Genomic DNA, 57671 nt, shown 5'->3' on the forward strand with positions numbered 1-57671 from the left:
GCTGGAACCCGAACATCCAGCGTGTGCGTGCCGTGGTCGGTCGGACGCCGAAGCGGCTCAACGTCTGCACCTCGTGCATCAAGGCCGGCAAGGTCTCGCGCTAAGTGATGCTCCCCGCGTTGGTGCGGGGATGATCCCGCCGACGCTCCGTCGTAGCGCAGCCCTCCGGTTGCCTTGAAAGCCGGTCCACCTCTCGGTGGGCCGGCTTTTCACCTTCGCGGCGCGGCCCGGCCGGGTCGGATCGGTGCGGCGGCCCCGTTGCCGCCCTGCGCCCGCGGGGCGGCCCCGTATCCGCTCGCCGCCCGCCCGGCGTCAGCAGCCCGCCCGGCGCCGCTGCCAGGCGTGGTCGACGGGCCCGATCCCGCCGCCGAGCGGGAAGCCCGCGGCGATCGCGCCCGTCACATACGCCGTCAGCAGCCCGCCCGGCGCCGCTGCCAGGCGTGGTCGACGGGCCCGATCCCGCCGCCGAGCGGGAAGCCCGCGGCGATCGCGCCCGTCACATACGCCTTGGCCGCGGCGGCGGCCTGAGGGACGTCCCGCCCCCTGGCGAGTTCCGCCGCGACGGCCGAGGCGAGGGTGCAGCCCGTGCCGTGCGTGTGCCGGTTGTCGTGCCGCGGGGCGCGCAGCCAGTGCGTCTCGGTGCCGTCGGTGAGGAGGTCCACCGCGTCCCCGGCGAGGTGGCCTCCCTTGATCAGCGCCCAGCGCGGCCCGAACGCGAGTACCGCGTCCGCCGCGCGGGGCAGGTCGTCCTCACTCTGCACGCACACGCCGGTGAGCCTGGTGACCTCGTCGAGGTTGGGGGTCGCGACCGTGGCCGCCGGCAGCAGCTCCCGCCGGACGGCCTCGAGGGCGGACGCGGCCAGCAGGGAGTCGCCGTGCTTGGAGACGCCGACCGGGTCGACCACCACGGGGGCGTCCGTGCCGGCCAGCAGGTCCGCCACGGCCTCGACGAGTCCCGCGGAGGCGAGCATCCCGGTCTTCACCGCCTGGACGCCGATGTCGTCCACGACGCTCCGGTACTGGGCCCGTACCGCCTCGGCCGGCAGCTCCCAGGCTCCCTGCACCCCGAGCGAGTTCTGCGCGGTGACGGCCGTGACGACGCTCATCCCGTGCACGCCGAGAGCGAGCATGGTTTTGAGGTCCGCCTGGATGCCGGCGCCGCCGCCGGAGTCGGATCCGGCGACGGCGAGCACCCGCGGCGGTGCACCCCGCCTCACGTCTGCGCCCCGAAGTGGTCCCAGCCCGTGCTGGTCCAGGGTGCGCCGTCGACGGTCACCTGCGGCAGCGCCGACGGGTTGAGCACCTCGCCGATCACCTTCCACCGGGCGGGGAGCTTCGCGTCGGGCGGGAAGGTGGCGACGATCGCATGGTCCTCGCCGCCGCTGAGCACCCATTGGAGGGGGTCGACGCCGACGGCCTGGCCGATGTCGTCCATCTGCGTGGGGACGTCGATCAGTCCGGAGCGCAGGTCGATGCGGACCTTGCTGGCCTCGGCGATGTGGCCGAGGTCGGCGACCAGCCCGTCGCTGACGTCGGTCATGGCCGTGGCGCCCAGTCCGGCGGCGGCGGGGCCCGCGTGGTACGGCGGTTCGGGGCGCCGGTGTGCCTCGACGAACGCGCGCGGCGAGCGGAACCCTCGCGACAGCACCGCGTGACCGGCGGCGGACCAGCCCAACCACCCGGTGTACGCGACGACATCGCCGGGCTGGGCCCCGGACCTGGTCACCGGGTCGTGGTTGCGGAGGTCGCCGAGAGCGGTGACGGCCAGGGTGATCGTGTCACCGCGGACGACGTCTCCGCCGACGACGGCCGCGCCCGCGACCTGGCACTCGTCCCGGATGCCGTCCATCAGCTCGGTGGCCCAGGTGACCGGCAGGTCGGCGGGGACCACCAGGCCGAGCAGCAGTGCGGTCGGCACGGCGCCCATGGCGGCGATGTCGGCGAGGTTCTGCGCCGCCGCCTTGCGGCCCACGTCGTAGGCGGTGGACCAGTCGCGCCGGAAGTGCCGGCCCTCCAGCAGCAGGTCGGTGCTGGCCACGACCCGGCGGTCGGGTGCGGAGACGACCGCGGCGTCGTCGCCGGGCCCCAGCCGTACCGCGGGGGTGGAGGTGAGCCTGGAGGTGAGCTCCCTGATGAGCCCGAACTCCCCCAGCTCGCCCACAGTGCCCTTCATCTCGTCATGCCCTTCGTCGCCGCGGTGCCGCCGGACGGCCCGGCCCACCTGCTGTCCGTGCGGTCGCGAGCCGTCACCGCTGTGGGTACCGTCGAGTAGGCCACGTCGGCCGTCAACTTCCGTGCCCGGTACACCACGCTGCGCGCGCCATGGGCCGCGCGGGTCTCCCCGCGACCCGCGGCGACGCGATACCGTGGCGTCCCTTTTTCCCGCATGATCCTCGTGGCCGCCCTGGAGGTTCCGTGGTACAGGCGTACATCCTCATCCAGACCGAGGTGGGCAAGGCGTCGACGGTCGCCGACACCATCTCCAAGATCGCGGGAGTGATCCAGGCCGAGGACGTGACGGGCCCCTACGACGTGATCGTGCGCGCGCAGGCCGACACCGTAGACGAACTGGGCCGGATGGTGGTCGCCAAGGTTCAGCAAGTGGACGGCATCACCCGTACGCTCACCTGCCCCGTCGTGCACCTCTAGCCCCCGTCTACGCTTGGCCGGTGATGACTCACCGCCGGCTTCCGTTCCTGCCCCTCGCCGCCGTGCTGCTGGCCGCGGCGGGCTGTTCGTCCCCGGACGCCGCCGGACCGGTCGCCGTTCCCGCTCCCCCCGCCGAGGAGAAGACCCTGTGCCTGGCGCTGCACAGGGCGTTGCCGCAGGCGGTGGCCGGCGAGAGCCGCCGGGATCCCGCGCCGCGCTCCGAGCTGACCGCCGGGTGGGGAGACGCCGCGATCGTACTGCGCTGCGGCGTTCCCCGCCCCGCGGGGCTGGGGAGCACACAGGCGGACGGGGTGGAGGTGAACGGCGTCGGCTGGTTCTCCGAGGAACTGGAGGACGGTGTCAGGTTCACCACCACGTACCGCAGGACGTATGTCGAGGTGACGCTCTCGGACCGGTTCACGGACATGGGACCGCTGACGGAACTGGCGGAACCGGTCGCCAGGACCGTCCCGTCCCGCTTCGCCTCCACTGACTAGTGGCGCCCCGGGCAGGGTCTGCCCGTCAGTCGGCAGAGCCGCGCGGCGCTGAGCGGCGTCCGGCGCGGTGGGTCGCCGGGCGCGGGATCAGCCTCGTCACGGGCCGCCCCTCCCCCTCCGGAGCCCCGGAAGGCACGGCTGCCTTCACCCCCGGTGCGGGCCGGTCCCCGGCCAGGGGCCCCGGACGGGGTCTCCCCCGGCACCGGGCCGCGCCCGGTCGGCGGGAGCAGGAGGGCAGGCTCAGCGCAGTCCGGTGGAGCGCCGGAGCGACGCCTGGACCAGGCGGTCGACGAGTTCCGCGTAGTCGACCCCGGACTCCTGCCACATCCGCGGGTACATGGAGATGGGAGTGAAGCCCGGCATGGTGTTGATCTCGTTGATCACGAAATCGCCTGCCTCGGTGAGGAAGAAGTCCGCGCGGACCAGCCCCTCGCAGGACGCGGCCTCGAACGCCTCGACTGCCAGGCGCCGTACCTCGCCGGTCTGCTCCTCGGTGAGCGGCGCGGGCACCAGCCCGGTGGCCGAGTCGATGTACTTGGCCTCGAAGTCGTAGAAGTCGTGCGAGGAGACGGGCGGGATCTCGGCCGGCACACTGGCGCGGGGGCCGTCCTCGAACTCCAGCACCCCGCACTCGATCTCGCGGCCGCGCAGCTGCGCCTCGACGATGACCTTGGGGTCGTGCCGCCGGGCCTCCTGCACGGCCTCGTCCAGCCCGGCGAGGCCGTCGACCTTGGTGATGCCGATCGAGGAACCGGCGCGGGCGGGCTTCACGAACAGCGGCCAGCCGTGCTCGCCGGCGAAGTCCACGACCTTCTTGCGGGCGGCGGCCGGATCCCGCTCCCACTCACGGGGCCTGATCACCGTGTAGGGGCCGATCGGCAGCCCGAACGAGGCGAAGACGCGCTTCATGTACTCCTTGTCCTGGCCGACGGCCGAGGCGAGGACACCGGACCCCACGTACGGGACGCCGGCGAGTTCGAGCAGGCCCTGGAGCGTGCCGTCCTCGCCGTACGGGCCGTGCAGCACGGGGAAGACGACGTCGACCTCGCCGAGGGCCTTGGGGACGCAGCCCGGCTCGCTGTAGAAGACCTCGCGGTTGGCGGGGTCGACGGAGAGGACCACGCCGCCCTCGGCCGACTCGGCGAGGTCGGCGACGGACGGCAGCCGCCGGTCGTCGATGGTCATCCGGTCGGGTTCGTCGGCGGTGAGCGCCCAGCGGCCGTCCGCGGTGATGCCGATGGGCAGGACCTCGTACTTGGTGCGGTCGATGGCACGCATCACGGCGCCGGCCGTCACGACGGAGATCGCGTGCTCGGAGCTTCGGCCGCCGAAGACGACCGCGACGCGCGGCTTGCGGAGCGCCTCACCGCCGGTGGGAGCAGGGCGGGTGCTCTGGGACTGGTTCTCGCTCATATCGCGATGAGCGTACCCTGCGCCCCCGTCGGGTCGAAGGGGCGCGCGGCAGGCGAACGGAAGAGCGTGATCCGGCCGCCTTCCCCGGCGCTGCAGGGGGGTTGGCGCCAGGGCGTGTCACACGGGTCCCCCCGTACCGCGACGCCCGGCGCGCACTTCCCCCGTCGCCCTTCGGGCACGGCAGGTGCCCTCGTGCTGCGCGCTCGGAGCCATCCGGGCGCGTCCCCGCGAGGGCGGTCCTCCGCCCGGCGACCGCACGCACCGGATGCCGGGGCCCCGCCCTGCGGGCGCACGGAGCCGCTTTCGCCGCCCGCCCTCGTGCCGCTCCAGGCGACACCCGCCGCCGTCGCGACGCCCTGGCCGGCCCGGCCCGGCCCGGCGCGGCACCGGCGGCGCCGGCATCCGGCGCTCAGTGGCGCTCGGGCTTGGCGCTGCGGGACATCAGCTCCTCGAGCGCCACGACCGGCGGTTTGCCCTCGTGGACGATCGAGACGACCGTCTCGGTGATCGGCATGTCGACACCGTGCCGGCGGGCCAGGTCCAGGACGGACTCGCAGGACTTCACGCCCTCGGCCGTCTGCCTGGTCGCGGCGACGGTCTCCTGGAGCGTCATCCCGCGGCCGAGGTTGGTGCCGAAGGTGTGGTTCCTGGAGAGCGGCGATGAGCAGGTGGCCACGAGATCGCCGAGGCCGGCCAGGCCCGAGAACGTCATCGGGTCGGCTCCCATGGCGAGTCCGAGCCGGGTCGTCTCGGCCAGTCCCCGGGTGATGAGGGTGGCCTTGGAGTTGTCGCCGAGACCCATGCCGTCCGCGATGCCGACGGCCAGGCCGATCACGTTCTTGACCGCGCCGCCGAGTTCGCAGCCGACGACGTCGGTGTTGGTGTAGGCGCGGAAGTACGGGGTCATGCAGGCGGACTGGAGGCGCCGGGCGACATCCTCGTCGGCGCAGGCCACCACCGCGGCGGCGGGCTGGCGGGCGGCGATCTCCTTGGCCAGATTGGGCCCGGTGAGGACGGCCACCCTCCGTCTGACGTCGTCCGGGGTGCCCCCGGCGGATGCCTTGCCGACCACCTCCTCGACGACCTCGCTCATCCGCTTGGCTGTGCCGAGTTCGACCCCTTTCATCAGCGAGACCAGCACGGTGCCGGGGGCCATCAGCGGCGCCCACTCCGTGAGGTTGGCGCGCAGGGTCTGGGAGGGGACGACGAGGACGGTGAAGTCGGCGTCCCGGGCCGCCTCGGCGGGGTCGGTCGTGGCCCGGATCGCCTCGGGGAGCCGGACCCCCGGCAGGTAGTCGGGGTTGGTCCGGGTGCTGTTGACGGCATCGACGAGCCCGGCCCGGCGGCCCCACAGGGTCACCTCGCAGCCGGCGTCGGCCAGGACCATCGAGAAGGCCGTGCCCCAGGAGCCCGTGCCGAAGACGGCGGCTTTGGCGGAACGAGTCACGGTGTCCCCTCCCCGGCGGCGTCGCGCCGCTGATCGGCCCGCGCCCTGCGGTGGTCGTGCGGCATGGCCGGGGCCCGCTCACCGCGGATCTCCTCCAGCTGCGCCGTGATCGCGGCCATGATGGCCTCGGTGGCCTCGCGCAGGACGTCGGGGGTGGGCTCCATCCCGTGGAAGCGGGACAGGTCCACGGGCGGCCCCGCCTGCACGACCAGGGTCTTGCGGGGGAACAGCCGCAGCTTGTTCTCCCTGGCGTACGGCGGCATCGCCAGGTTGGCGCCCCACTGGGCGACGGGAACGACCGGGGCCTTGGTGAGGAGCGCGACGCGGGCGGCGCCGGTCTTGCCCGCCATCGGCCACATCCCGGGATCCCGGGTCAACGTGCCCTCCGGGTAGAACGCGACGCATTCGCCGCTCTCGATGGCCTCGACGGCGGCCCGGAAGGCGTCGAGGGCGTTCGTCGACTCCCGAAGGACGGGGATCTGGCCTGTCCGGCGGAGCATCATGCCGACGAAGGAGCTCTCGAAGAGTCCGGCCTTCGCCAGGAAGCGCGGGACGCGTCCGGTGTTGTACTGGTAGTGCGCGTAGGAAAGCGGGTCGAGGTAGGAGTTGTGATTGACCGCGGTGATGAATCCGCCGTCGGCCGGAATGTGCTCCATTCCCCGCCAGTCCCGCTTGAACAGAACCACCAGCGGCGGTTTCGCGATGACCGCTGCCAGGCGGTACCAGAAGCCGATTCTGCGGCGGGACACTCGGACACCTTCCTCTTCGGACCTGACTGCCGCCCGGCTGATGCCCGGCTGCTGGGGGCCAAGTGTCGCCCCAGGCCCCTGGTCTGTCGAGGACACCGTACGCCCCGCCTGTGACACCGGGCCGCCGGGCCGCCGCGACGGCGGGTGACAATGTGGCCGTGCACTGGTCACTGGTCGTCCCCCTGAAACCGCTGGCACTGGCCAAGAGCCGCCTGTCGCAGGCCGCGGGCGGCGCGCTGCGTCCGCGGTTGGCACTGGCCTTCGCACAGGACACGGTCTCCCGGGCGCTGTCCTGCCGTGCGGTGGGGGACGTGGTGGTGGTCACCGACGATCCGCTGGCGGCGGCCGAGCTGGCCGAGCTGGGCGCGCATACCGTCCCGGACCCGCCGGGCGCGGGACTCAACGCGGCACTGGCCCACGGGGCCGCCGAGGCGCGTGCGCGCCGGCCGGCCGCCGCGGTGGGGGCGCTCAACGCGGACCTGCCGGCCCTGCGCCCGGAGGAATTGGAGCGGGTCCTCGCCTCGGCCCTGCAATTCCCCAGGGCTTTCCTGGCGGACGCCGCCGGAATTGGCACGACATTCCTCTCGGCGGCGCCCGGCACCGAATTGCGTCCCGCATTCGGCGGGCCGTCGCGGCAGCGGCATTTGGCCTCGGGGGCCGTGGAAATCGAATTGGACGGGGTGGAGTCGGTGCGCCGCGACGTGGACACCGGGGAGGACCTGCGGGCCGCCCTCGCACTGGGAGTGGGTCCGCACACCGCCGCCCGGTGCGCGTCGGCACCGGCCGCCTGGTGCCGCTGACCGGGGGCCGCCGGCCCCCGGGAGGGCCCGGCTGCGCGGACCGCGCCAGGACCGCGCCGGGAACACCGCGGCACGCCCGCCGCCGGCGACGGATAGGCTCGGAGGCATGCAGGCGACCGCGTACACATACGACCCGGCGACCCGCAGCGGGAGTGTGCTGCTCGACGACGGGACCCCGGTGGACTTCGGCACCGCGGCGTTCGACGCCGGGGAGCTCCGGCTGCTGCGCCCCGGCCAGCGGGTGCGTATCGAGACCGAGGGCGAGGGCGACGCCCTCCGCATCACCCTGGTGACCCTGCAGACGCTGTGAACCGCCGGGCCCACACGGTCCGGCCGGTCCGGGCGATCCAGGACATGCCGCGGGCCGGGCTCCCCCGGGGGGAGTCCGGCCCGTCGCATGAGTGGCCCCGAACTGCCGCGCCGCCTACTTCTTGCGGGTGGCGGCCTTCTTGGCGGAGGTCTTGCGCGCGCCGGCCTTCTTCGCCGGCGCCTTCTTGGCCGTGGTCTTCTTGGCGGGGGCGGTCTTCTTCGCCGTGGTGGTCTTCTTGGCGGTGGTCTTCTTCGCCGTGGTGGTCTTCTTGGCGGTGGTCTTCTTCGCCGCCGCGGTGGTCTTCTTCGCCGTGGTCTTCTTCGCCGCGGCCTTCTTGCCGGCCGCCTTCTTGGCCGTCGCCTTCTTCGCGGCGGCCTTCTTGGCGGCCGCACCCATCTGAAGACTGCCCTTGGGGGCCTTCTTGACGGACACTTCGCCTCCCCTGGGGAGCTTCTTCGTGCCGCTCACCAGGTCCTTGAAGCCCTGGCCCGCGCGGAATCGCGGCACCGAGGTCTTCTTGACCCGTACGCGCTCGCCCGTCTGCGGGTTGCGGGCGTAGCGGGCCGGACGGTCGACCTTCTCGAACGAGCCGAAGCCGGTGACCGAAACCCGGTCGCCGCCGACAACCGCGCGGACGATCGCGTCGAGGACCGCGTCGACAGCGTCGGCGGCCTGCTGTCGACCGCCCATCTTGTCGGCAATCGCTTCTACGAGCTGCGCCTTGTTCACGTCTTCCCCTTCGGAGACATCGCCGGAACGAAACTGTTCAAGCTATTTCGCACGTTAGGCAGATATATACCGCAAATCAAACACGAAACGGGCTAATCACCCTAGTGCCGCAACGAAGTCGACCGTCGCGGCACGCGACCGCGCCGCATATCGGCCCGGCCGCCGGGCGGTCAGTCGCCTCGGGGGAATCGACCTTCATCGAGGTCCTTCATCAACCGGTCCAGGCGCCTTGCAGCGTCTGCGAGATCGTGCTTCGCCACGGCCGTCACCGCCAGCAGCTTCCGGGACAGCGCCATCCGCACGCCTTGTGGAACATGCAGTTCGCGCACCCTGGTGTGGGCTTCCTTCAGTCGGGCCGCGACCGCCTCGTAGAGCTCGAGTTGACTGTCGCGTTCCATGCACCGATTGTGCCATCTGGGGCGAGTTGTCGCCCCGGGGGGCCTCAACATACGACTGCGCCCCCCACCGGGCGGTGAGGGGCGCAGTACCGGGAAACCGCTGCTCAGACCTCGATCGTGCGGGGCTTGAAGGAGTGCCTGGAGGTTTCGTACGCGGTGATGTCCGCTTCGTTCTGAAGGGTGAGGCTGATGTCGTCGAGTCCGTTGAGCAGCCTCCACCGGGCATGCTCGTCGAGCTCGAAGGCGGCGACGACACCCTCGGCCCGGACCTCCCGGGCGGGCAGGTCCACGGTGATGCCGGCGCCGGGGTCGGCCTCGGTCAGCTCCCACAGCAGCTCCACCGTCTCCTGCGGGAGGACCACGGTCAGCAGGCCGTTCTTGAGGGAGTTGCCGCGGAAGATATCGGCGAAGCGGGAGGAGATCACGGCCTTGAAGCCGTAGTTCTGCAGGGCCCACACGGCGTGCTCCCGGGAGGAGCCGGTGCCGAAGTCGGGGCCGGCGACCAGGACGGTCGCGCCCTGCCGTTCGCGATGGTTGAGGACGAAGTCGTCGTCCCTGCGCCAGGCCTCGAACAGTCCGTCCTCGAACCCGTGGCGGGTGACCTTCTTCAGCCAGTGCGCGGGGATGATCTGGTCGGTGTCGACGTTGCTGCGGCGCAGCGGGACGGCCCGGCCGCTGTGGGTGGTGAAGGCTTCCATGGTGGTCAGACTCCGGCTGGTGCGGGCGTGGCGGACGCGTCGGTCAGATCGGCGGGAGAGGCGAGGCGGCCGAGGACCGCGGTGGCGGCGGCGACCTGCGGCGAGACCAGGTGGGTGCGGCCGCCCTTGCCCTGGCGCCCCTCGAAGTTGCGGTTGGATGTGGAGGCCGAGCGCTCCCCGGGGGCGAGCTGGTCGGGGTTCATGCCCAGGCACATCGAGCAGCCCGCGTGCCGCCACTCGGCGCCGGCCTGCTTGAAGACCTTGTCCAGGCCTTCCTCGACGGCCTGCAGCGCGACGCGCACCGAGCCGGGGACGACCAGCATCCGTACGCCGCCCGCGACTTTGCGGCCGCCGAGGACGTCCGCCGCGGCACGCAGGTCCTCGATGCGGCCGTTGGTGCAGGAGCCTACGAAGACGGTGTCGACCCGGATGTCGCGCAGCGGCTGCCCGGCGGTCAACCCCATGTACTCCAGGGCCCTTTCGGCGGCGTGGCGCTCCGATGCGTCCTCGTACGATGCCGGATCGGGGACGCTCGCGGACAGCGGTGCGCCCTGGCCGGGGTTGGTGCCCCAGGTGACGAAGGGGGACAGGGCGGCGGCGTCGATGAACACCTCGGCGTCGAAGACGGCGTCGTCGTCGGAGCGCAGGGTCCTCCAGTAGGCGACCGCGGCGTCCCACTCCTCGCCCTCGGGTGCGTGGTCGCGCCCCTCCAGGTAGTCGAACGTGGTCTGGTCGGGGGCGATCATGCCCGCGCGGGCGCCGGCCTCGATCGACATGTTGCAGATGGTCATGCGGGCCTCCATCGAGAGCTTCTCGATGGCGGAGCCGCGGTACTCCAGGACGTAGCCCTGGCCGCCGCCGGTGCCGATCCTGGCGATGATGGCCAGGATCAGGTCCTTGGCGGTGACTCCGTCGGGCAGCTCCCCCTCGACGGTGATCGCCATCGTCCTCGGGCGCGTCATGGGCAGGGTCTGGGTGGCCAGGACATGCTCGACCTGCGAGGTTCCGATACCGAACGCCAACGCGCCGAAGGCTCCGTGGGTGGAGGTGTGGGAGTCGCCGCAGACCACGGTGGCACCCGGCTGGGTCAGCCCCAGCTGCGGCCCCACCACGTGCACCACCCCCTGCTCGACGTCGCCCAGCGGGTGCAGCCGCACCCCGAACTCCGCGCAGTTCTTGCGCAGGGTCTCCAGCTGGGCCCGGGACACCGGGTCCGCGATGGGCTTGTCGATGTCCAGCGTCGGGGTGTTGTGGTCCTCGGTCGCGATGGTGAGGTCGAGCCTGCGCACCCGTCGGCCGTTCTCGCGGAGGCCGTCGAACGCCTGCGGGCTCGTCACCTCGTGCAGGAGGTGGAGATCGATGAAGAGAAGGTCCGGCTCTCCCTCGGCGCGCCGGACGACATGGTCGTCCCAGACCTTCTCCGCCAGTGTCCTGCCCATCGCTTTCCCTCCGGCCCGGCAGCGTCGCCGGGCACCAACTAGAGATCCATTGCACCTCCGTCCGCACGCCGGGCCGGGCGGAGAGCGCGGGCCCTTGTGCGGGCACACCTCCAGAGTGGCAACTTCTCGGAGAATGTGAACTTGCGTTTCACAGAGTGAGACGCGAATATCGTTGCATGGACAACTCTAGCGGTGTCGGCGTTCTCGACAAGGCAGCTCTGGTACTGAGCGCCCTGGAGTCCGGTCCGGCCACCCTCGCCGGGCTGGTCGCGGCGACCGGGCTCGCACGACCCACGGCACATCGCCTCGCCGTGGCTCTGGAGCACCACCGGCTGGTGGCGAGGGACATACAGGGCAGGTTCATCCTCGGCCCGCGGCTGGCGGAGCTCGCCGCAGCGGCGGGCGAGGACCGGCTGCTGGCCACGGCGGGCCCGGTGCTGACGCATCTGCGCGACATGACCGGCGAGAGCGCGCAGCTCTACCGGCGGCAGGGAGACATGCGCATCTGCGTGGCGGCCGCCGAGCGGCTGTCCGGACTGCGGGACACGGTACCCGTCGGTTCCACGCTCACGATGAAGGCGGGCTCCTCGGCCCAGATCCTGATGGCGTGGGAGGAGCCGGAGCGGCTGCACCGGGGCCTGCAGGGGGCCCGCTTCACGGCGACGGCGCTGTCCGGCGTACGGCGCCGGGGCTGGGCGCAGTCGATCGGCGAGCGCGAGCCGGGCGTCGCCTCCGTCTCGGCGCCGGTGCGCGGCCCCTCCCACCGCGTCGTCGCCGCCGTCTCGGTCTCCGGACCGATCGAGCGCCTCACCCGTCACCCCGGCCGGATGCACGCGCAGGCCGTGATCGACGCGGCGGCGCGCCTCTCCGACGCCCTGCGCCGCTCCGGCTGACGCCTCCGCCGGCCGGGACACCGCCCCGGCGGCGCCCCCCTGCCACGGCGGGCGCGTCCGCCATCCGCCGGGGGCACGGCGGGCGCGCAGGCGGTGAGCCCAGTCGGCGGGCACAGGCGGCGGGCACAGGCGGCGGGCACAGGCGGAGTCGCCCTCCGTACGCGAAGGGACCGCACCCCGCAGCGCCGCCGGGCACGCGTCCGGGAGACGCGCGATCACGCGGAACGCAGCCGGTCCGCGGCCCGGTCGCCGCGGCGGGCGACGGGAACGACCCCGGTCGCCGCCGCCAGGCCGTACGCGGGCATGTTCACGTAGACGTTCTCGTACGAGCCCGCCGGCACGATGTAGGTCTCGTGCCAGAAGCCGACCCGGCCCCTGCCCTCGCGCATCCGCCTGTTGAACGCCGCCCAGGCCGGGCGGTGCCCCTTGCCCGGGTCCTCCGCGTAGGCGAAGAGCTTCTCCGCGCTGTCCCAGTACTGGACGACGACGAGGAGGCGCGGACCGCCCAGCAGCAGCCGGTAACCGAGCAGCCCGACGCCCTCGTCCCGCGACAACTCCTTGAGCATCCGCGACATGGCCCGGAACACCGGCCACCAACTCCGCACCGCACAGTAGCTGTTGATACGCATCCCGATGAGGAAGACGGTCACGTCGCCCTGCGCATCGGCGGTCATACGGCCGTTGATCGGAGTGCTGCCCATCGCTGTTTCCCCTTGAAGTCGCCTTGGATAGTCCTGCTATCCATGATTGGATACTAGGACTATCCAAGAAGGGGCGCAAGTGTATGAGACTCGCCGAACTCAGCGAACGCAGCGGGGTGCCGATACCGACGATCAAGTACTACCTGCGTGAGCGGCTGCTGCCACCGGGCCGGCGGATCAACGCCAGGCAGTCCGAGTACGACGAGGGGCATCTGCGCCGGCTCCGCCTGGTGCGTGCGCTGATCCAGGTCGGCCGGATGCCGGTGGCGACGGCGCGCGAGGTGCTGGCGGCCGTCGCCGACGGCGACCTCGGTCCCCACAGCCGACTCGGCGCGGCCGTCTGGGCCATCCCGGACGGCCCGGAGTCCGGCGAGGACGACCCGGCGGCGGAAACGGCACGCCGTGCGGCGGACGATCTGCTGGAGCAGCTGGGCTGGACCTTCGGGCGGGAGGCGGGCGCCCGGTCACCCGCCTACCGGATGATGGTCTCCGGGATCGCCACGATGGTGCGCCTCGGATACCCCTGCGACGTCGGACAGCTGCTGCCGTACGGCCGGAGCGCGGCCGAACTGGCCGTCACGGACCTGGACTTGGTGGAACGGTACGAGCCCGGGGAGGGGCAGGTGGAGGCGGCGGTGGCCCTGACGGTGCTCTACGAGCCGGTGCTGCTCGGGCTGCGCAGACTGGCCCAGGCCGAGGAGTCGAACCGGCGCTTCGGCTGAGCGGGGAAGGCCCCGCCGAGCGGATCGCGGAAGAGGCCCTCCCGGCGGGGAGGGCCTCTTCTGCAATGTACCCCCGACCGGATTCGAACCGGCGCTACCGCCTTGAGAGGGCGGCGTGCTAGGCCGCTACACAACGGGGGCGAGATCTTGATCCATCAGGTGGGATCAGCTGGCCTACCTGGACTCGAACCAAGACTAACTGAACCAGAATCAGTCGTGCTGCCAATTACACCATAGGCCACTGGTGGTTGAGACCAGTTGGTACCCCCGACCGGATTCGAACCGGCGCTACCGCCTTGAGAGGGCGGCGTGCTAGGCCGCTACACAACGGGGGCCTGGACGATCCCCATCCGGCCGGAACCGGATGTTTTCTCACTGCGGGACCACTGGGAGCGACCCTGGTGACCACGCGGAAAGGATCTGTACCCCCGACCGGATTCGAACCGGCGCTACCGCCTTGAGAGGGCGGCGTGCTAGGCCGCTACACAACGGGGGCTTTGCAGATAAGCTCTGCGAGCTGGCCTACCTGGACTCGAACCAAGACTAACTGAACCAGAATCAGTCGTGCTGCCAATTACACCATAGGCCACCAAAACTCAACCCCCCTGAAGGGGTTTCGCTCAGGTTGTGCGCTTCCGGTTCCGGCCTTTCGGCCTGATCCCCTCGGCGCAGGAAGAACATTACCCGAAGGAGGACGGCGCTCCAAAACGGGTATCCCCCCGCACCAGGGCGGGCAGCTCGCCGAGACCGGTGATCCTGGTCAGCTCCGGCCGGCCGGCCACCCCGGCGCGGTCCAGCCAGATGCCGGTCAGACCGGCGTCCGCGGCTCCCCGGGCATCGATGTCCGGGTGGTCGCCGACGTATGCCACCTGCTCCGGCGGCAGCCCCAGTGCGTCGCACGCGGCGTGGAAGGCGGCGGCCCGGGGTTTGGCGACGCCCAGGTCCTCGGCGCAGACGACCGCCTCGAAGCGGTCGCGCACACCCAGCACGGTCAGCTTGCGGTGCTGGTTGCGGAGGGAGGAGTTCGACAGCACCGCGTGCCGGAAGCCGTCCGCCAGCCGGTCCAGCGCAGGCACGGCGTCGGGGAACAGCCGCCAGGCGGCCTCGTAGTGGGTGACGTAGCGGGCGAACCACTCGTCCGCACGGGCGTCGCCCATGGCCGGCATCCCGAGGAAGTCCCGGATCCGGTCGCGCCGCTGGGCCTCGAAGTCCACCCCGCCGGCCTCGAAGCGCAGCCAGTGGACTCGGGTGAGCTCCTTCCAGCGCACCAGGGCCTGGTCGACGGACGCGTAGGCGTCGGCCAGGCCTTCGTCCCTGAGGTGCCGTGCCATGCCCGCGCGGTCGGCTCCGGTGTAGTCGAAGATCGTGTCGTCGATGTCCCACAGGACTGCCCGGATTCGCATGCTCCGAGGCTACGCCGACGCAGAGGCTTCACGGCCGGGGAGGCTTCACGGCCGGGCGGGCTGCACCGGAGAGCAGGCGCAGAGCCCGGCGGGCGGGGCGCTTCCCACCGGGCATCGGCCCGCCGGCGCACGGCGGGGCTTCACGGCCGGGCGGGCTGCACCGGAGAGCAGGCGCAGAGCCCGGCGGGCGGAGCGGGGATCCGGTTCCCCGGCCGGAGGCACGCCCGCGTCGCCGTCGGGCGGGAGCGCGGCGGCAGGCCGGAGCCGGGGCGCCCGCTCCGGGCTGCCGCCGGGAGGGCGGCGGCGGGTGGCCGCGCCGGGTGACCGCCGCCGGGTATGCGCGGTGACGGGCTACGCCCCGAGCTTCTCCAGCGCCGCGTCGATCCGCGCCAGCGACTTCTCCCGGCCCAGGATCTGCAGCGACTCGAAGAGCGGCAGGCCCACGGTGCGGCCGGTGACCGCGACCCTTACGGGGGCCTGGGCCTTGCCGAGCTTGAGGCCGTGCTCCTCGCCCGCGGCCAGGACCGCCTCCTTCAGTGCCTCCGGGCTTGCCCAGTCGGCGGCCGCGAGCGTGCCGCGGGCCGTGCGCAGCAGGGCGCCGGACCCCTCCTTCATCGCCTTCTGCCAGGATGCCTCGTCCTCGGCAGGCTCCTTGCGGAAGAGGAAGTCGACGTTGGCGGTGATGTCGGAGAGGACCGTGAGCCGGGTCTGCGCGTAGGGGGCGACGGCCTCCCACGCCGACCGGTCGAAGTCCTCGGGCTCCCAGTTCGCGTGCGGGGCCCGCAGCCATGGCTCGCAGGCCTCGGCGAAGGCCTTCACGTCCAGCCGGCGGATGTGGTCGGCGTTGATGGCCTCGGCCTTTTTGAGGTCGAAGCGGGCCGGGTTGGCGTTGACGTCCGCGATGTCGAACCTCCCGACCATCTCGGCGACGGAGAACACGTCCTGGTCCGCGGAGAAGGACCAGCCGAGCAGGGAGAGGTAGTTGAGCAGGCCCTCCGGCAGGAAGCCGCGCTCCCGGTAGAGGTTGAGGGACGACTGCGGGTCGCGCTTGGAGAGCTTCTTGTTGCCCTCGCCCATGACGTACGGCAGGTGCCCGAAGGCGGGGATCCGGTGGGCGACGCCGAGTTCGATCAGCGCCCCGTAGAGCGCGATCTGGCGCGGGGTGGAGGAGAGCAGGTCCTCGCCGCGCAGTACGTGGGTGATGTCCATCAGCGCGTCGTCGACCGGGTTGACCAGGGTGTAGAGGGGCGCCCCGTTGGCCCGGACGATGCCGTAGTCCGGCACGTTGTCCGGGGTGAAGGTGAGTTCGCCGCGGACCAGGTCGGTGAAGGTGATCGGCTCGTCGGGCATCCGGAACCTGATGACCGGCTCCCGGCCCTCGCGCTCGTAGGCGGCCTTGCGCTCGCCGGGCAGGTCGCGGCAGTGGCCGTCGTAGCCGGAGGGCCGGCCGGCGGCGCGGGCGGCCTCGCGGCGCTCGTCGAGCTCGGTGACGGTGCAGTAGCAGGGGTAGGCGTAGCCGCCGGCCAGCAGCTTCCCCGCGATGTCCCGGTAGAGGTCCATGCGCTGCGACTGGCGGTAGGGCCCGTGCGGCCCGCCGACCCCGGGGCCCTCGTCCCAGTCGAGCCCCAGCCAGCGCAGTGAGTCGAGGAGCTGGTCGTACGACTCCTCGGAGTCGCGTGCCGCGTCCGTGTCCTCGATACGGAAGACCATGGTGCCCTGGTTGTGCCGGGCGAAGGCCCAGTTGAACAGGGCGGTGCGGACCAGACCCACATGGGGGTTGCCGGTCGGCGAGGGACAGAACCGTACGCGGGGGGGTGCCCCCTGCCCGAGCGGAGCCGAGAGCAGGGGGGAGGGTCCGTTAGCCACGCTTGATCACCTTGTTGGTGAGAGTGCCGATGCCTTCGATGGTGACGGCGACCTCGTCGCCGACGTTGAGGGGGCCGACCCCGGCCGGGGTACCGGTGAGGATGACGTCTCCGGGCAGCAGCGTCATGGCCTCGGTGATGTGGACGACCAGGTCCTCGACGGAGCGGACCATGTCGCTGGTGCGCCCCAGCTGGCGCTGCTCGCCGTTGACCGTGCACTGGATGGCGAGGTCGCCGGCGCGGGCCAGGTCGATGCCGGTCTCCACCCAGGGGCCGAGCGGGCAGGACGTGTCGAAGCCCTTGGCCCGGGCCCACTGCTGCTCGCGCCGCTGGGCGTCGCGGGCGGTGACGTCGTTGGCGCAGGTGTAACCGAGGACGACGTCCTTGACCCGGTCGCGGGGGACGTCGCGGCACAGCCGGCCGATCACGACGGCGAGTTCGGCCTCGTGGTGGACCTCGCCGGAGAACGACGGGTACTCGATCGCGTCACCGGTGCCGATCACCGAGGTGGTGGGCTTGAGGAAGGCGACCGGCACCTCGGGGACCTCGTTGCCGAGTTCCGCTGCGTGCTCCGCGTAGTTGCGGCCGATGGCCACCACCTTGTTCGGGAGGACGGGCGGCAGCAGCCTGACCTTGTCCAGCGGGATCTTCGTGCCCGAGAGCTCGAAGTCGCCGTAGGGGATGCCCTTGATGACGTCGAGGACGAGGCCGGCCGGATCGCCGGTCCCCTCGCCCTCGACCGCGCCGAAGGCGACATTGCCGTCGATGGAGAATCTGGCGATCCGCACGGGTGCCTCGCGCCCCTCTGTTTCTGCTGGCCGGAGTCTGACGCTCCAGGCTAACGCGCGGGAGGGGACCGTCCTGCCGGGTCAGAACGCCGCGGGGGCGTCCACCAGGGTGGTCCGGCGGGGGTTGGCCGTCCGGACGGGGAGGGCGGGGGACGGTTCCGGCCGTGCCTCGGGCTGCAGCTCTCCGGCGTCGTCGAGGTGCGCCAGGGTGGTGCGGCGGGGGTTGGCTATGTTGCGGATCGTCGTCTTCATCACTCGCCTAGTCGGTGTGCCGGTGCTTGTAAAGCGTCAGGCTAGGCAGCGATTTCCCTGCGAAAGCACGGAAGAGCCAATGATCTACGTGTGAGTTTGCTCACGACGTCGCGGGTAATTCCGTCATTCCGGGCAACCGAACGCTCATTCGGAAACGGACATCGCAGACTCGAATACGTCATTCCGCTCCCGATCATCGCGACTGGGACACCCCCCGCCCGTAAGTGACTCGTGAACAAACAACCGATTCCTCCGCGATCGATTTCCACGATTCGTGACATTGCGCTCACCGTCCGTCACCCGGGTCGCGGGCCGGTGCGCGGCCCTTGTTGGAGATCCGGCACTGTGCTGGAATTCCACGCACCGCCGCGGGTTACGACCGGCGCGCAGGGGGCGCAACGCAGCGCCGAGTGGCGGCGGAGAAGGGGGGGGGGAAGCGCCGGTCCACGACCACCTTGGGGGCGCCTCCACCGCCCCTATGACGCCGACACCGTCCTGCCGTACCGCGGGGGACGCCTGGTCCAGAGGTTGCGACGCTAGTGCAGGGACGTTTCAAGAGGGATGGCATGGGGCGTCCCCAGGCCCGCAAGGGCCAGGGGGAAGCTGCCACGGAGAAGGAGCCGCGCGGCGCGGGTGACCGCGGCCCCTCGCCCCAGCACACCCAGAGCCAGGGGTCGGCCGGCGACGGCGGCGACCGCGGGGGGCGCCACGGCGCGGCCCCGGCCACCGCGGAATCCGCGGACCGGCCCACGGCCAAGGGCGCGTCCGACACGGGCTCCCGGGTCGCCCTGCGCAACTGGCGCATCAGCACCCGGCTGGTCGCCCTGCTCGCGCTCCCCGTCGTCGCGGCGACCACCCTCGGCGGTCTGCGGATCAACGAGTCGATGAACGACATGGAGCAGCTGGACCACATGCAGCTGCTCACCAAGCTGACCAGGGAGGCGACGGCCCTCGCCGAGGCGCTCCAGGAGGAGCGCGACCACGCGGCCGGTCCGCTGGCGAACGACGGCAGCGCCGACGCCTTCGAAGTCTCCCAGCCCCGCCGGGAGACGGACCGCCGCAGGGAGACCTTCCTCGCCGCTGCCGTCTCCATCGGCGACACCTCGGGCGACGACACGCTGGAGAGCATCCAGGCCAACGTCGGCCAGATCGCCCAGCAGGTGACGACGATCGTCAAGATCCGCAGCACCGCCTACGACGGCGAGGATTCGACCACGCAGACGGTCAACCGGTACAACCGGCTGATCACCTCGCTGCTCACGCTGTCCCAGGACATGGCCCAGGCCACCAACAACCCTGAGATGATCAAGCGCACCCGTGCCCTGGCGGCCTTCTCCGCCGCCAAGGAGTACGCGTCGATCCAGCGCGCGATCATCGCGGCCGCGCTCCCGGCCAACGCCAAGACCGCCGGCGAGATGAGCGAGAACGACCGCCTCACCGGCGACGACGCCGCCGAGAACGAGAAGCAGGCCCTCGCCGCGTTCAAGCGCATCTACGCCTCCCTCGGCGGCGACGCCGAGGAGCTGACCGCCCCTCTGGTGGAGGGCAACTCCGAGATCGAGGAGGCGAACGCGTACGCCGACCGCGTCCTCAGCCGCCCCAGCGGTCTCGCCGGCGCCGAGCGCCGCGGCTACAAGGACTGGACGGACCAGGCCGACACCAAGATCGACGCGATGAACACCATCGAGAAGACGCTTCTCGGTGAGATGGAGAGCAAGGCCCGCGAGCTCAAGCAGGAGTCGCAGCAGGACGCCATCATCAACGGCGCGCTCATCCTGCTGGTGCTCGGGGTGTCGCTGGTCGGCGCGTTCGTCGTCGCCCGGTCCATGATCCGCTCGCTGCGGCGGCTGCAGGACACCGCCACCAGAGTCGCCCAGGAGCGCCTGCCCGAACTGGTCAAGCAGCTCTCCGAGGCCGACCCGCAGGACGTGGACACCACGGTCGAGTCCGTGGGCGTGCACTCCCGGGACGAGATCGGAAAGGTGGCCGCGGCCTTCGACGACGTGCACCGCGAGGCGGTGCGCCTCGCCGCCGAGCAGGCCCTCCTGCGCGGCAACGTCAACGCGATGTTCACCAACCTGTCGCGCCGTTCGCAGGGTCTCATCCAGCGTCAGCTGTCGCTGATCTCCGAGCTGGAGTCCCGCGAGGCCGACCCGGACCAGCTCTCCTCCCTCTTCAAGCTGGACCACCTGGCGACCCGTATGCGCCGCAACGGCGAGAACCTCCTCGTCCTCGCGGGCGAGGAGCCGGGCCGCCGCTGGACCAGACCCGTCCCCCTGGTCGACGTGCTCCGGGCCGCCGCCTCCGAGGTGGAGCAGTACGAGCGCATCGAGCTGGCCAACGTACCTGCGACCGACGTCGCGGGCCGTGTCGTCAACGACCTCGTGCACCTCCTCGCCGAACTGCTGGAGAACGCGACGTCGTTCTCCTCGCCGCAGACCAAGGTGCGCGTGACCGGTCACGCGCTGCCCGACGGCCGGGTGCTGGTCGAGATCCACGACACCGGTATCGGCCTCTCCCCGGAGGACCTCGCCGCGATCAACGAGCGGCTGGCTTCGCCGCCGACCGTGGACGTCTCGGTCTCCCGCCGCATGGGTCTGTTCGTGGTCGGCCGTCTGTCCCTGCGGCACGGCATCCGCATCCAGCTCCGTCCCTCCGACTCCGGAGGCACGACCGCGCTGGTCATGCTCCCCGTCGATGTCGCCCACGGCGGCAAGAGGCCGCCGGGCACGCCCGGTGCGGGCGGGCCGAACGGCATGTCGCAGGCCCTCGACGACGGTGGGCGCCCCGGCCTCGGCAGCGGTTCCCAGGCCGGCCAGACCAACCAGGGGGGCCCGCCCGCCCCGGGCGGAGAGCGCGGACAGGTCGGCGCCGGGTCGGGTCCCCGTGCGGCGCTTCCCGGTCGGGACGGCGGCCCGCAGCAGGGCGGTCCCGCCCAGGGCCGCGCGCCGCAGGACTTCGCCGGACAGGACTTCGCACGGCAGGGCGGCTCTTCCTCGAACGCCTCCACGGGCGCGTTCTCGGCGTTCGGCTCGGACTCCGGCCGCGGCCGGACGGCCGGACCGGGCCCGCGGGACCCGGGCCCGGGCGATCGGGGCCGCGACTCTCGCCCGGCGCCCGGCGGCGTTCCGGTGGCCGAACTGCCCGGAAGCGACAGCCGGCAGCAGCGCCCGCAGTCCGCCGGATGGGGCGGGGAGCAGTCGCGTTCCGCCCAGGACGCGCCGCGGGGCCACGACGACCCCGAGTCCACCGGCCGGTTCCCCGCGCTCGGTGCCACCGGCGGCGACGGTCACCAGGGCCGCTCCCCTGCCCAGGACCCGGCGGCCACCGAGCAGTTCGCCCGTCCCGACTTCAGCGCCCCGCGTCCGCCCGCGGCGGGCGGGAGCCGGCCCGAAGACCCGCGTCCACGCCGGGGCGGTGCGGATTTCGGCGCACCGCGTCCGACCGTGGGAAGCCTGCCCGCACAGCCGCAACCGGAGGCGCTGCCGCCCGCGTCCGGCCCCGGCGACGGCCGTACGCCGCTGTACGACACGCTGGAGACGAACTGGTTCCACCAGAACCAGGGCGGCGGGGCGAACGGGACCGCCGGGACCCCGGCCGCGCCCGAGCAGTCACCGCCGGCCGGGCTCCCGGACCCGCTGGGCCCGCCGGCCGACCGGGGCCCGTCGGGCCAGGACGACCGGACCGACGCGGGCGCCGCCTCCTGGCGGACCTCGTCCAACGACGAGCTGGTGCGCCAGGCCGAACGGGTCCGCAAGCCCGCGGCCGGCGGAGTCACCACCTCGGGTCTGCCCCGGCGGGTACCGCGCGCCAACCTCGTGCCGGGAACCGCGCAGGAGCAGCCCCGCCAGAGCGGACCGCAGGTGTCCCGCGCGCCGGACGACGTGCGGGGCCGCCTGACCAATCTCCGTCGGGGCATCCAGCAGGGCCGTCAGGCGGGCGGTTCCGGAAACACCGGCAGCTTCAACGTCGGCCCCACTCACCAGCAGGAGCGTTAGTTGAGCCCGATGAGCCAGGCGGCGCAGAATCTGAACTGGTTGATCACCAATTTCGTGGACCACACCCCCGGGGTGTCCCACACCGTGGTGGTCTCCGCCGACGGACTCCTGCTGGCGATGTCCGAGGGGTTTCCGCGCGACCGCGCCGACCAGCTGGCGGCGGTGGCGTCCGGACTGACCTCGCTGACCGCGGGAGCGTCCCGGATCTTCGAAGGCGGCGCGGTCAACCAGACCGTCGTGGAGATGGAGCGCGGCTTCCTCTTCATCATGTCCATCTCCGACGGCTCCTCACTGGCCGTACTCGCCCACCCGGACGCGGACATCGGCCTCGTGGGCTACGAGATGGCCCTCCTGGTCGACCGCGCCGGCACCGTCCTCACCCCGGACCTGCGCGCCGAACTCCAGGGGAGCCTTCTCCACTAGGAACCACGGCGAGCCCGCCGTCCGCGGGGGACAGCCCAGGCACCCCCTCATCCGACCACTCACCGTCCGGCCGCCCCGCCCTGCCCCCCACCGGCCCAGTCAGACGGCAGCCGACCACTTGCTGTCACGCCCGGAGGACTCATGACCCCGCCCCCCGCCTCTCACGATCCGTACGGTGTCCCCATGGACACCGACTACGGCCATGAAGGCGACCAGCCGCTGGTGCGCCCGTACGCGATGACCGGCGGCCGGACCCGGCCGCGCTACCAGCTCGCCATCGAGGCACTGGTCAGCACCACGGCCGACCCGGCGCACCTGTCGACGCTGCTGCCCGAGCATCAGCGGATCTGCCATCTCTGCCGGGAGGTCAAGTCCGTGGCCGAGGTGTCGGCGCTGCTGTCGATGCCTCTGGGTGTGGCGCGGATCCTGGTGGCGGACCTGGCGGAGGCCGGCATGGTGGCGATCCACCAGCCGGGTAACGGAGAGGCCGGCGGCACGCCGGACGTGACACTGCTCGAAAGGGTGCTCAGTGGACTTCGCAAGCTCTAGCGGCGGTGCTGCCCGCTCAACCACCAGTGCGAAGATCGTGGTGGCGGGTGGCTTCGGCGTGGGCAAGACCACGTTCGTCGGCGCCGTCTCGGAGATCAACCCGCTGCGCACCGAGGCCGTCATGACATCCGCATCGGCCGGCATCGACGACCTCACCCACACCGGCGACAAGACCACCACCACCGTGGCCATGGACTTCGGCCGCATCACACTCGACCAGGACCTCATCCTCTACCTGTTCGGCACCCCCGGACAGGACCGCTTCTGGTTCATGTGGGACGACCTCGTCCGCGGCGCCATCGGCGCCGTCGTCCTCGTCGACACCCGCAGACTCGCCGACTGCTTCCCCGCCGTCGACTACTTCGAGAACAGCGGCCTCCCCTTCGTCATCGCCCTCAACGGCTTCGACGGACACCAGCCCTACACCCCCGACGAAGTCCGCGAAGCCCTCCAGATCGGACCCGACGCACCCATCATCACCACCGACGCCCGCCACCGCGCCGACGCCAAAAGCGCCCTCATCACCCTCGTCGAACACGCACTCATGGCCCGCCTCAAGTAGAGGCGTCCGCAAGGCAGTTGCCGGGGACCTTGCGGGGCGGGCCGTGTCTTTCGACACGGCCCGCCTCCATGTTCATAACGTTTCGACAGAGAATTCGGAGGACTTGGACACCCGACGCATCCGGCTGGTACCGCTGTGCTCATACAAGCCCCGATTTTTGCCGGGGCTCGCTGTTTATGCCCCTTTTATCTCCGGTCCCACGAACTCGGTCCGGCCGGCTCCCGCTGTTTGGAGCCGACCCCCCGGGCGTGCTGAAATCAACGAACTCATGAGTAGTACGGCCCTGAACAATAATCGGCACAACGTAGGTGCCGACGCCGAGAGGTTGTTGGTCGAGTGAGGCGAAGCAAGACGAGCTCCGCGGAGCAGCAGTCGCGGGGCAACTTCACCCCGCCCCTGCGCGCAGCGGCGCCGCCCGCGGATGCCCGGCCCGCGGAGCCCACCGCCACCGGCGGCAGCTCCAGCAGGCTGTCGCCGCGCAACTGGCGTGTGCCGACCCGGCTGAACGCGATCCTCCTCATACCCGTACTCGTCGGCCTCGTCATGGGCGGCTTCCAGGTGAAGGGGTCGATCGACACCTGGACCGAGGCCCAGGACGCCGAGCGAACGGCGCTCATCGTCCGCGCCGCGTCGGAGTACGGCCAGGCCCTCCTCAACGAGCGCGACCTCACCGCGGAGCCCCTGCTGAAGGGGGACAGGGACAGCAGGGTCGTCAGTGAGGCGCGAGCCGCCACGGACGCCGCCAAGCGGAAGTTCGACGAGGCCGTCCAGGACATGCCGCAGAAGGAGGGCCTCCAGCGGCGCCTGAACCTCTTCCGTGCCGCGGAACCCGGCCTCCAGGAGCTGCGCGAGGTCGCCTACACGTCCCAGTTCGAGACGGCGTCTAAGTCCGAGGGCGACGACCCCGACGACCCGTCGGACGATCTGCGGGGCCCGGTCGCCACCCAGGAGAGCTACGTCGGCGTCCAGCACTACCTGATGGAGTTCGCCAACGAACTCGGCCTCGGCACCGGCAACGTCACCAGCTACGGCCGGATGGTGTACGCGATCCAGCTGGCCAAGGCCGCCGAGTCGCTCCAGCGCTCCATCGGCATGGAGCTGCTCGTCCGCCCGAGCGAGAAGCAGGACATCAGGGCCGGTCAGACCATCGCCTTCAGCTCCTATGCCTACCTCGAGGCCATCGCTCTCGGCGAGTACCAGTCCGCGGGAACCCAGGCCGACGTGGACAGGCTGCAGGAGGTCCTGGCCGAGAAGGCGGAGGAGGGCCGGAAGGCGCTCGCGGCCGCGGCCACCGCCGCGGCCGCCTCGGGACGGGACATCCCGTCCCCGCCCAAGGACGAGGACGGTTCCGTCCTCGGCGGCATGGTCGGTGCGATCAGCACCGGCGCCGGCCCGGACGAGCTCGCGGAGATCGGCGTCACCACGGATGTCTGGATGCCCGCCGCCACGGCCAAGTTCGAGGGCTACAGCGAGGTCGAGAAGGAACTCGTCGACAGGGCCGTGGCCGAGGCCGCACGGATCTCCGGCGAGGCCAGGACCGACGCCTTTGTCAACGGTCTGATCGTCGTCATCGCGCTGCTCACCGCGTTCGTCCTGGCCGGCATGGTGGCCCGTCAGATGAGCCGCTCGATGCACCGGTTGCGCACGGCGGCCTTCGGCATCGCCGAGCAGCGCCTGCCGATGCTCGTCGACCAGCTCTCGCGCAACGAGCCGGGCCGGGTGGACACCCGTGTGCAGCCGATCCCGATCGACAGCCAGGACGAGATCGGCGAGGTCGCCCGCGCCTTCGACCAGGTCCACCGGGAGGCCGTGCGGCTCGCCGCCGAGCAGGCCATGCTCCGCGGGAACGTCAACGCCATCTTCACCAACCTGTCGCGCCGCAACCAGTCCCTGATCGAGGGGCAGCTGGCCCTGATCACCGATCTGGAGAACAACGAGGCCGACCCGGACCAGCTGGAGAACCTCTTCAAACTGGACCATCTGGCGACCCGGATGCGCCGCAACGGCGAGAACCTCCTGGTCCTCGCCGGCGAGGAGCCCGGCCGCCGCTGGAACCAGCCGGTGCCGCTGGTGGACGTGCTCCGGGCCGCCTCCTCCGAGGTGGAGTCCTATGAGCGCATCGAACTCGCCGGCGTCCCGGAGACCGAGATCCACGGCCGGGCCGTGAGCGACCTCGTGCACCTCCTCGCCGAGCTGCTGGAGAACGCCACGACGTTCTCCTCCCCGCAGACGAAGGTCCGCGTCACCGCGACCCGGCTGCCCGACGGCCGGGTCATGGTCGAGATCCATGACAAGGGCATCGGCCTGACCGCCGAGGACTTCGCCGACATCAACCACCGGCTGGCCAACCCGCCGACGGTGGACGCCGCCGTCTCGCAGCGCATGGGCCTCTTCGTGGTGGGCCGGCTGTCCGACCGCCACGGCATCCGCGTACAGCTGCGCCCCTCGGGCGAGCAGGCCGGTACGACGTCGCTGGTGATGCTCCCGGAGGCGATCACCCGCGGTGGCGGCGACGGCGACGAGGAGGTCCCGGGGGACGACTTCACGGTCTCCCAGATGATCCCGGCGCAGGCGTCCTTCGACGCCGCTCCGGTGCTCACCGCCGCCGAGCTCGGATTCGACGACTCCCGCTACGAGGAGCAGCCGGCCGGCCCCCGTCCGCTGGACCCGGGCAACCGCTCGCTGACGCGCGGGGAACGGCGTGCGGCACTGGCGGGGGAGGCAGAGGGCGACCACCCGCCGTTCCACGGCGAGCACGAGCACGAGCAGGGCTACGCCGATCAGCCGAGCCGCACCGAGGAGCGGTACGAGCAGGGCTACGCACCGGAGCAGCAGCCCGCGTACGACCAGAACGGGTACGACAGGGACGGGTACGACCGGGACGGGTACGGCTCCGTCGGCTACGAGCCCGGCGGCTACGACCGGAACGGCCACGGCAGCGACGCCCAGGACGCCAACGGCTACCAGAGCACCGGCGAGTTCCAGGTTTCCGGCGGCTACCCGGAGCACCGGGAGCAGACCTACCCGGAAGCCTCCCACGATGGCCCGCAGGGCTCCGCACCGGGCTACGGCGACGGCTACGCCTCCCGGTCCGGCCAGGAGGAGTGGGCGGCCCGGAACACGTACCAGGGTGCGTACGACCCGGAGTACCGGGCGGATGCGGAATCTGCTCCCCCCGCTCCCGTGAACGGCGCGGAGCGCGTAGGCTTCGAACGTCCGGGTCCTGCCAGCGGTTCCGGCCACCAGCTGACCGACGCCGGTCTGCCGCGCCGCGGCAGCGGCCGGCCAGGCCAGTCGGCGCAGCACGAGGCGCAGCAGGAAGCGCAGTGGCAGTCCGCCCCCGCCGGCGGGGGCGGGACGGGGGGACAGGCGGGGCAGACGCCCCAGCCGACCCGGGCCGGAGGCACGGCGGCCGACGGCTCCGACGACGAGGGGCGGGCGAAGAACGACGAGCGCTGGCAGCGGGCCGAGAAGCTCCGCAGGCCGGCGGCCGGCGGAGTCACCTCGTCAGGGCTTCCCCGCCGGGTTCCCCAGGCCAATCTGATCGAGGGCACGGCGGAGCAGACGCCGCAGAGCGGCCCTCAGGTGTCCCGCGCCCCTGAGGACGTACGCGGCAGGTTGAGCAACCTGCGGCGCGGTGTCCAGCAGGGACGCAGCGCGGGAACGGACACGAACGGATCGGGCTTCGGCCCGGGCAGTACCTACCACCAGGAGCGTTAGTGTGAGCCCGATGAGCCAGGCGGCGCAGAATCTGAACTGGTTGATCACCAATTTCGTGGACCACACCCCCGGGGTGTCCCACACCGTGGTGGTCTCCGCCGACGGACTCCTGCTGGCGATGTCCGAGGGGTTTCCGCGCGACCGCGCCGACCAGCTGGCGGCGGTGGCGTCCGGACTGACCTCGCTGACCGCGGGAGCGTCCCGGATCTTCGAAGGCGGCGCGGTCAACCAGACCGTCGTGGAGATGGAGCGCGGCTTCCTCTTCATCATGTCCATCTCCGACGGCTCCTCACTGGCCGTACTCGCCCACCCGGACGCGGACATCGGCCTCGTGGGCTACGAGATGGCCCTCCTGGTCGACCGCGCCGGCACCGTCCTCACCCCGGACCTGCGCGCCGAACTCCAGGGAAGTCTTCTCAACTAGCCGAAGGGCGGTGCGTACGCCGCCACCGCGCCATAGGGTGCGGTGGCGCGGCTCCACAGGGACATGGACCGGCTCACGGCACTCGGAGGAGGAATCGTGGCAACACCCCCAGGCGGACACTCATACGACGGGGCCCGGCAGTCTCCGGGTGAGCACGCTCAGAACCGCTTCAACTTCCCCTCTTCGCCGAGCAGGGGCGGTGGTCCCCAGCCCTACCGGCGGCCGCAGCAGCCGTACGACCCGTCCTACCACCAGCCGAAGGAGCCCCGGAGCCGTCCGGCGGCCCCCCACCGGGCGCCGGAGCCCGCCGCCGCATCAGGCGGCAGCAACCCGCTGGTGCGCCCGTACGCGATGACCGGCGGCCGGACCCGGCCGCGCTACCAGCTCGCCCTCGAGGCACTGGTCAGCACCACGGCCGATCCCGCCCGGCTGCACGGGCAGTTGCCCGAGCACCAGCGGATCTGCCGACTGTGTTTCGAGATCAAGTCCGTGGCCGAGATCTCGGCACTGCTTTCCCTCCCCCTCGGCGTCGCCCGGATCCTCGTAGCCGACCTGGCCGAGGCCGGACTCGTCGCCATCCACCAGCCCGGCGGCGACGAGACCGCCGGCGGCCAGCCAGACGTGACACTGCTCGAAAGGGTGCTCAGTGGACTTCGCAAGCTCTAGCGGCGGTGCTGCCCGCTCAACCACCAGTGCGAAGATCGTGGTGGCGGGTGGCTTCGGCGTGGGCAAGACCACGTTCGTCGGCGCCGTCTCGGAGATCAACCCGCTGCGCACCGAGGCCGTCATGACATCCGCATCGGCCGGCATCGACGACCTCACCCACACCGGCGACAAGACCACCACCACCGTGGCCATGGACTTCGGCCGCATCACACTCGACCAGGACCTCATCCTCTACCTGTTCGGCACCCCCGGACAGGACCGCTTCTGGTTCATGTGGGACGACCTCGTCCGCGGCGCCATCGGCGCCGTCGTCCTCGTCGACACCCGCAGACTCGCCGACTGCTTCCCCGCCGTCGACTACTTCGAGAACAGCGGCCTCCCCTTCGTCATCGCCCTCAACGGCTTCGACGGACACCAGCCCTACACCCCCGACGAAGTCCGCGAAGCCCTCCAGATCGGACCCGACGCACCCATCATCACCACCGACGCCCGCCACCGCGCCGACGCCAAAAGCGCCCTCATCACCCTCGTCGAACACGCACTCATGGCCCGCCTTCGGTAGGCCGTCGCGCGGTCCGCCACGGGCGCGCAGGGCGCGGACGGAGCAAGGCCCAGCGGGGCGGGGGCCCTGTCGGTCCCTCCCGATGCCGTCGGTCGATCCGCTCCGCTGGGCCCCCGTCCGGCGGGGTGGACTGCTGTGAGCGGCCGGACGCCGGGCGCACACGAGCAGTGCGCCCGTGCGCACGGCTGGCGGGCGGGCCGATGGCGGCAGGCACCGAACACGGCGACGGCCTGCGCGACCCCGAACGGGTCGTGCAGGCCGTCGTCGCAGGGGCCGTCGTCGCGAGGGCATCACCGCAGGGGCCGTCGCCGCATGCCGTCCGCTTCTTCCGGCGCGCCGGGCGGCGCCCGGAAGAAGCGGGCGTCAGCCCTGCCAGGAGTGCGGCGCGCGGAAGCCGGACTGGCGCTCCAGGCGGCGCCATCCCGCAGTGCTGCGGCCTCGGGTGGCCGGCGCGGTCTGCGACCGGGACGCGGCGCGGGCGAGGAGAACGGCCGTGAGGGCGGCGAGTTCCTCGGGGCCGGCGTGTCCCCTCTCGACGCGGAGCAGGGATTCGGCAGGAGTGGTCATCTGCAGCACTCTCCTCGTGGGTTACTGCGGGGGATTGCCGTGCTTGCGGGACGGCAGGTCGGCGTGCTTCGTGCGGAGCATCGCGAGGGAGCGGATCAGCACCTCGCGGGTCTCGGCCGGGTCGATGACGTCGTCGACCAGTCCGCGCTCCGCCGCGTAGTAGGGATGCATCAGCTCGGCCTTGTACTCCTTGACCATGCGGGCGCGCATCGCGTCGGGGTCCTCGGCGCCGGCGATCTGGCGCCGGAAGATCACGTTGGCCGCGCCCTCCGCGCCCATCACGGCGATCTCGTTGGTGGGCCATGCGTAGGTGAGGTCGGCGCCGATGGACTGGGAGTCCATGACGATGTACGCGCCGCCGTAGGCCTTGCGCAGGATCAGCGAGATCCGGGGCACGGTCGCGTTGCAGTAGGCGTAGAGGAGCTTCGCACCGTGGCGGATGATGCCGCCGTGCTCCTGGTCGACTCCGGGCAGGAAGCCCGGAACATCCAGCAGTGTGACGATCGGGATGTTGAAGGCGTCGCACATCTGGACGAAGCGCGCGGCCTTCTCGCTCGCCTCGATGTCGAGCACACCGGCCAGCGACTGCGGCTGGTTGGCGACGATCCCGACGACCTGGCCGTCCAGTCGGCCGAGGGCGCAGATGATGTTGCGCGCCCAGCGCTCGTGGATCTCCAGGTAGTCGCCGTCGTCGACGACCTCCTCGATGACCTTGTGCATGTCGTAGGGGCGGTTGCCGTCGGCCGGCACCAGGTCCAGCAGGACGTCGGAGCGGCGGTCCGCCGGGTCCTCGCTCGGCACCTGCGGCGGGTTCTCCCGGTTGTTCTGCGGGAGCATCGACAGCAGGTAGCGCACCTCCGCGATGCAGGTCTCCTCGTCGTCGTACGCGAAGTGCGCCACGCCGCTGGTCTCGGCATGCACATCGGCACCGCCGAGGCCGTTCTGGGTGATGTCCTCGCCGGTGACCGCCTTGACCACGTCCGGGCCGGTGATGAACATCTGCGAGGTCTCACGGACCATGAACACGAAGTCGGTCAGCGCGGGCGAATAGGCCGCGCCGCCCGCGCACGGGCCGAGCATGACGCTGATCTGCGGGATGACGCCCGAGGCCCTGGTGTTGCGCTGGAAGATGCCGCCGTAGCCGGCGAGGGCGGAGACGCCCTCCTGGATACGGGCGCCTGCGCCGTCGTTCAGCGAGACCAGTGGCGCACCGGCCGCGATCGCCATGTCCATGATCTTGTGGATCTTCGTGGCGTGCGCCTCGCCCAGCGCACCGCCGAAGATCCGGAAGTCGTGCGCGTAGACGAAGACCGTGCGGCCCTCGACGGTGCCCCAGCCGGTGATCACACCGTCGGTGTAGGGCTTCTTCGACTCCAGCCCGAAGCCCGAGGCACGGTGCCGCCGGAGCTGCTCGACCTCTCGGAACGATCCCGCGTCCAGCAGCAGCTCGATGCGCTCCCTCGCGGTCAGCTTGCCCTTGGCGTGCTGCGCCTCGGTGGCCCGGTCGCTGGGGCCGCGCCGCGCCTGCTCACGAAGGTCGTGCAGCTCGGCCACACGCCCCCGCGCGTCGGTCGGCTCTCCCGCGGTCTCGTCCAAAACGGTCATGTACGAACCCTACGGAGCCGACCGGGAAAATCACGCCGTTGACTCCGTACAGTCTCACGCCCGTTCTGCTGTCAGCCCCACACAGAACCATTTCGCACCACAGGTGAACTACTAGTTGAACGCTCCGGGGATTTGTGGCAGTCCCACAATGACGTCCTTCGATGGCGACCCCAGGGCCATGCACGGCAGCCGATGCCCCCTGAGCCGCGTGCGGCCCGGAGCGGGGAGGGGCCCACGCCTCCCCGGGCCGCGGCGCCGGGGGCCGGGGGCCGGTACGCCGGACAAGCGGCCGGACGGTCGCTCAGGCGCGCCAACGGGGCCACGAGCCAACAGGTTTCGCCGCCGCGAAGCCCGGGGGCCCTGGTCAGGGCCCCCGGCGGCACGGGCGCGGCGGACATGACGGCCAGTACACCGGCCGTGGCGCACCGCCGGAGGTTCGCCGCGGCCGGTTCGGGCGGCTGGGGCGCGGACGGCCGGAGGGCCTCCGCGTTGTCGGGGATCTCCAGCCGGGCCCGGCCGCGTGCGTGAGCGGCTGCCGCCGGCCGGGAAGCCCGGGAGCCCGGGAAGCATCCGTACGACGAGTTCACCGGATCGGTCCCCTGGGCGGGCCACCGGGTCAGGGAGGGGGCGGGTTCGGGTGCGCGGACCCGGAGGCCCGGGGCCTGGGGGCGCGGGGTGCGTGGCGGGGTGCGTGTCGGGGTGCGTGTCGGGGTGCGTGTCGGGGGCGGCAGCAGTGGGGCGCCTGCGGTGCGGAAGGCCCCGGCCCCGGCCGCAGCGGTCCGTCGCCCGCGGGGGCGCGGACGGCGGACCCGGATCCCGCCCCGGCCGGCACCTCGCGAGGGGATACCTGCGGCGGGGCGGCGGCGGTCCCGACCGGACATACGGCAACGAGCGCGTCGGCTTCGAGGGCAGCGCCGAGGATCCTGCGCTCCGACTGGGGACTGACCTGGAACGCGGCTCTGGAGACCGGTGGTGTCATGGTCGGCGACAAGGTGAAGCTCAGCTTCGACATCTCCGCGATCAAGCAAGCCGCCTGACCCTCTGCGGCGGGAGCCTCCCCCGATGCTGCTGCCCCGCAGCCGCGCCTCGGCCCGGGTGGTGCGGCTGCTCTCGGTGATGACGCTCTCGACGTTCCGCTTCCCGGTGCGCTTCAGAAACCGCCGCCCGCGTCGAAGCCGCCGCCGGAGCCCCAGTCGCCGAAGTCGCCGCCGAAGTCGGAGGAGCTGAAGTCGGCTCCGGAGAAGTCGCCGCCGGAGAAGTCGCCGCCACCGTACTCGGCGCCGTACGCAGGGGTGGACAGGGCACTGCCCAGCAGCGTGCCGGCGAGCAGTCCGGGCAGCAGCGCGCCGCCGAAGTAGCCGCCCGCCCAGGGGCCGTAGGCGGGTCCGGCCTCCCAGTAGGGGCGGCGGCCGGACTCGGTCTCCACGGTCCTGGTCATGGGGTCCCGGCCGTCCTGGAGACGGGCCGCGTCGGCGGCGCACACGGGCACCTCGCGGGGGGCGCCGGCCGCCGGGGTCCAGTTCATATCGGTCGTGGACGGGCCGTGGCGCGGGTCGAAGAAGCACGGAGCGCGGCGCTCCGGCAGCGGGGCGCCCGCCCTGCGCGCTGCCAGCACCGCCAGCGCGAAGCGGCCCTCCTCCAGCGCTCCGGTGACGGCGCGCACGTCATGGGGGTGCTCCGCGGCGGCCATCGCGGACTTGGCCTCCTCGTAGGAGTCCAGGGCGCGTTCGTAGTCGGTGCGCATCGCGTCGTCGGCGCCCGGCTCGGACGGGTGGAAGTCCAGCCTGTCCAGTTCCTCGCCGTAGGCGGTGATGTCCTCGTCGACGACGACCCTCAGCTTCTCCAGCGCGGCCCGCTCCTCCTCGGCCCTGCGGCGGCGGTTGCGGCGGACCACGGCGTAGGCGCCCGCCCCACCCGCGACGAGCACGGTGCCGACGGCGATCAGCGAAGCCGTGCCGGCGCCCGTGGGGCCGGCCCCTTCGCTCCAGGACGCCGGTGCGCTGCCGCGGACGGTCGGAAGTGCCTGGTCGACGAAGTTGCCGAGCTGTGTGGCGGCGTCCCCGCCCGGGGTGTTCACCCCGGAGACGATGGTGCGCACCGCGTCCCGGGGCATCACGGTGCCGTCGGCGCCCGCGTCGAACCGGTCGCCGAGGCGGATGGCGTACAGCCCCGTGATTCCGGTGGCGGTACGGAGATCGCGCAGCACACTGTCCGCGGGGAACTGCGCACTCTCGGGCAGGACGGCGACGAACACGGGCTTGTCCGCGCTCACGATCCGCTCCTCGAGGGCCTCCTCGTCGGCCTGGGACAGCTGGGCACGGGCCGCGGGGTCCACATAGACCGGGCCCTGCTTCAGTGCGGCGGCCGCGTCGGAGACGCCCGTGTCCCGGGCGCTCGCGCCCGGCGCGAGCGCGAGCAGCAGAAGCACCAACCCGGCAAGGGCGGAAAGCAGGGCAAACGGCCTGGTCCTCATACCATCGAACCTACCCGAACACTGCTGAAGAGGACACAGCCCCCGGTGGTACCAACCGGGCCGGCACCGCACCGGGAGCCTCCCCGCGGGCCGGGCCACCGGGTCACTCGGCGGGCTCGACGCCCGCGCGCAGCAGCCCGTAGGTGTACGCGTCCTCCAGGGCCTGCCAGGAGGCGGCGATGATGTTGTCGCCGACTCCGACCGTGGACCACTCGCCGGTCCCGTCGCCGGTGGTGGTCAGCACCCGGGTGGTCGAGCCCGTGCCGTGCCGGCCCTCGAGGATGCGGACGCGGTAGTCGATCAGCTCCAACTTGGCGAGTTGGGGGTAGATCCGCTCCAGCCCCACCCGCATCGCCCGGTCCAGCGCGTTGACGGGACCGTTGCCCTCGGCGGTCGCGACGATGCGCTCGCCCTTGGCCCACAGCTTCACCGTCGCCTCGTTGGCATGGCTGCCGTCCGGGCGGTCCTCGACGATGACCCGCCAGGACTCGGTGCGGAAGTAGCCGAGCGCACGCCCTTCCGCCTCCGCACGCAGCAGCAGTTCGAAGGAGGCGTCGGCCGCCTCGTACGTGTAGCCGCGCAGCTCCCGCTCCTTGACCCGCTCGACGACCCGGCCGACGAGTTCCCGGTCGCCGCCGAGGTCGACACCGAGCTCCCTGCCCTTGAGCTCGACGGAGGCGCGGCCCGCCATGTCGGAGACCAGCATCCGCATGGTGTTTCCGACCTGCTCGGGGTCGATGTGCTGGTACAGGTCGGGATCGACCTTGATCGCGGAGGCGTGCAGTCCGGCCTTGTGGGCGAAGGCGGAGAGACCCACGTAGGGCTGATGCGTGGACGGTGTGAGGTTGACGACCTCGGCGACGGCGTGCGAGATCCGGGTCATCTCCCGCAGCGCACCCGCGGGCAGCACCTGCTTGCCGTACTTCAGCTCCAGTGCCGCCACCACCGGGAAGAGGTTGGCGTTGCCGACGCGCTCCCCGTAGCCGTTGGCGGTGCACTGGACGTGCGTCGCGCCCGCGTCGACGGCGGCGAGCGTGTTCGCCACGGCGCAGCCGGTGTCGTCCTGGGCGTGGATGCCGAGGCGCGCGCCGGTGTCGGCGAGGACGGTGGCGACGACCGCCTGGACCTGGGCGGGCAGCATGCCGCCGTTGGTGTCGCAGAGGATGACCACGTCGGCGCCCGCCTCGTGGGCGGTGCGGACGACCGCCTTCGCATAGGCGGGGTCGGCCCGGTAGCCGTCGAAGAAGTGCTCGCAGTCCACGAACACCCGCCGACCGTGCGAGCGCAGATGGGAGACGGTGTCGCGGACCATCGCCAGGTTCTCGTCGAGGGTCGTGCGCAGCGCCAGCTCTACATGGCGGTCGTGGGACTTGGCCACCAGCGTCACCACCGGTGCCCCGGACTCCAGCAGCGCCTTGACCTGCGGGTCCTCGGCGGCGACGGCGTTCGGGCGGCGGGTGGCGCCGAAGGCGACGAGCCGGGCGTGCCGGAAGTCGATCTCCTGGCGGGCCCGGGCGAAGAACTCCGTGTCCCGGGGGTTGGCGCCCGGCCAGCCGCCCTCGATGAAGCCCACGCCGAACTCGTCGAGGTGCCGGGCGATGGCCAGCTTGTCCGCGACGGTGAGGTTGATGCCCTCGCGCTGCGCTCCGTCACGCAGCGTGGTGTCGAAGACATGGAAGCCGTCGTCGAGGACCGTGTACCTATCGTTGTCGTCGGGGGCCGCTGTGGTCATGGCTCTGGTGACTCCTGTCGGATGAGTGGCTCCGGAAGCTCTGGCTCCACTTGCCCCCATCTTCGCGCGCCTCGGTCTCCGGCCGGGGGTGGGGCCGCACAACGAAAAAACCCCTCGCGGGTGCGAGAGGTCTGCGCGCGGGTCTGGGGCACGGTGCCGCCGCCGCGGGGGGTTGCCGTCCACGGTCAGCGGTCACTGCGGACCGGCGCGCTGCTGCCGATAATCATGGCGAATGCGAGCACGGCGGCAGTGTGCCATATCGGCGCACCGGCATGGACAGCGGTCTCAGTATGCGGGCAGCGGGGCCGGGCCCGGTCCGCCGCCGCACCGCGCCGGGTGGGGCGGCGGACCGGGCCCGGCGGCGGTCAGCCCAGTTCGCGCATCCAGCCGTGCCGGTCCTCGGCCGTACCGGTCTGGATGGCCAGGAGGGCCCTGCGCAGCTCCATCGTGACCTTGCCCGGCTCGCCGTTCGACTGGGTCCACTCGCCGCCGGTGGACTTGACGGTACCCACGGGTGTGATGGCCGCGGCGGTGCCGCAGGCGAAGACCTCGGTGAGGGTGCCGTTCTCGGTGTCGCGCTTCCACTGGTCGGTGGTGATCGTGCCTTCCTCGGACCCGTAGCCGAGGTCACGGGCCAGGGTGAGCAGCGAGTCCCGGGTGATGCCGGCCAGCAGCGAGCCGGTGAGCTCGGGTGTGACGATCCTGTCCCCGTACACGAAGTACAGGTTCATGCCGCCCATCTCCTCCACGGTCCTGTGCTCCAGGGCGTCGAGCCAGACGACCTGGTCGCACCCCTCGGCCGCGGCCTCGGCCTGGGCCAGGAGGGAGGCGGCGTAGTTGCCGCCGGTCTTGGCGAAGCCCATGCCGCCGGGGACGGCGCGGACGTAGTTCTCCGACAGCCAGACGGAGACGGGCTTGACACCGCCCGGGAAGTACGCGCCGGCGGGCGAGGCGATGACGATGAAGAGGTACTCGTTGGCCGGCCGGACGCCCAGTCCGACCTCGTTGGCGAACATGAAAGGACGCAGGTAGAGGGAGGACTCGCCGCCGTGCTCCGGGACCCAGGCCTTGTCCTGCTGGACCAGTGCGTCGCACGCCGCGATGAAGGTCTCGACCGGCAGCTCCGGCATGGCCAGGCGGCGGGCGGAGAGCTGGAAGCGGCGGGCGTTCGCGTCGGGCCGGAAGGTGGCGACCGAGCCGTCGGGCCTGCGGTAGGCCTTCAGCCCCTCGAAGATCTCCTGCGCGTAGTGCAGGGTCATGTTGGCCGGGTCGATCGACAGCTGCGCATAGGGGGTCAGCTCGGCATCGTGCCAGCCCCGGCCCTCGGTCCACTTGATCGTCACCATGTGATCGGTGAAGTGGCGGCCGAATCCCGGGCTGGCCAGGATCGCCTCGCGCTCCGCGTCGGACCGGGGGGTCGAGGAGGGCTTGAGCTCGATCGAGGGCGTCGTCATGTCTGCGTGTCCTTCACCGTGTGTGTGTGACGGACCGCGCTCACGTCTGTACGTCTGCTCGCCCCGTGTACATCGGTACCAGGACGTCCGAGCTTCCCCGCATGATGCGGCCCCACGTTCGATTATCGCAGTGCGTGGCGGCGGGAACGGAACAGCGTGGGCTGCGGCCCAAGGGTCGATGGTGGCACCCGGGGGCCGCAGAGGAGAAGCCGCCGGGTGCGTGCGCGACCCGGCGGCTCCGAGGATTCGGGATCCGGCGGGTCAGCCCGCTACTCGCGCCGCGAGCGCGTCGCCGATCTCGTCGGTGGTGCGCTGGCGGCCCCCCGCCGCACCTTCGGCGTCGGAGCGGGACTCCCCCCGGTCCGCCAGATCGGCGGCGACGGCGTCCTCGACACGTGCGGCCTCGGCCTCGTGACCGAGGTGGCGCAGGAGCAGGGCGACGGACAGCACCGTGGCCGTGGGGTCGGCCTTGCCGGTGCCCGCGATGTCGGGAGCGGAGCCGTGGACGGGCTCGAACATCGACGGGAATTCACCCGTCGGATTGATGTTGCCGGAGGCGGCCAGGCCGATACCGCCGGTGACGGCCGCGGCGAGATCGGTGAGGATGTCACCGAAGAGGTTGTCGGTGACGATGACGTCGAAGCGCTCGGGCTGGGTGACGAAGAAGATCGTCGCGGCGTCGACGTGGAGATAGTCGGTGGTGACCGCCGGGTACTCCTCGGCGACCTTGTCGAAGATCCTCTTCCACATATGGCCCGCGTGGACGAGGACGTTGTTCTTGTGAACCAGCGTCAGCTTCTTGCGGGGGCGGGTGTCCGCCCGCGCGAACGCGTCCCTGACGACCCGCTCGACGCCGTACGCCGTGTTGACGCTCACCTCGGTGGCGACCTCCGCGGGCGTACCGGTGCGCAGGGCACCGCCGTTGCCGGTGTACGGGCCCTCGGTGCCCTCGCGGACGACCACGAAGTCGATCTCCGGGCGGCCCGCCAGCGGGGTCGCGGTGTTCGGAAAGAGCTTCGAGGGGCGCAGGTTGACGTAGTGGTCGAAGGCGAACCGCAGCTTGAGCAGCAGCCCTCGCTCCAGGACACCGGCCGGTACGGACGGATCGCCGATCGCTCCGAGGAGAATCGCGTCATGCTGCCTGAGGGAGTCGAGTTCCGCCTCCGGGAGGGTCTCGCCGGTGCGGTGCCAGCGCCTGGCGCCGAGGTCGTACTCCCGGGTCTCCAGCTTCACATCCTGAGGAAGTACGGCCGACAGGACCTTGAGGCCCTGGGCCACCACCTCCTGGCCGATGCCGTCGCCGGGGATCACTGCGAGATTGAGGCTGCGAGACATAACCGCACCGTACTCCGCGTCCCATCGCATGACACTGGACGTCCACCATGCGGACGCGGGCTCGCGGCCGACGCCTGCCGGCACGCGGCGCACGGGCCCCGGCACCGGCCCTTCACGCCTTCCGGGAGCCAGCCGGCCTCCCGGCAGCGCCCCACCCCGGCACCCGGGACAGGCCCCCGCTCGGGCCCGCCATCGCGGCGGCCCGCGCTCCGGCCCGCCGCAGCGGCACGCAAGCCGGAGTGGCACGCAAGCCGGAGCGCGCACGTCCCCGCTACGGCGGCTACCGACCGCAGGACCGCGGCGCGAGAGAACGGAGCCGGAGAACCGAGCGGGAAGAACAGGGGCGGGGACGGACGGCGACGACCGCGGCGCGGTCGGCACTTCACCGACCGCGGCGGGCTGATCCGAGACGCCGGCACGGCCGGAGAACGGTGGGGCCGGTGCGACCGGCGGGACCGGCGGGACCGGCCGGTGACCCCCGGGCGCCACCGGCCGGTCCCGCCGGTCAGTGGCCGGTCTCGCCGCCGTTGTCCCTGCGGTCCAGGGCACGCTGCAGCGCCGCGGCGGCGTTCGCTGCGGTGCTCCTTCGGTCGGTGTCGCTGACGCGAGGTGCGTGACGGACGCGGCGACGGAGGAGGGTCCGCTCGGGCATGGTCGTCGACTCCTTGAGATCGGGAACGATCGAAGGCGCCGGAAGGGGCGGGGAGCGGGCCGCAGGGGTTGCCTGCTTCGGGGCGCCGGCTCGGACCGCCATTCGCTGGATCGAGCGAGACGTTCGGCTTCTACAAAGCTAAGGGACCGCGGCCTCACTGTCTCTACAACTAGTCGGACTTCCTACAATCTGAGACGCGATCATGAAGAACCGCCGCTCGGAGCGGTACTCCCCGGAGAGGCGGGGCGCGCTCTCTGTCCACGGTCGGCGAGACCGGACTCCCGAGCGGACGGACTCCCGAGCGGATCTCCCGCCCGTCCCCGGTCCGGACGCTCCGCTGAGTCTTCAGGGGCGTCCGCACAGGCGCCGCCGCCGTCGGAGCACACCCGTCGGAGCACACCCGTCAGAGCACGTCGCCGTCGCGCCAGTCGAAGAGGAGGGCGGCGGCCGCGGGATCCGGCAGGGGGCGCCCCGGCGGCTGGCGGAGGAAGGTGGAGTCCTCCTCGCCCGGGAGGCGGACGACACCGCCGGGGCTGAGGACCTCGACCCTGCCGCGCCAGGGCCGCCAGCCGCGGGAGCGGTACAGCTCCGCGCCGTCGTCGGACGCCGAGAGGGCTCCGAGCTCGTACGCGCCGTCGATCACCCGCTCCAGAGCGCCCGTCACCCGCCCGCCCAGCCCTTGGCGCCGGCGGTCGGCCCGCACGGCCACCGCCTCGAGGTAGCCGACGCGATAGGAGCGCCCGCCGTGCACCACCCGGCGCATGATCACGCTGCCATGGGCGGCCAGTCCGTCCCGGTCGCGGATGAAGGCATGGACGCCGCCGAGCCCGTGGGACCAGTCGTCATCGTCGAAGTCGCCGTCGAAGGCCGCGTCGAGCAGCGCGCGGATCTCACCGAGGGCAGCTTCGGACAGCTGGTAGGTGTGGGCCGTGCGCAGTGACCCCGTGGTGTGGTCCGTCATAAGGGCAACTCTCTCAGGCACGGGCTCTCCCGCCCCGCCGCAGACCGTCGGGGCGGCGCTAATGCGCCACCCCCGGGACGCGTTGGCCACACCTGCGTCCGCGGCTCCATGCCTCCGGGGAACCGCTCGGCCGCGAGAGCACTTCACCGCGCGGTCCCGTTCCCGGTCCCCTTTCGGGCGGACGGCCCGGGAACGGAAACGGGACCGGGAGCCGGGCCGGCTGCTCGGCGGGCCGGTGCGTCCGCCCTGTCGGTGCGCGGGGAACACGGCGGACGGTGCGGGAGTGGACCGGCGGGCGCGCCGATGCGGACAGGGGCCCCGGTCGGAGCAGCCGGGCACCCACGGCCCGGTGCGGGGGCCTCGTGAGCCGGGCACCTGCCCGAGAGGCACCCCACCGGCCCTCGCCGGCCCGGGGAGGACCGGCGGGGCCGGTGCTGACGGGACCGGGCACGGCCGCCCGGCCCGGCTGTCAGCCCATGTGCGGGTAGCCGTACTCGGTCGGCGGCACCAGGGTCTCCTTGATCGCGCGGGTCAGGGTCCAGCGCATCAGGTTCTGGTGGGCGCCGGCCTTGTCGTTGGTGCCGGAGGCGCGGCCGCCGCCGAAGGGCTGCTGGCCGACGACGGCACCGGTCGACTTGTCGTTGATGTAGAAGTTGCCCGCCGCGTAGCGGAGCTTGTCCATGGTGTACGCGGTCGCCGCACGGTCACCGGAGACGACCGAGCCGGTCAGCGCGTACGCGGACACCGACTCCATCTGCTCCAGCATCTGCTCGTAGGTGTCGTCCTCGTAGACGTGCACCGCGAGGAACGGGCCGAAGTACTCGGTGGTGAAGACCTCGTTGGCGGGGTCCGTGCACTCCACGACGGTGGGGCGGACGAACCAGCCCTCGGAGTCGTCGTAGCCGCCGCCGGCGACGATGGTGCAGGTCGGGTCCTCCTTCGCCCGGTCGATCGCGGCCTTGTTCTTGGCGAACGCGCGCTCGTCGATGACGGCGCCCATGAAGTTCGCCAGGTCGGTGACGTCGCCCATCCTGATGCCGTCGACCTCGGCGGCGAACTCCTCCTTGAAGCCGGAGTTCCAGAGGGAGGCCGGGATGTACGCGCGCGAGGTCGCGGAGCACTTCTGGCCCTGGAACTCGAAGGCGCCGCGGGTCAGCGCGGTCTTCAGGATCGCCCGGTCCGCGCTCGGGTGGGCGACGACGAAGTCCTTGCCGCCCGTCTCACCGACGATCCGCGGGTAGGAGCGGTACTTCTCGATGTTGTTGCCGACCGTCTTCCACAGGTGCTGGAAGGTCCCGGTGGAACCGGTGAAGTGGATACCGGCCAGTTCGGGGTGGTGCAGCGCGACCTCGGAGACGGCGATGCCGTCGCCCGTGACCAGATTGATGACGCCCCGGGGCAGCCCGGCCTCCTCGAGCAGTTCCATGAGGAGCACGGCCGCGTGGGTCTGGGTCGGGGACGGCTTCCAGACCACCACGTTGCCCATCAGGGCCGGGGCGGTGGGCAGGTTGCCCGCGATGGCCGTGAAGTTGAACGGTGTGATGGCGTAGACGAAGCCCTCCAGCGGGCGGTGGTCCAGCCGGTTCCACACGCCCGGGGAGTTGGCCGGCGGCTGCTCGGCCAGGATCCGGCGGGCGTAGGCGACGTTGAACCGCCAGAAGTCGACGAGTTCGCACGGCGTGTCGATCTCGGCCTGCTGCGCGGTCTTCGACTGCCCCAGCATCGTGGAGGCGGCCATGGTCTCGCGCCAGGGGCCGGACAGCAGCTCCGCGGCACGCAGGATGATGGCGGCACGGTCGTCGAACGACATCGCCCGCCAGGCCGGGGCTGCGGCCAGTGCCGCGTCGACCGCGTCCTGGGCGTCCTGCCGGGTGGCGCCGCGGAACGTGCCGATGACGGCCCGGTGGTTGTGCGGCTGGACGACCTTGAACTCCTCGCCGCCTCCCATGCGCTTCTCGCCGCCGATGGTCATCGGCAGGTCGATGGGGTTCTCGGCCAGCTCCTTGAGCTTGGCCTCGAGGCGCGCGCGCTCGGCCGAACCGGGAGCGTAACCGCGCACCGGCTCGTTGACGGGGGTGGGGACCTGGGTCACAGCGTCCATGGCTACCTCTTCCGAGTGAATGTCCAAGTGGATTGCCGGCTCCAGCCGGGGGGAGCTGAAGCGGTGGCATGTGGTGCGTCGCGGTCGGGGCCCGAGGATGACGCGCCCGCCGCGGCGGGGGCACGGGCCCCTCGGGGCACGGTCACGGTTCCCCCGGCTCCGGGAGCGCCGTGCACAGGGCCGGGTCCCTCCCGGTGGGCCCCGGGGGGCCGAAGGGCGGCGGGTGCCGCCGCCCGGCACGGGTCCGGGTGAGGGCCGTCACCGATCCCTCCCCGTCAGTTCTTGGTGATCATCGAGCGGACGAAGAACAACAGGTTGGCCGGCTTCTCGGCGAGACGGCGCATGAAGTAGCCGTACCAGTCGGTCCCGTACGCCGTGTACACCCGCATCCGGTGGCCCTGGGCCGCCAGCCGCAGGTGCTCCTCGCTCCGGATCCCGTACAGCATCTGGAACTCGTACTCGTCCAGTTTGCGCCCGGCACGGCGTGCAAGCTCCTGGCCGACGGAGATCAGCCGCGGGTCGTGCGACCCGATCATCGGATAGCCCGCACCCTCCATCAGGGTCCTCAGGATCCGGACGTACGACTTGTCGATCCCGGCCCTGTCCTGGTGGGCGACGGAGGCCGGCTCCTTGTAGGCGCCCTTCACCAGACGGACGCGGCTGCCGCCGGCGGCGAGCCGGCGAGCGTCCTCCTCGGTGCGGAACAGATAGGCCTGGATCACGCATCCGGTCCCCGGGAAGTCCTTCCGCAGCTCCCCGTGCACGGCGAACATCGAGTCAAGGGTGGTGTGGTCCTCGGCGTCCAGCGTGACCGAGGTGCCGATCGCGGCGGCGGCCTCGACGACCGGCCGGACGTTCGCCAGCGCCAGCTCATGGCCGCCCTCCAGGGACTGGCCGAACATCGACAGCTTGACCGACATCTCGGCCCTGGTGCCCAGGCCGAGGGGCCCGAGCCGCTCGATCAGCCGCAGATAGGCGTCGCGCGCCGCGGTCGCCTGCGCACGGGTGGTGATGTCCTCGCCCACCACGTCCAGGGTGACCTCGAGCCCCCGGTCGGTGAGCCCGGCCACCACCGGGATGACCTGGTCGACCGTCTCCCCGGGGATGAAGCGGCCGACGACCGGCTTCGTCATCGGCGCGGCCGAGACCAGACGGCGCATCCTGTCGCTGCGCGAGGCGGCGAGGATCAGGGGACCCAGCACGGGCACCTCCACGAGACACGGGAGCGGGGGACGGAAACCGGCCGCTCGGTGTACGGCACGGACAACCACCGTGAAACCTAGATACCGCTCCGGTGCCGGGCCATCGACAGCTGTCACGCGTCCGGCCGCGCCTCTTCGGACATATGTCTGAAGAGGCGCGCCACCCGATGGGAGAATGACCGGGTGAAGGGCGATTACCAGGAGCTGGTGGACGAGATATCGGGCCTGCTGGGCGTCCCGGCGACGCTGGAGAACCGGGACTTCGAACTGATCGCCTTCGGCGCGCACGACAGCGACGACGACAGCGCCATGGACCCCGTCCGCACCCGTTCGATCCTCACCAGGAAGTCCACCGCCGCGGTGCGGTCCTGGTTCGAGGGCTTCGGCATCGCCCGGGCGGCCGGCCCGGTGCGGATCCCGGCGGCCCCCGAGGCCGGCGTCCTCCGGGACCGGCTCTGCCTGCCCGTCCGCCATCGCGGGGTCGTCCTCGGCTATGTGTGGCTGCTCGACTCCCGGCCCGGGCCGACGGCCGCGCAGCTGGCTTCCGCCATGGAGGTGACCGTCCGGATCGGGGCCCTGCTCGCCGACGAGGAACGGGCGGGCGCCGCCCTCTCCCGGGAACTGCGAGCCGTGCTCACCGCCGAGCGCGGCTGGCGGTACGACATGGCCCTGGCGGCCCTCCGCACGGCGCTCGGCCCGGCGGCCGAGGGGCTGCACACCGTGGTGTGTGTGGCCCCCTGGCCCTCCGGCGAGGCCCCGTCGGCCCGCGCCGTGGCGGGGGCGTCAGCGCTGTGCACGGTGCCCTGGCACCGGCCGCGAGGTCCCGCCGCGCCGCGCCCGTCCGCGGCTCCCGGGCGCCGGGCGGTCACCGGCGCGACTCGCTCCGGCTCTGACGGCCCCGGCGACCACGGCGACCACGGCAGTCAAGGCCGGGGCGCCGCTGCCCCGACGCGGCGGCCCGCGCGGAGCGCTCGCGGCGGGCAGGGGCAGGAGGACGGCCCTCCCACCGCCGCGGAGACTGCCGGCGGGCACGGCGCGGACGGACACGCCCTCGCCGTGCTGGTGCGTCTGCGCGCCGCCGACGTGCTCGCACCCGCACTCGGCGCGGCCGGCCGGCTCGCGGAGGCCGCCGGACCCGGCGCCGCGGGCATCGCCCTCCCCCGCCGGGGTACGGCCGACCTCGACGCCTCCTGGCGCGAGGCCGTCTCGGCCGCGCGGGCCGTCCTGGCCGAGCCCCGGCGCGGTCCGGTGGCCGACTGGGCCTCGATCGGACCGTACCGACTGCTGACCGGGCTGCCTCCCGGTCTCTCCCCCGACCCCGCGGCCGCGGCCCTGCTCGCACCGGCGCACACCGAACTCGCCAGGACCGCGGAGGTGTTCCTCGACTGCGCCGGTCAGGTGGGCCGTGCGGCCGCCGCCCTGGGCATCCACCGCCAGACCCTCTACTACCGGCTGTCCCGGGTGGAGCGGCTCACCGGACTCGATCTGGACGAGGGGGAGGACCGGCTGCTGCTGCACATGGCGCTGAAGGCCGCCCGGCTGTGACCCGGGCCGCGGACTCGAAGACCGGCACCGCGCCGGACCGGTCCGGTTCGCCGGGCGGCCGGCCGGGGCCGGGACCGGGTCCCGATGGCGCGGCCGGCGGCGGGGAGTAGGCGGGCAGCGCTGCGCGGCCGGCGCTGGGGAGTGGGCGGGTGGAGAGTGCTGCCGGGGCTCCGCCTTCGCACCTGTTCCTCCCGTCGGCGGCACACCGGGCCGGGGCCGGCCCGACGGCTTCCTCAGCGCCGCAGCGGGCGGCGTTCCTCCCCTGCGGTCCCGGGCGCCGCCGTCGGCGCCCTGCGGGGAAGTGCCCTCGACGACGTGGCTCGCCCGTCCCGCGGATGGTCGCGCACCCGCACGCCCGAGCGGAACGGGCCCTGCGGGTGCGGGTGCGGGACGCTTGGGGGCCGGACCTCAGGTGTCGAGGTTCACCGAGCGGGCCGATGTGGCACCGATCTCTTCGGCGATCTCGCCGAGCACGTTCGGCGGCACGGTGTCGTCGACGGTGAGGACGACCAGCGCCTCTCCGCCCTCCTCCTGGCGCGAGACCTGCATGCCGGCGATGTTGAGCCCGGCCTCACCGAGGATGCGGCCGACGGTGCCGACCACACCGGGACGGTCCTCGTAGCGCGCGACGACCATATGGTCGGCCAGCGCCACGTCGATGTCGTAGTCGCCGATGGCCACGACCTTCTGCAGGTGCTTGGGGCCGGCCAGGGTGCCGGAGACGGCGACCTCCTCGCCGTCGGCGAGCGTGCCGCGCACCGTCACCACATTGCGGTGGTCCGGGGAGTCCGAGCTGGTGGTCAGCCGGACCTCGACACCGCGCTCCTGCGCGAACAGCGGGGCGTTCACATACGACACGGTCTCGTCGACGATGTCCTCGAACACGCCCTTCAGTGCCGAGAGTTCGAGCACCTTCACATCGTGCTGGGTGATCTCGCCGTACACCTCGACATCGAGCCGGACCGCGACCTCGCCCGCCAGGGCGGTGAAGATCCGGCCGAGCTTCTCGGCGAGCGGCAGACCGGGGCGGACGTCCTCCGCGATGACCCCGCCCTGCACGTTGACCGCGTCCGGCACCAGTTCGCCGGCGAGTGCGAGGCGGACGGACCTGGCGACCGCGATGCCGGCCTTCTCCTGGGCCTCGTCCGTGGACGCGCCGAGGTGCGGGGTGCAGACGACCTGCTCGAACTGGAACAGCGGGGAGTCCGTGCACGGCTCCTTCGCGTACACGTCCAGGCCCGCGCCGGCGACCCGGCCCTCCTTGAGGGCACTGGCGAGCGCCTCCTCGTCGACGATCCCGCCGCGCGCGGCGTTGACGATGCGGACGGTCGGCTTCACCCGGTGCAGTGCCTCGTCGCCGATGAGGCCGATGGTCTCGGGGGTCTTGGGCAGGTGGACGGTGATGAAGTCCGAGACCTCGAGCAGTTCGTCCAGCGAGAGCAGCCTGACGCCCATCTGCGCGGCACGGGCGGGCTGCACATAGGGGTCGAACGCGACGATCCGCATCCCGAAGGCGGACATCCGCTGGGCCACCAGGACGCCGATACGGCCGAGGCCGACGACTCCGAGGGTCTTCTCGCTCAGCTCGACACCGGTGTACTTCGAACGCTTCCACTCGCCGTTCTTCAGCGCGGTGTCGGCCTGCGGGATGTTGCGCGCGGTGGCGACGATCAGACCGCAGGCGAGTTCGGCGGCGGTCACGATGTTGGACGTCGGCGCGTTGACGACCATGACGCCGGCCTTGGTGGCCGCGGGGACGTCGACGTTGTCCAGTCCGACACCGGCGCGGGCGACCACCCTGAGCTTGCCGGCGGCGGCGACGGCCTCGGCGTCGATCTTGGTCGCGGAGCGCACCAGGACGGCGTCGACGTCGGCGATGGCGGGGATCAGCTCGGCGCGGTCCGCGCCGTTGCAGCGCCGGATCTCGAAGTCCGGACCGAGCGCGTCCACGGTGGCGGGCGACAGCTCTTCGGCGATGAGTACGACGGGTTTACGGGGCGCAGTGCTCACGTGAGTCCTCACTGGTCCAATGCGGACGGCCGTCCCGACGGCCGCTGGCGGTGAAGGGGCTAGCCGCGTGGAAGACGCACGACGCTGTGGGCCTGACCTGACGCGTATGTGCCCACCACTCTAGTGGGGTGGCGGGGGTGTTTTCCGCCTTGGCGGAAGGATCACCCGTCCGGGGTGGACCCGCCGTCCGGTGGCGGCCCCGGGGCACGGCGTGAGGCCCGGGTCGCCGGGGCCCCGCGGGGCCCCGGGAAACGGCACGGCACGGCGAGGTCCCCCGACGCGGTACGGCGGGCCCCTCGGGTGCCCGCCGTACCGCGGGGCTCACGCCTCCTCGGGGTCCACCCAGCTCATGAGCTTGCGGAGCTCCTTGCCCGTGGTCTCGAGCAGGTGGTTCTCGTCCTGGGTCTTGTACTCGTGGTACTTCTTCAGGCCGCCGTGGTACTCGTCCATCCAGTTCTTGGCGAAGGTGCCGTCCTGGATCTCGCTGAGGACCTTCTTCATCTCGGCCTTGGTCTGGTCGGTGATGATGCGCGGGCCGGTCACGTAGTCGCCCCACTCGGCGGTCTCGGAGACGGACCAGCGCATCTTCTCCAGGCCGCCCTCGTACATGAGGTCCACGATCAGCTTCAGCTCGTGGAGGCACTCGAAGTAGGCGATCTCCGGCTGGTAGCCGGCCTCGACCAGGGTCTCGAAGCCCGCCTTGACCAGTGCGGCGGTGCCGCCGCAGAGCACCGCCTGCTCGCCGAACAGGTCGGTCTCGGTCTCCTCGGTGAAGGTGGTCTTGATGACGCCGGCGCGGGTGCCGCCGATGCCCTTGGCGTACGAGAGCGCCAGCGCGAAGGCGTTGCCGGTCGCGTCCTGCTCGACACCGGCGATGCACGGGACGCCGCGGCCCTCCTCGTACTGGCGGCGGACCAGGTGGCCGGGGCCCTTGGGGGCGACGAGCGCGACGTCCACACCGGCCGGGGGCTTGATGAAGCCGTACCGGATGTTGAGGCCGTGGCCGAAGAAGAGGGCGTCGCCGTCCCTGAGGTGGTCCTTGACGGACTCCTCGTAGACCTGGGCCTGGATCGGGTCCGGGACCAGGATCATGATGACGTCGGCCTCGGCGGCGGCCTCCGACGGCGTCACCACGCGCAGGCCCTGCTCCTCGGCCCTGGCCCTGGACTTGGAGCCCTCGTGCAGACCGACGCGGACGTCCACACCGGAGTCACGGAGCGACAGCGCGTGGGCGTGGCCCTGGCTGCCGTAGCCGATGACCGCGACCTTGCGGCCCTGGATGATGGACAGGTCGGCGTCGTCGTCGTAGAACAGCTCGGCCACTGGGATTCTCCTTGGGGTGTTCCGGTGTTGCGTCCCCACCGTACGGCGGGAGGGGGTGAGGGGGTCCGGGGGTCTCGCCATCCGGGCGGCCCTGGTCGGGCCGCCCTGCTCAGGCGGTGCGCTCCAGGGCGCGCAGGCTGCGGTCCGTGATGGACCGGGCGCCGCGCCCTATGGCGATCGTGCCGGACTGGACGAGTTCCTTGATGCCGAACTGCTCCAGCATCTTCAGCATGGCCTCCAGCTTGTCACTCGAACCGGTGGCCTCGATCGTGACGGCCTCGGGTGAGACGTCCACGGTCTTGGCGCGGAACAACTGGACGATCTCCACGATCTGGGACCGGGTCTCGTTGTCGGCGCGGACCTTCACCAGCACGAGTTCGCGCTGGATCGCGGCGCCGGGCTCCAGCTCGACGATCTTCAGCACGTTGACCAGCTTGTTGAGCTGCTTGGTCACCTGCTCAAGCGGCAGATCGGCGACGCTGACCACGATGGTGATCCGGGAGATGTCGGGGTGCTCGGTGACTCCGACGGCGAGCGAGTCGATGTTGAAGCCGCGGCGGGAGAAGAGCGCGGCGATCCTGGCGAGGATGCCGGGGGTGTTCTCCACCAGGACGGAGAGCGTGTGCTTGGACATGGTCGTCGTGTCTCTCTCTTCGCTCAGTCGTCTTCGTTGTCGCCGAAGTCGGGGCGGACCCCGCGCGCGGCCATCACCTCGTCGTTGGAGGTGCCGGCGGCGACCATCGGCCACACCATGGCGTCCTCGTGGACGATGAAGTCGATCACGACGGGGCGGTCGTTGATCGCGTTGGCCTCGGCGATGACCTTGTCCAGCTCGGCCGGGTCCTCGCAGCGCAGGGCGACGCAGCCCATGGCCTCGGACAGCTTCACGAAGTCCGGGATGCGGGTGCCCTTGCGGGGGGCCCGACTGGCGCCGACCTGCGAGCCGATCGTGTGATGGCCGGTCTCGTCGGAGTGCAGGACGGTGCTGGAGTAGCGCTCGTTGTAGAACAGGGTCTGCCACTGGCGGACCATGCCCAGCGCGCCGTTGTTGATGATCGCGACCTTGATCGGGATGCCGTTCAGGGCGCAGGTGACCAGCTCCTGGTTGGTCATCTGGAAGCAGCCGTCGCCGTCGATCGCCCACACGGCGCGGTCCGGCATCCCGGCCTTGGCCCCCATGGCGGCCGGGACGGCATAGCCCATGGTCCCGGCACCGCCGGAGTTCAGCCAGGTGGCCGGCCTCTCGTAGCCGATGAAGTGCGCGGCCCACATCTGGTGCTGGCCGACACCGGCAGCGAAGATCGCGTCATCGGGCGTGAGTTCGCCGATCCGCTGGATCACCTGCTGCGGCGAGAGGCTGCCGTCCTCCGGCAGGTCGTAGCCGAGCGGGTAGGTCTCGCGCCAGCGGTCGAGGTCCTGCCACCAGGCGGTGTAGTCGCCCGTGTTGCCCTCGCTGTACTCGGCCTGGACGGCCTGGACGAGGTCGGCGATGACCTCGCGGGCGTCTCCGACGATCGGGACGTCGGCGGCCCGGTTCTTGCCGATCTCGGCCGGGTCGATGTCGGCGTGGACGACCCTGGCGAAGGGGGCGAAGCTGTCCAGCTTTCCGGTGACCCGGTCGTCGAAGCGGGCACCGAGGGCGACGATCAGATCGGCCTTCTGCAGCGCGGTGACGGCGGTGACCGAACCGTGCATGCCCGGCATTCCCACGTGCAGCGGGTGGCTGTCGGGGAAGGCTCCCAGCGCCATCAGAGTGGTGGTGACGGGCGCGTTGGTGAGCTCCGCGAGGACCTTCAGCTCGGCGGTGGCGCGGGCCTTGAGAACGCCTCCGCCGACGTACAGGACGGGGCGCCTCGCCTGGGTGATCAGCTTGGCGGCCTCCCGGATCTGCTTGGCGTGCGGCTTGGTGACCGGCCGATAGCCCGGCAGGTCGGCCTGGGGCGGCCAGCTGAACGTGGTCCGCGCCTGCAGGGCGTCCTTGGCGATGTCGACCAGGACCGGGCCGGGGCGGCCGGTGGAGGCGATGTGGAAGGCCTCCGCGATCGTCCGCGGGATGTCCTCGGCCTTGGTGACCAGGAAGTTGTGCTTGGTGATCGGCATGGTGATGCCGACGATGTCCGCCTCCTGGAAGGCGTCCGTGCCGATGGACTTGCTCGCCACCTGGCCGGTGATCGCGACCAGCGGGACGGAGTCCATATGCGCGTCGGCGATCGGTGTGACCAGGTTCGTGGCCCCCGGGCCGGAGGTGGCCATGCAGACCCCGACCTTCCCGGTGGCCTGCGCATAGCCCGTCGCCGCGTGGCCCGCGCCCTGCTCGTGCCGGACCAGGATGTGGCGCACCCGGGACGAGTCCATCAGCGGGTCGTACGCGGGGAGGATAGAGCCGCCGGGAATGCCGAACACCGTCTCGGCCCCGACCTCCTCGAGTGAGCGGATGAGGGACATCGCGCCCGTGACGTGCTCAACGGTGGCGGGGGCGTGTCCGGCGGTGCGGGCCCGCGGCTGCGGAGGGTGGGCCCCGGTGGCCTGCTCGGTCATCGGCATTCTCTTCTCGAAGCTGAGGGTTGTCGCGGTTCTCGAAGCTGAGGATGGTGCGGCGGAGGATTTTGCGGGGATTTGGTAGTACCAGTGCAACAAAAAACCCCTCGTGCCGGGAGGCAAGCGAGGGGAGCGCGTCGGTGCGGTCTGCAGAGCCCGTGCGGGGCCGTGCTTCATCCGACGCGCTGTCCACGTACGAGAATTCGGGTGCGCATGGCACTGACCTTCTCCCCGGCGCACCATGGCTGTCAAGTGGGTGGGACGGGCGTCTCACTATTCGAGCAGATCGGGGGTCTGCCGACGATCTCGGGGATGACCGGGGAACGCCGGGCGGGCAGCGCCCGGCCGGACAGGACCGGCAGGGCGGAACCGCCGGGCACCGGGAACTCGCCGCGCGCCAGCGCGAGGCGCAGCCGCTGCTCGTCGAGGGGTCCGGAGAACGCCTTCCCCTGGCCGTGGGTGCACCCCATGGCGCGCAGGGCCAGCAGCTGTTCCGGAACGTCCACGCCGTCCGCCACGGACTGCATGCCCAGGTCGCGGGCGATCCGCAGCAGACCCGCAGTGATCTTGTGCAGTCTGGCCGACTCCACCACACCCTCGACCAGCCCGCGGTCGAGCTTGAGCACGTCGATCGGCAGCCGGCGCAGGGCGATGATCGCCGCATAGCCGCTGCCGAAGCCGTCGAGGGCGATCCGCACGCCGAGTCTGCGCAGCGCCACCAGACGGTGCTCCAGTTCGTCGAAGGAGACCCTCGGGTCGCTGTCGGCCAGTTCGATCACCAGGGAGCCCGACGGCAGCCCGTGGAGGGTGAGCAGGCTCTCGATGGAGCCGAGCGGCGTGGACCGGTCCAGCAGCCCCCGGGCGGGGATCCGCACCGAGACGGGGACGCGGTGACCGAGGCGGACGCGCTCCGCCGCCTGCTCGACGGCCTCCTCCAGCATCCGGCGGCCGAAGCGGGCGGTCGGGGCGCCGTCCTCGGCGACCCGGCGCAGTTCGTCGGGAGTGAACAGGATGCCCTGGGGCGATCTCCAGCGCGCCTGAGCCGCCACGGCCGCGATCCGGCCGTCGACGAGGCCTACCACGGGCTGGTGGAGCAGGGTGAACTCGCCGTCCCGAAGCACCGGCCGGGAGCGGGCGGACCGGTCCATCACCATGGGGGCCCCGGTCTGCATCTGGGGCGCGTACAGCTCGACCCGGTCCTTGCCGCCGGCCTTGGCCCGGTACATGGCCAGGTCGGCGTTGCGCAGCAGATCGCCGGCGGTGATGCCGGACTCGGCGAAGGCGACTCCGATGGACGCGGCGACCCGCAGCTCACGGCCCTCCACCCGGTACGGCTGCGACAGCATCAGCCTCAGCCGGTCGGCGATCTCCCGCACCTGGCGCTCCCGGGCGGCCTGGTCGCGCGAGCCGTCGCCGAGGATGAGCGCGGCGAACTCGTCACCGCCGAGCCGGGCCGCGGTGTCACCGGCCCGCACGGAGTCCTGGAGGCGGCGGGCGGCCTGGATCAGCAGTTCGTCGCCCGCCTGGTGGCCGTGGCGGTCGTTCACTCCCTTGAAGCCGTCCAGGTCGATGAAGAGCACGGCCGTGCCGGCGTCCCCGGCGCGCCGCCCGGAGAGGGCCTGCCGCACCCGTTCGGTGAACAGGGCCCGGTTGGGCAGGTCGGTGAGCGGGTCGTGCTCGGCGTTGTGCTGCAGCTGGGCCTGGAGGCGCACTCGTTCGGTGACGTCCCTGCTGTTGAAGATCAGGCCGCCCTGGTGGCGCTTGACCGTGGACTCGACGTTGAGCCACTGGCCGGTACCCGACCGGAAGCGGCACTCGATCCGGGTCGTGGGCTCGTCGGCGGGCGGGGCCGCGAGGAATCTGCGCACCTCGTGGACGACGCGTCCGAGGTCCTCCGGATGGATCAGCGAGGCCAGCTCCGAGCCGATGAGCTCCTCCGCGTCCCGCCCGTAGACACCGGCGGCGGCCGGGCTGACGTAGCGGAGTACGCCGGTCGGGGCGGCGATCATGATCACATCGCTGGAGCCCTGCACCAGGGAGCGGAAGTGGTTCTCCTTCTGGGCGAGTTCATGGGTGAGGGCGATGTTGTCGAGCAGCATGATGCCCTGCCGGACGACCAGGGCGAGGACGACCGTGCAGCCGGTGAAGACCACCACCCGGTCCACACGGCGGCCCTCGATCACGTTGTACAGGATGCCGAGCGTGCAGACGGCGGCGGCCAGATAGGGGGTGAGCGCGGCGAGCGAGCCCGTGATCGGCCGGACCGCCGGCCGCGGGCCGCGGACCGGCGCGAGGGGCGGCTCCGGCCGGCGCACTCCCCAGGGTGCGTAGGCGAGGAGGAGCGAGGCGGCGAACCAGCCGGCGTCCAGCAACTGGCCCGAGCGGTAGCTCTCACGCAGCAGGGGTGAAGTGAACAGCGCGTCGCACAGCACGGTCAGGGCGAGAGCGGCGATCGCGGTGTTGATGCCGGACCTGTTGCCGTGCGACCGCCGGAAGTGCAGGGCCAGCACCATGCTGACGAGGACGATGTCGAGCAGCGGATAGGCGAGCGACAGCGCCGCCTCGGGCACGCTCTCGCCCTCGAAGCGGGCGGTGTGCGCGAGAGCGAGGCTCCAGGAGAGCGTGAGCAGCGAGCCGCCGATGAGCCAGGCGTCCAGGCCCAGGCACACCCAGCCGGCCCGGGTGACGGGCCGCTTGGCGAGGACGAGCAGTCCGACGATGGCGGGCGGGGCGAAGCAGAGGAAGAACAGATCGGCCGGGGACGGGCTGGGGACCGGCCGCTCGAGGACCACCTCGTACCAGCCCCAGACCGCGTTTCCGCAGGCGGCCATGGCGGAGGAGACGGAGAACAGCATCCAGGCGGGCCGGAAGCGGCTGCCGCGCGCACGCGCGTAGAGGAAACAGGAGACCGCGGCCAGTCCGGCCGCGCAGCTCAGCCCGAAGTCGCCCATGATCAGCGCGAGTTTCCCGGAGCCCCAGCCGAACGCCGCGCCGACGGCGTAGCCACCGCTCGCGAGGACCAGCAGGATCTGGGGCAGCAGCCCCGTCCCGCCGCCTTCCCGCACCCGGCGGCGGGCGAGAAGCGCCGTGGGGGCGATCACCGCACTGCCCCTGACAGCGTTTTCGTCCGGCTGCGCGCGGGGGGCCGCCCGCACGGTCCGGCCCGGAGGGACTCACCTCGGAAGGACTCATCCCGCAAGGACTCACCCCGGTGGGGCCCGCGGGGTACGTCCGGCCATGCGGACCCGGCCGCGGGAACCGGCATCGGTGCCGGTGCCTGCGCCGACACCGGCACCCACACCGGCACCAGCACTGGCACCAGCACTGGCACTGGCACTGGCACTGGCACTGGCGAGGGTGGTCGGCGGCGCTCCCGCCGCGTCGGATGGTTCGTCCACTGGCCGTGCATCGCCCGTCGACCCCCCTTGAAGTCTGGTCGCTCCGCAGCGCCGTTCTCGAACCCGACGCAGCCCCCAAGTCGGGACGATACACCAGAGTCGTCACTCAGGGACATAGGTCGTCTACGCTCCGTGACGGCAAGGCAGTTTGTCGACACTTTCGGCACTGCACGCAGCCGGACGACTCCGCAGGGTGTCCGGGCGTACCAGTGTGGCCCCTACCCGGTCGTGAGGACCACGTTTCGCAGCGGCTCACCCGCCGTGTAACGGGTCAGCTGTCCGGCCAGCAGCCGCCTGGCGCGCGGCATGAACGCCGACGTGGAGCCGCCGACATGGGGACTGATCAGGACACCGGGGGCGTGCCAGAGCGGATGGCCGGCGGGCAGCGGCTCCGGGTCGGTGACGTCGAGCGCCGCGGTGATCCGGCCGCTCTCCACCTCCTTGAGCAGTGCCCCGGTGTCGACGACCGGTCCGCGCGCCACGTTCACCAGCAGTGCGCCGTCCTTCATCCGGGAGAGGAATCCGGCGCCCGCGAGGTGGTGGGTCGCCGGTGTGAGCGGTGTGGAGAGGATCACCACGTCGGCTTCCGGGAGCAACTCCGGAAGATCGGTGAGTGCATGCACTGCGCCGCGCTCGGTGGTACGGGCGGAGCGCGCGACGCGCGCCACCCGCGCGCACTCAAACGGAACGAGCCGGTCCTCGATGGCCGCGCCGATCGAGCCGTAGCCGACGATCAGCACCGACCTGCCGGCGAGGGCCGGGTAGAACCCCGCGTGCCACTCCTCCCGCCGCTGGGCCTCCACGAAGCGGGGGATGCCGCGCAGGGAGGCGAGCACCAGGGCGAGGGCCAGTTCCGCCGTGCTCGCCTCGTGGACTCCCCTGGCGTTGCACAGCCGCACTCCGGGCGGCAGCGAGCCGAGGCCGGGCTCGATGTAGTCGACGCCCGCCGTGAGGGTCTGCACGACCCGCAGACGCGTCATCGCGGCGAGCGGCCGCACGGCGACCTCCGTTCCCTTCATGTACGGCACGGCGTAGAAGCCGCAGTCACCGGGGTCCGCGGGAAAATCCTGCCCGCCGTCCCAGAAGCGGTAGTTCAGCCCCGTCTCCACGGCGTCGGGAAGCCCTTCGATCTCGTCGGCCGGAATCGGCAGCCACACGTCAGCAGTCATGGTCAGGAGGCTAACCGCCGGGAGGCTGGGCGCGCCGGGGCGGGAACCTGACGTTAGTTTGGGAGCGGCACGAGGAGGGGTACGCGCAGGTGGACCGCAGGACAATCGGTGCGGCGGCGCTCGAGGTGGGCGCGATCGGCCTCGGATGCATGCCGATGAGCTGGGGGTACACCGGCTCGCAGCAGCGCGGCGACCGGTCGCTGCGCACCGTGCACGCGGCCCTGGACGCCGGGGTGACGCTGCTCGACACGGCCGACATGTACGGCCCCTTCACCAACGAACTGCTGCTGGGCAGGGTGCTGAAGGAGCGGCGGGCCGACGTCTTCCTCTCGACGAAGGTCGGGCTGCTCGCCGGCGACCAGCACATCGTCGCCAACGGCCGGCCCGGATACGTGCGGCGGGCCTGTGACGCGTCGCTGCGGCGGCTCGGAACCGACGTCATCGACCTGTACCAGCTTCACCGGGCGGACCCGGAGATCCCCGTGGAGGAGACCTGGGGGGCCATGGCGGAGCTGGTCTCGGCCGGAAAGGTCCGGGCGCTGGGGCTCTGCGCGGTGGGCGCGCGCGCTGCGCGCAGGTCCGGCGCCGGGCGCCACGACGAAACGATCCGGCAACTGGATCGGATACAGCAGGTCTTCCCGGTGAGCGCGGTCCAGGCGGAGCTGTCGGTGTGGTCGCCCGAGGCACTCGACTCGCTGCTGCCCTGGTGCACGGCCCGGGGTGTGGGCCTGATGGCCGCGATGCCGCTGGGCAGCGGCTTCCTCAGCGGCACGCTGACGCCCGGGGAGGGCTTCGAACCCGACGACCTGCGGGCCCGGCACCCGCGGTTCACCGCGGAGATGATGGCGGCGAACCAGCCGCTGGTGGCGGGGCTGCGCAGGGTCGCCGAACGGCACGGCCCCGGTACGACCCCCGCCCAGGTGGCGCTGGCCTGGGTCCTGGGGCAGGGTCGTCATGTCGTACCGGTGCCGGGCACCAAACGGGAGCGGTGGGCCGTGGAGAACGCGGCCGCGGCCCGGCTGGCGCTGACGCCGCGGGACGCGGCCGAGATCGCCGCGCTGCCGCCCGCTCTGGAATCCTGGGACCAGTAGGTTCCGGAACCACCGGAACCACCGGAACCACCGGAACCACGGGAACCACTCGCCGGGGCGCGGTGCGATGCGCTGCGGCGCACCTGCCGGCGGGCGGCTCCCCCGGTTCGCTCTCCCCACCACTCGCCTGCGAAGGGAACCAGGACAGTGCAACGTTCAGTGGTGACGGCTCTGCTGGCAGCTGCCGCGCTGATGCTCTCCGCGGGATGCTCGTCCGACGGGGACACGGGGGCCGCGGCCGGCCGCGAGGGCGACGCCTCCGAGACGGCGCAGCCGTCGGCCGCGGCCGGCGGCCCCTCCGAGACGGCGCCCCCGGCGAAGGGGTCGGTGAGGGTGGCAGCCACGCTGACCCGGGATCTGGAGTCGCCCTGGGGCCTCGCGGCCCTCCCCGGCGGCGACCTGCTGGTGTCGTCGCGGGACCAGGGCACGATCACCCGCGTCGACGCCGAGACCGGCAAGCAGACGGTGGTCGGCTCGGTGCCGGGCGTGGCCCCGGCCGGCGAGGGCGGGCTGATGGGCCTCGCCGTCTCCCCCGACTTCGCCTCGGACGGTCTGGTGTACGCGTACTTCACCACAGCGTCGGACAACCGCATCGCCCGCATGCTGTACGACGAGCGCAAGCCGGCCGGACAGCAGCTCGGCGCGCCCGACACCATCCTGCGCGGCATCCCCAAGGGCCGCATCCACAACGGCGGCCGGATCGCGTTCGGCCCGGACGGGATGCTGTACGCGGGCACCGGCGAGGCCGGTGAGCCGGGGCTGGCCCAGGACATGGCGTCCCTCGGCGGCAAGATCCTCCGGATGACCCCCGACGGGCAACCCGTCCACGGCAATCCGTCGGCCGGCTCCGTGGTCTACTCGTATGGGCACCGCAATGTGCAGGGCCTCGCCTGGGACGCGCAGAAGCGCCTGTGGGCCTCGGAGTTCGGGCAGAACACCTGGGACGAGCTGAACCTCATCGAGCCGGGCGGGAACTACGGCTGGCCCGACGCCGAGGGCAGGGCGGGGAAGGCCGGGCTGGTGGACCCCGTGGCGCAGTGGCGCACGGACGAGGCGTCACCGAGCGGGATCGCCTACGCCGCGGGGTCCATCTGGATGGCGGGGCTCCGGGGCGAGCGCCTGTGGCGGATCCCGCTCGCGGGGACCGAACCGTCCGCGGCCCCCCAGGCGTTCCTCGAGGAGGAGTACGGCCGGCTCCGCACGGTCCTGCCGGTCACCGGGACAGCGGACGGACGGGACGTCTGGCTGGTCACCAGCGAGACGGACGGCAGGGGCGCACCGGAGGCGGGGGACGACAGGATCCTGCGGCTGACGGTGGACTGAACCCTCCCCACCCTGAAGGACCCCGTCGCCGATCTCTCAGATGCGCGCCCGAACCCGCGCACTGCACCGGTGGACCGGCCTGCCCCGGCGGCGCCGCACGCCCGGCCGTGCCTCAGCGGCGGCCGGCCTCGCGGCGCGCCCGCCATTGCGGTGCCAGCACCGACCAGACCTCCATGTCGTGGCGGACACCCTGCCACGGGAAGCTCTCGCGCAGCACTCCGTCCCGGCTCATCCCGAGTCGCTTCGCCACGGCGATGGACCGGTGGTTGGCGGAGGAGGCGAGCCATTCGACGCGGTGCATCCCGCGCTCGTCGACGGCCCAGTCGATGAGCACCTCGACGGCCTTGCCGATGAGTCCCCGTCCGGCGGCGGAGGGCTCAAGCCAGACACCGACCTCGCAGGTCTCGTTCACGGTGTCGAAGACGCGGAAGAGCACCCCGCCGACGAGTGTGCCGTTCAACCGGACGGCCCAGAGGCGGCCGGTGTCCGCGGCCTGCCTGTCGGCGAAGTCCTGGAGCAGGGCCCGGGCCGACTC

Annotated in this window: 49 protein-coding genes, 5 tRNA genes and 1 pseudogene (2 of these 55 running past the window's edge); 19 read left to right on the plus strand and 36 right to left on the minus strand. The window is 72.0% G+C overall.

Annotation, left to right across the window (positions count from 1 at the left end):
* Positions 1 to 104: the 3' portion of a 50S ribosomal protein L28 gene (gene rpmB, locus SCWH03_RS08270; RefSeq protein ID WP_078877327.1), read on the plus strand. 82 nt of this gene lie to the left of the window's left edge; 104 of the gene's 186 nt are visible here — the last part of the coding sequence; its start codon lies beyond the left edge, outside the window; the stop codon is at positions 102 to 104.
* A 306-nt stretch (positions 105 to 410) separates the two neighbouring features.
* On the opposite strand, the gene thiD is transcribed toward rpmB, so the two are convergent.
* Entirely contained in the window at positions 411 to 1217 is an 807-nt protein-coding gene (gene thiD / locus SCWH03_RS08275; protein WP_173263515.1) for a bifunctional hydroxymethylpyrimidine kinase/phosphomethylpyrimidine kinase, read from the minus strand.
* Positions 1214 to 2173 (minus strand): thiamine-phosphate kinase, encoded by a 960-nt coding sequence (locus tag SCWH03_RS08280; RefSeq protein WP_173263516.1) that lies wholly within the window; start codon positions 2171 to 2173, stop codon positions 1214 to 1216. The genes thiD and SCWH03_RS08280 overlap by 4 nt, the downstream gene beginning before the upstream one ends.
* Before the next feature lie 242 nt (positions 2174 to 2415).
* Between SCWH03_RS08280 and SCWH03_RS08285 the strand changes: the two genes are divergently transcribed.
* Complete coding sequence (locus SCWH03_RS08285; protein WP_173263517.1) at positions 2416 to 2649, plus strand: Lrp/AsnC ligand binding domain-containing protein; 234 nt, start codon at positions 2416 to 2418, stop codon at positions 2647 to 2649.
* A gap of 23 nt (positions 2650 to 2672) precedes the next feature.
* Positions 2673 to 3146, plus strand: a complete 474-nt coding sequence (locus SCWH03_RS08290; protein ID WP_173263766.1) for a DUF3515 domain-containing protein — start codon at positions 2673 to 2675, stop codon at positions 3144 to 3146.
* A gap of 240 nt (positions 3147 to 3386) precedes the next feature.
* Here SCWH03_RS08290 and SCWH03_RS08295 read toward each other — a convergent pair whose 3' ends face one another.
* The 3 genes from SCWH03_RS08295 to SCWH03_RS08305 form a co-directional block, all read right to left on the minus strand.
* Positions 3387 to 4559: a D-alanine--D-alanine ligase family protein gene (locus tag SCWH03_RS08295; protein ID WP_173263518.1), complete on the minus strand. Its 1173-nt coding sequence runs from the start codon at positions 4557 to 4559 to the stop codon at positions 3387 to 3389.
* A gap of 409 nt (positions 4560 to 4968) precedes the next feature.
* Entirely contained in the window at positions 4969 to 6006 is a 1038-nt protein-coding gene (locus SCWH03_RS08300) for an NAD(P)H-dependent glycerol-3-phosphate dehydrogenase (protein WP_173263519.1), read from the minus strand.
* Positions 6003 to 6755: a lysophospholipid acyltransferase family protein gene (locus tag SCWH03_RS08305; protein ID WP_173263520.1), complete on the minus strand. Its 753-nt coding sequence runs from the start codon at positions 6753 to 6755 to the stop codon at positions 6003 to 6005. Before SCWH03_RS08305 ends, SCWH03_RS08300 begins: the two co-directional genes overlap by 4 nt.
* Positions 6756 to 6865: 110 nt before the next feature.
* Between SCWH03_RS08305 and cofC the strand changes: the two genes are divergently transcribed.
* Together cofC and SCWH03_RS08315 are read left to right on the plus strand one after the other, a co-directional pair.
* Positions 6866 to 7555 (plus strand): 2-phospho-L-lactate guanylyltransferase, encoded by a 690-nt coding sequence (gene cofC, locus SCWH03_RS08310; RefSeq protein WP_216854723.1) that lies wholly within the window; start codon positions 6866 to 6868, stop codon positions 7553 to 7555.
* Positions 7556 to 7661: 106 nt separating this feature from the next.
* Positions 7662 to 7865: a hypothetical protein gene (locus tag SCWH03_RS08315; RefSeq protein ID WP_173263522.1), complete on the plus strand. Its 204-nt coding sequence runs from the start codon at positions 7662 to 7664 to the stop codon at positions 7863 to 7865.
* Positions 7866 to 7979: 114 nt separating this feature from the next.
* Here the strand turns inward: SCWH03_RS08315 and SCWH03_RS08320 are convergent, their stop codons facing one another.
* From SCWH03_RS08320 to leuC, 4 genes are all read right to left on the minus strand, one after another.
* Positions 7980 to 8594, minus strand: coding sequence for an HU family DNA-binding protein (locus SCWH03_RS08320; protein WP_173263523.1), 615 nt, complete (start codon positions 8592 to 8594; stop codon positions 7980 to 7982).
* Positions 8595 to 8764: 170 nt separating this feature from the next.
* Complete coding sequence (locus tag SCWH03_RS08325; protein WP_173263524.1) at positions 8765 to 8992, minus strand: SCO5555 family protein; 228 nt, start codon at positions 8990 to 8992, stop codon at positions 8765 to 8767.
* A gap of 104 nt (positions 8993 to 9096) precedes the next feature.
* On the minus strand, positions 9097 to 9690 hold the full coding sequence (gene leuD, locus SCWH03_RS08330; RefSeq protein WP_173263525.1) for a 3-isopropylmalate dehydratase small subunit: 594 nt from the start codon (positions 9688 to 9690) through the stop codon (positions 9097 to 9099).
* Between the two features lie 5 nt (positions 9691 to 9695).
* A complete protein-coding gene (gene leuC, locus SCWH03_RS08335; RefSeq protein WP_173263526.1) occupies positions 9696 to 11129 on the minus strand; it encodes a 3-isopropylmalate dehydratase large subunit in 1434 nt (477 codons plus the stop codon).
* Positions 11130 to 11305: 176 nt separating this feature from the next.
* Here leuC and ndgR point away from each other — a divergent pair, with 176 nt between their 5' ends.
* Entirely contained in the window at positions 11306 to 12022 is a 717-nt protein-coding gene (ndgR, locus tag SCWH03_RS08340; protein WP_173263527.1) for an IclR family transcriptional regulator NdgR, read from the plus strand.
* A 215-nt stretch (positions 12023 to 12237) separates the two neighbouring features.
* Here ndgR and SCWH03_RS08345 read toward each other — a convergent pair whose 3' ends face one another.
* Positions 12238 to 12723 carry a DUF4188 domain-containing protein gene (locus SCWH03_RS08345; RefSeq protein WP_254076626.1) on the minus strand — a complete coding sequence of 162 codons (486 nt, stop codon included), beginning with the start codon at positions 12721 to 12723 and terminating at the stop codon, positions 12238 to 12240.
* An 83-nt stretch (positions 12724 to 12806) separates the two neighbouring features.
* Here SCWH03_RS08345 and SCWH03_RS08350 point away from each other — a divergent pair, with 83 nt between their 5' ends.
* Complete coding sequence (locus tag SCWH03_RS08350) at positions 12807 to 13445, plus strand: MerR family transcriptional regulator (RefSeq protein ID WP_173263528.1); 639 nt, start codon at positions 12807 to 12809, stop codon at positions 13443 to 13445.
* Positions 13446 to 13513: 68 nt separating this feature from the next.
* On the opposite strand, the gene SCWH03_RS08355 is transcribed toward SCWH03_RS08350, so the two are convergent.
* The 9 genes from SCWH03_RS08355 to SCWH03_RS08395 form a co-directional block, all read right to left on the minus strand.
* Positions 13514 to 13586, minus strand: a tRNA-Glu gene (locus SCWH03_RS08355).
* Between the two features lie 28 nt (positions 13587 to 13614).
* A tRNA-Gln gene (locus tag SCWH03_RS08360) sits at positions 13615 to 13686 on the minus strand.
* A gap of 18 nt (positions 13687 to 13704) precedes the next feature.
* Positions 13705 to 13780: transfer RNA gene (locus SCWH03_RS08365), tRNA-Glu, on the minus strand.
* 88 nt (positions 13781 to 13868) lie between these two features.
* A tRNA-Glu gene (locus SCWH03_RS08370) sits at positions 13869 to 13941 on the minus strand.
* A 21-nt stretch (positions 13942 to 13962) separates the two neighbouring features.
* A tRNA-Gln gene (locus SCWH03_RS08375) sits at positions 13963 to 14034 on the minus strand.
* A gap of 91 nt (positions 14035 to 14125) precedes the next feature.
* Positions 14126 to 14848: an HAD family hydrolase gene (locus SCWH03_RS08380; RefSeq protein ID WP_173263529.1), complete on the minus strand. Its 723-nt coding sequence runs from the start codon at positions 14846 to 14848 to the stop codon at positions 14126 to 14128.
* A gap of 351 nt (positions 14849 to 15199) precedes the next feature.
* Complete coding sequence (gene gltX, locus SCWH03_RS08385) at positions 15200 to 16714, minus strand: glutamate--tRNA ligase (protein ID WP_173263530.1); 1515 nt, start codon at positions 16712 to 16714, stop codon at positions 15200 to 15202.
* Entirely contained in the window at positions 16707 to 17501 is a 795-nt protein-coding gene (locus SCWH03_RS08390) for a fumarylacetoacetate hydrolase family protein (protein ID WP_173263531.1), read from the minus strand. Before SCWH03_RS08390 ends, gltX begins: the two co-directional genes overlap by 8 nt.
* Positions 17502 to 17582: 81 nt before the next feature.
* Complete coding sequence (locus SCWH03_RS08395) at positions 17583 to 17753, minus strand: hypothetical protein (protein ID WP_173263532.1); 171 nt, start codon at positions 17751 to 17753, stop codon at positions 17583 to 17585.
* 566 nt (positions 17754 to 18319) lie between these two features.
* Here SCWH03_RS08395 and SCWH03_RS08400 point away from each other — a divergent pair.
* From SCWH03_RS08400 to SCWH03_RS08435, 8 genes are all read left to right on the plus strand, one after another.
* Positions 18320 to 21751 (plus strand): nitrate- and nitrite sensing domain-containing protein, encoded by a 3432-nt coding sequence (locus SCWH03_RS08400; RefSeq protein WP_173263533.1) that lies wholly within the window; start codon positions 18320 to 18322, stop codon positions 21749 to 21751.
* Positions 21752 to 21760: 9 nt separating this feature from the next.
* Complete coding sequence (locus SCWH03_RS08405) at positions 21761 to 22174, plus strand: roadblock/LC7 domain-containing protein (RefSeq protein ID WP_173263768.1); 414 nt, start codon at positions 21761 to 21763, stop codon at positions 22172 to 22174.
* 141 nt (positions 22175 to 22315) lie between these two features.
* Entirely contained in the window at positions 22316 to 22723 is a 408-nt protein-coding gene (locus SCWH03_RS08410; protein WP_026165243.1) for a DUF742 domain-containing protein, read from the plus strand.
* Positions 22704 to 23285 (plus strand): GTP-binding protein, encoded by a 582-nt coding sequence (locus SCWH03_RS08415; RefSeq protein ID WP_026282171.1) that lies wholly within the window; start codon positions 22704 to 22706, stop codon positions 23283 to 23285. Before SCWH03_RS08410 ends, SCWH03_RS08415 begins: the two co-directional genes overlap by 20 nt.
* 336 nt (positions 23286 to 23621) lie before the next feature.
* Positions 23622 to 27005: a sensor histidine kinase gene (locus SCWH03_RS08420; RefSeq protein WP_173263534.1), complete on the plus strand. Its 3384-nt coding sequence runs from the start codon at positions 23622 to 23624 to the stop codon at positions 27003 to 27005.
* A 10-nt stretch (positions 27006 to 27015) separates the two neighbouring features.
* Positions 27016 to 27429 carry a roadblock/LC7 domain-containing protein gene (locus tag SCWH03_RS08425; RefSeq protein WP_173263535.1) on the plus strand — a complete coding sequence of 138 codons (414 nt, stop codon included), beginning with the start codon at positions 27016 to 27018 and terminating at the stop codon, positions 27427 to 27429.
* Between the two features lie 96 nt (positions 27430 to 27525).
* Positions 27526 to 28095: a DUF742 domain-containing protein gene (locus SCWH03_RS08430; RefSeq protein ID WP_173263536.1), complete on the plus strand. Its 570-nt coding sequence runs from the start codon at positions 27526 to 27528 to the stop codon at positions 28093 to 28095.
* Complete coding sequence (locus tag SCWH03_RS08435; RefSeq protein ID WP_026165101.1) at positions 28076 to 28657, plus strand: GTP-binding protein; 582 nt, start codon at positions 28076 to 28078, stop codon at positions 28655 to 28657. Before SCWH03_RS08430 ends, SCWH03_RS08435 begins: the two co-directional genes overlap by 20 nt.
* 363 nt (positions 28658 to 29020) lie before the next feature.
* Here the strand turns inward: SCWH03_RS08435 and SCWH03_RS08440 are convergent, their stop codons facing one another.
* Together SCWH03_RS08440 and SCWH03_RS08445 are read right to left on the minus strand one after the other, a co-directional pair.
* Positions 29021 to 29224: an acyl-CoA carboxylase epsilon subunit gene (locus SCWH03_RS08440; protein WP_173263537.1), complete on the minus strand. Its 204-nt coding sequence runs from the start codon at positions 29222 to 29224 to the stop codon at positions 29021 to 29023.
* A 21-nt stretch (positions 29225 to 29245) separates the two neighbouring features.
* Positions 29246 to 30829, minus strand: coding sequence for an acyl-CoA carboxylase subunit beta (locus SCWH03_RS08445; RefSeq protein ID WP_173263538.1), 1584 nt, complete (start codon positions 30827 to 30829; stop codon positions 29246 to 29248).
* Between the two features lie 877 nt (positions 30830 to 31706).
* Here SCWH03_RS08445 and SCWH03_RS08450 point away from each other — a divergent pair.
* A pseudogene (locus SCWH03_RS08450) lies at positions 31707 to 31866 on the plus strand (YceI family protein); the annotation flags it as partial.
* A 113-nt stretch (positions 31867 to 31979) separates the two neighbouring features.
* Here the strand turns inward: SCWH03_RS08450 and SCWH03_RS08455 are convergent.
* The 8 genes from SCWH03_RS08455 to SCWH03_RS08490 form a co-directional block, all read right to left on the minus strand.
* Entirely contained in the window at positions 31980 to 33302 is a 1323-nt protein-coding gene (locus SCWH03_RS08455) for a hypothetical protein (protein WP_173263539.1), read from the minus strand.
* Positions 33303 to 33405: 103 nt separating this feature from the next.
* Positions 33406 to 35034 carry a citramalate synthase gene (gene cimA / locus SCWH03_RS08460; protein ID WP_173263540.1) on the minus strand — a complete coding sequence of 543 codons (1629 nt, stop codon included), beginning with the start codon at positions 35032 to 35034 and terminating at the stop codon, positions 33406 to 33408.
* 365 nt (positions 35035 to 35399) lie between these two features.
* Positions 35400 to 36488: a branched-chain amino acid aminotransferase gene (locus SCWH03_RS08465; protein WP_173263541.1), complete on the minus strand. Its 1089-nt coding sequence runs from the start codon at positions 36486 to 36488 to the stop codon at positions 35400 to 35402.
* 261 nt (positions 36489 to 36749) lie between these two features.
* Complete coding sequence (locus SCWH03_RS08470) at positions 36750 to 37823, minus strand: 3-isopropylmalate dehydrogenase (RefSeq protein WP_173263542.1); 1074 nt, start codon at positions 37821 to 37823, stop codon at positions 36750 to 36752.
* A 505-nt stretch (positions 37824 to 38328) separates the two neighbouring features.
* A complete protein-coding gene (locus SCWH03_RS08475) occupies positions 38329 to 38475 on the minus strand; it encodes a hypothetical protein (protein WP_173263543.1) in 147 nt (48 codons plus the stop codon).
* A 403-nt stretch (positions 38476 to 38878) separates the two neighbouring features.
* On the minus strand, positions 38879 to 39436 hold the full coding sequence (locus SCWH03_RS08480; RefSeq protein WP_173263544.1) for a GNAT family N-acetyltransferase: 558 nt from the start codon (positions 39434 to 39436) through the stop codon (positions 38879 to 38881).
* Between the two features lie 469 nt (positions 39437 to 39905).
* Complete coding sequence (pruA, locus tag SCWH03_RS08485; RefSeq protein WP_173263545.1) at positions 39906 to 41537, minus strand: L-glutamate gamma-semialdehyde dehydrogenase; 1632 nt, start codon at positions 41535 to 41537, stop codon at positions 39906 to 39908.
* A gap of 275 nt (positions 41538 to 41812) precedes the next feature.
* A complete protein-coding gene (locus SCWH03_RS08490; RefSeq protein ID WP_173263546.1) occupies positions 41813 to 42739 on the minus strand; it encodes a proline dehydrogenase family protein in 927 nt (308 codons plus the stop codon).
* A gap of 183 nt (positions 42740 to 42922) precedes the next feature.
* Between SCWH03_RS08490 and SCWH03_RS08495 the strand changes: the two genes are divergently transcribed.
* Positions 42923 to 44284, plus strand: a complete 1362-nt coding sequence (locus SCWH03_RS08495) for a helix-turn-helix domain-containing protein (protein WP_173263547.1) — start codon at positions 42923 to 42925, stop codon at positions 44282 to 44284.
* 408 nt (positions 44285 to 44692) lie between these two features.
* Here SCWH03_RS08495 and serA read toward each other — a convergent pair whose 3' ends face one another.
* The 6 genes from serA to SCWH03_RS08525 all read right to left on the minus strand — a co-directional run bounded on the left by serA (position 44693) and on the right by SCWH03_RS08525 (position 54722).
* Positions 44693 to 46294 carry a phosphoglycerate dehydrogenase gene (gene serA / locus SCWH03_RS08500; RefSeq protein ID WP_173263548.1) on the minus strand — a complete coding sequence of 534 codons (1602 nt, stop codon included), beginning with the start codon at positions 46292 to 46294 and terminating at the stop codon, positions 44693 to 44695.
* 321 nt (positions 46295 to 46615) lie between these two features.
* Positions 46616 to 47617, minus strand: coding sequence for a ketol-acid reductoisomerase (gene ilvC, locus SCWH03_RS08505; protein ID WP_173263549.1), 1002 nt, complete (start codon positions 47615 to 47617; stop codon positions 46616 to 46618).
* A 109-nt stretch (positions 47618 to 47726) separates the two neighbouring features.
* Entirely contained in the window at positions 47727 to 48251 is a 525-nt protein-coding gene (ilvN, locus tag SCWH03_RS08510; protein WP_173263550.1) for an acetolactate synthase small subunit, read from the minus strand.
* Between the two features lie 23 nt (positions 48252 to 48274).
* On the minus strand, positions 48275 to 50161 hold the full coding sequence (locus tag SCWH03_RS08515) for an acetolactate synthase large subunit (protein WP_173263551.1): 1887 nt from the start codon (positions 50159 to 50161) through the stop codon (positions 48275 to 48277).
* Positions 50162 to 50403: 242 nt separating this feature from the next.
* Positions 50404 to 53256 carry a putative bifunctional diguanylate cyclase/phosphodiesterase gene (locus tag SCWH03_RS08520; RefSeq protein ID WP_173263552.1) on the minus strand — a complete coding sequence of 951 codons (2853 nt, stop codon included), beginning with the start codon at positions 53254 to 53256 and terminating at the stop codon, positions 50404 to 50406.
* Positions 53257 to 53771: 515 nt separating this feature from the next.
* Positions 53772 to 54722, minus strand: a complete 951-nt coding sequence (locus SCWH03_RS08525; protein WP_173263553.1) for a 2-hydroxyacid dehydrogenase — start codon at positions 54720 to 54722, stop codon at positions 53772 to 53774.
* Between the two features lie 89 nt (positions 54723 to 54811).
* On the opposite strand from SCWH03_RS08525, the gene SCWH03_RS08530 reads away from it, so the two are divergent.
* Complete coding sequence (locus SCWH03_RS08530; RefSeq protein ID WP_173263554.1) at positions 54812 to 55813, plus strand: aldo/keto reductase; 1002 nt, start codon at positions 54812 to 54814, stop codon at positions 55811 to 55813.
* A 162-nt stretch (positions 55814 to 55975) separates the two neighbouring features.
* Positions 55976 to 57136: a PQQ-dependent sugar dehydrogenase gene (locus SCWH03_RS08535; protein ID WP_173263555.1), complete on the plus strand. Its 1161-nt coding sequence runs from the start codon at positions 55976 to 55978 to the stop codon at positions 57134 to 57136.
* Between the two features lie 112 nt (positions 57137 to 57248).
* On the opposite strand, the gene SCWH03_RS08540 is transcribed toward SCWH03_RS08535, so the two are convergent.
* Positions 57249 to 57671, minus strand: the 3' portion of a protein-coding gene (locus tag SCWH03_RS08540; protein ID WP_173263556.1) for a GNAT family N-acetyltransferase. 141 nt of this gene lie beyond the right edge of the window; only the last 423 of its 564 coding nucleotides appear in the window; the start codon falls outside the window, past its right edge; its stop codon occupies positions 57249 to 57251.

This window comes from Streptomyces pacificus, assembly GCF_011766325.1.
Classification (GTDB): domain Bacteria; phylum Actinomycetota; class Actinomycetes; order Streptomycetales; family Streptomycetaceae; genus Streptomyces; species Streptomyces pacificus.

Coding starts and splice junctions, on each gene's coding strand:
- SCWH03_RS08280 (WP_173263516.1), bottom strand. CDS start 2,173: ATGAAGGGCACTGTGGGCGAGCTGGGGGAGTTCGGGCTCATCAGGGAG.
- SCWH03_RS08290 (WP_173263766.1), top strand. CDS start 2,673: ATGACTCACCGCCGGCTTCCGTTCCTGCCCCTCGCCGCCGTGCTGCTG.
- SCWH03_RS08295 (WP_173263518.1), bottom strand. CDS start 4,559: ATGAGCGAGAACCAGTCCCAGAGCACCCGCCCTGCTCCCACCGGCGGT.
- SCWH03_RS08315 (WP_173263522.1), top strand. CDS start 7,662: ATGCAGGCGACCGCGTACACATACGACCCGGCGACCCGCAGCGGGAGT.
- SCWH03_RS08325 (WP_173263524.1), bottom strand. CDS start 8,992: ATGGAACGCGACAGTCAACTCGAGCTCTACGAGGCGGTCGCGGCCCGA.
- leuD (WP_173263525.1), bottom strand. CDS start 9,690: ATGGAAGCCTTCACCACCCACAGCGGCCGGGCCGTCCCGCTGCGCCGC.
- leuC (WP_173263526.1), bottom strand. CDS start 11,129: ATGGGCAGGACACTGGCGGAGAAGGTCTGGGACGACCATGTCGTCCGG.
- ndgR (WP_173263527.1), top strand. CDS start 11,306: ATGGACAACTCTAGCGGTGTCGGCGTTCTCGACAAGGCAGCTCTGGTA.
- SCWH03_RS08345 (WP_254076626.1), bottom strand. CDS start 12,723: ATGGGCAGCACTCCGATCAACGGCCGTATGACCGCCGATGCGCAGGGC.
- SCWH03_RS08350 (WP_173263528.1), top strand. CDS start 12,807: ATGAGACTCGCCGAACTCAGCGAACGCAGCGGGGTGCCGATACCGACG.
- SCWH03_RS08380 (WP_173263529.1), bottom strand. CDS start 14,848: ATGCGAATCCGGGCAGTCCTGTGGGACATCGACGACACGATCTTCGAC.
- SCWH03_RS08395 (WP_173263532.1), bottom strand. CDS start 17,753: ATGAAGACGACGATCCGCAACATAGCCAACCCCCGCCGCACCACCCTG.
- SCWH03_RS08400 (WP_173263533.1), top strand. CDS start 18,320: ATGGGGCGTCCCCAGGCCCGCAAGGGCCAGGGGGAAGCTGCCACGGAG.
- SCWH03_RS08405 (WP_173263768.1), top strand. CDS start 21,761: ATGAGCCAGGCGGCGCAGAATCTGAACTGGTTGATCACCAATTTCGTG.
- SCWH03_RS08410 (WP_026165243.1), top strand. CDS start 22,316: ATGACCCCGCCCCCCGCCTCTCACGATCCGTACGGTGTCCCCATGGAC.
- SCWH03_RS08425 (WP_173263535.1), top strand. CDS start 27,016: ATGAGCCAGGCGGCGCAGAATCTGAACTGGTTGATCACCAATTTCGTG.
- SCWH03_RS08440 (WP_173263537.1), bottom strand. CDS start 29,224: ATGACCACTCCTGCCGAATCCCTGCTCCGCGTCGAGAGGGGACACGCC.
- SCWH03_RS08445 (WP_173263538.1), bottom strand. CDS start 30,829: ATGACCGTTTTGGACGAGACCGCGGGAGAGCCGACCGACGCGCGGGGG.
- SCWH03_RS08455 (WP_173263539.1), bottom strand. CDS start 33,302: ATGAGGACCAGGCCGTTTGCCCTGCTTTCCGCCCTTGCCGGGTTGGTG.
- cimA (WP_173263540.1), bottom strand. CDS start 35,034: ATGACCACAGCGGCCCCCGACGACAACGATAGGTACACGGTCCTCGAC.
- SCWH03_RS08465 (WP_173263541.1), bottom strand. CDS start 36,488: ATGACGACGCCCTCGATCGAGCTCAAGCCCTCCTCGACCCCCCGGTCC.
- SCWH03_RS08470 (WP_173263542.1), bottom strand. CDS start 37,823: ATGTCTCGCAGCCTCAATCTCGCAGTGATCCCCGGCGACGGCATCGGC.
- SCWH03_RS08475 (WP_173263543.1), bottom strand. CDS start 38,475: ATGCCCGAGCGGACCCTCCTCCGTCGCCGCGTCCGTCACGCACCTCGC.
- SCWH03_RS08480 (WP_173263544.1), bottom strand. CDS start 39,436: ATGACGGACCACACCACGGGGTCACTGCGCACGGCCCACACCTACCAG.
- pruA (WP_173263545.1), bottom strand. CDS start 41,537: ATGGACGCTGTGACCCAGGTCCCCACCCCCGTCAACGAGCCGGTGCGC.
- ilvN (WP_173263550.1), bottom strand. CDS start 48,251: ATGTCCAAGCACACGCTCTCCGTCCTGGTGGAGAACACCCCCGGCATC.
- SCWH03_RS08515 (WP_173263551.1), bottom strand. CDS start 50,161: ATGCCGATGACCGAGCAGGCCACCGGGGCCCACCCTCCGCAGCCGCGG.
- SCWH03_RS08525 (WP_173263553.1), bottom strand. CDS start 54,722: ATGACTGCTGACGTGTGGCTGCCGATTCCGGCCGACGAGATCGAAGGG.